Below are 55,764 nucleotides of genomic sequence, written 5' to 3' on the forward strand. Positions count from 1 at the left end.
GCAACTTTGCCGATGATCACGCGGTGATGGGCGGCCTTGCGCGGTTCGACGATCAGCCGGTCGTCGTGATCGGCCATGAAAAGGGCCACGACACCGCGTCCCGCATCGTGCACAATTTCGGCATGGCCCGCCCCGAGGGCTATCGCAAGGCGATCCGGCTGATGGACATGGCCGACCGCTTCGGCCTGCCGGTGGTGACGCTTGTCGACACGCCCGGCGCCTATCCCGGCAAGGGCGCCGAGGAACGCGGCCAGGCCGAGGCCATCGCGCGTTCGACCGAAAAATGCCTCTGCCTTGGCGTGCCGCTGATCTCGGTGATCATCGGCGAGGGCGGCTCGGGCGGGGCCGTGGCCTTTGCCACCGCCGACCGCATCGCGATGCTGGAACATTCGGTCTATTCGGTGATCTCGCCCGAGGGCTGCGCCTCGATCCTGTGGAAGGACGCCGAGAAGATGCGCGAAGCCGCCGAGGCTTTGCGGCTGACGGCGCAGGATCTGAAGAAACTGGGCGTGATCGACCGGATCATCGCCGAACCCTTGGGCGGGGCGCAGCGCGACCGCAAGAAGACGATTGCCAGTGTGGGCGCCGAGATCGGCAAGATGCTGGCCGATCTGAAGGGCAAGAAACGCGCCGAGATCCTGGCGGCGCGGCGCAAGAAATTCATCGAGATGGGCTCGAAGGGTCTGGCGGCATAAGGCGCCGACCTTGCGACAGGAAAAAGGGCGGCTCCGGCCGCCCTTTGCTTTTCTGTGGGGGCTGACCCTTCAGCCGATCTTCAGCCCGGCCTCGGCCATCAGCTTGTCGGACGCGGTCTCGATCTGCGCCTCGATCACCTTCATGTACTCGCCCATCGCCATGCCCGGCGCGATCTGCGGCAGGAATTCCACCACGGCCAGCCCGGGCTTGCGCAACACCGCATGGCGCGGCCAGAACACGCCGACATTCGTCGCCGCAGGCACGCAGGGCAGGCCAAGCTCGTTGTAAAGCGCCCCGGCGCCGATCTTGTAGGGCTTCTTCGCCCCGGCCGCGACGCGGGTGCCCTGGGCAAAGATCACCAGCTGACCGCCCGCGAAACGGGCATCCTTGGCCTGTTCCAGCATCCCCTTGATCGCCGCGCCGCGCTTGCCGCGATCAACCGGCACGCAGCCGATCATCCAGGCATACCAGCCGACGAAGGGGGTCCAGACCAGTTCCTTTTTCATGATGAACTTGCCGCGCGGGATCGCCGCATAGATCATCAGGATGTCGAAGAAGCTTTGATGCTTGGCGGCAATCAGCACGTCGCCCGTGGGGATCTCGCCGCGGTATTCGGTCTTGATGCCGACCATCCAGCCCGCGGTCCAGCACACCCATTTGCAATAGCCGCGGCAGACATGGATGGCGGCGGACCGCCCGCCGATCAGCGCATAGGGCAGCCCGACAATCGCATAGACCGCCAGCATCACATACATCTGGGCGATGAACAGAACCGAACGAATGTATTGCCAAACGATCATCAGCGAATTCCCCTGAGCATGCGCAGCGCCGCGGCGCGGGTGGCGCCAAAGGCCACTAGCGCAGCCAGCCCCGGCAATGCAAGCGGCCAAAGCCAGCCCCAGCCGGTGAAGCCAAGTCCGGTCAGGAAGCCGCCCGCCGCATCGGCCGCGGGCAGCGCCGCCACCGCCGCCATGCCCAGCGCCGTGCCCAGCGCCGCCCCGGCCAGCGCGCGTTTGGTGAAGCGGCGCACGAAGGCCCCGGCGATGAAGGCATCCTGCGCCCCCACCAGCCGCAGCGTGCGGATCACCTGACCGTTCGCCGCCAGGGCCGCCTGGGCGGCCAGCGTGATCATCCCCGCCATCGCGCCGCCGATCAGCACCAGCGACAGCCAGCCCAGCAGCCGCAACCGGCTGGCCGCGGCGATCAGCGGCTTGCGCCAGCGGGTGTGGTCATCAAGCACCGCCCCGGGCGCCTCGGCCGCCAGCCGCAGCCGCAGCCCCTCGGCGTCGATGCCCTGCCCGGTCTCGGTCAGCTCGACCAGCTTCGGCAAGGGCAGCGTATCGACCGGCAGATCCGGCCCGAACCAGGGGTCAAGCAGCTTGCGCATCTCGCCCTCGTCCATGGCGCGGTAGCTGGCCACGCCGGGCGTGGTTTCCAGCGCCTCCAGCACGGCGCGCAGCTGCGTTTCCATCTGATCGGGCGGCGCCGAAATCCGGATCGTGGCCGAGCGCGCCAGCGCCTCGGACCAGCGATCGGCCAGCCGCCCCGAGGCCAGCGACAAAGCCAGCGCAAAGACCGCCAGAAAGGCCATCGCCGCCGAGGTCAGCACGGTCAGATTGGCGGTGAAGCCGGTGGGCGGCACCACCCGGTCGGCGGTCGACAATTCAGAGCCGAAAGGATTGAACCGCATCACAGATCCGCCCCCGCCAGTTGCAGCCGCCGGTTCGCGATCCGCAGCACCCGCGCCGAGACCTGCGCCTTGGCCTGCCGGATCAGGTTCAGATCATGCGTCGCGATCAGCACGGTCTTGCCCAGCTTGTTCAGCTCCATCAGCAGCGACAACAGCCGCAGCGACATCTCCCAATCCAGGTTGCCGGTGGGCTCGTCGGCCAGAATCACCTCGGGCGAGGTGATGATCGCCCGCGCCAGCGCCGCCCTTTGCCGCTCGCCGCCCGAAAGCTGCGGCGGCAGCGCGTTCATCTGCGCCTTCAGCCCGACCCAGGCCAGAAGCTCTGCAAGTTCCATGCCATCGATCGGACGCCCCGAAACCGTCAGCGGCAGCGCGACATTTTCCGCCACCGAGAGGTGATCCAGAAACTGGCAGTCCTGATGCACGACGCCGATGCGCTGGCGCATCCGGGCGATGTCATCGCGGCCCATCGTGCGGGCGTCCTGACCGTAAAGCCCCATGAACCCCGAAGAGGGCAGAAGCTCGGCATAGCAGAGCTTCAGGAACGTCGTCTTGCCCGCGCCCGAAGGCCCGGTCAGGAAGTGAAACGACCCCGGCACCAGCTTCAGCGTCATCTCCGCCAGCAGCTCGCTTCCGCCATAGCCGACGGCAACATCCTGCAATTCGATCACTGCGCGGCCCCTCTCCTGTTGCCCCCGTTGCGGGCGGCACCTGCGACACACTCAAACTATTGGAGTTTGTTTCTTTGCTTGCTACAACAAGCTGGTAGAAAAGGCCAGAATGGCAAGCGAGGGGCGAGGCTGGGAACCGGATGCGGCTGATCTGCCCGAGATGCGGTGCGCAATACGAGGTGGATGACGTGGTCATTCCCGCCGCGGGGCGCGATGTGCAATGTTCCGGCTGCGGCCAGACCTGGTTCCAACCCAGCCGCGCGATGCTGGATGCCGCCGCCGGTGACGCCAGCCTGTCCGGGGCGCCGCAGGACCCGGATGCCGCGCCCGAGATCGCCGCAGACCAGATCACCGCCGACCAGATCGTCGCGGATCCGGAGCCCGAGGCCTGGCCCGAACCGCGCCCCGAAGACTGGCCCGAGGTCGATCCCGCGCCCGAACCGGCCGAGCCCGAGCCCGCAGGACCGGAAGACGAAGCCGAGGCCCCGGCGCTTGAAGGGTTGGACTGGGCGGTGCCGCAGGGTCCGAGCGAGCCCGAACCCGAACCGGCCGATCTCGATCCGGCCGAGGTCGAGGCCGATGTGACCCAGGCCATCGCCGAGCTGATGCGGGCCCATCCGCTGTCCCCGCCCGTCGAGCCCGAGGAGAGCCCGGTCCCGACTTTCACGCCGCCCCCCGCGGCTGCGGAGGCTGTGCCGCCCGCCGCTCCGGCCGCCCCGCCGCCCTCCGGCGATCTGGGACCGGCGCCGCGGGCCGGGGCGATTCCGCGCCGCCCGCTGGATGAAAACCTGATGGCGATCCTGCGCGAAGAGGCCGAGCGCGAAGCCGCCGCCCGCCGCGCCGAGGGCACCGGGATCGAGACGCAGGAGGAAATGAACCTTGATCGGGTGCTGGCGCCAGTCGCGCCCGTGCCACCCGCGCCCGTGCCGCCTGTCCCGCCGCCGCCCGCCGCCGTCGCTCCGGTGCAGCCGCAGCGCGTGACCCCGCCGCTGCGGGCCGAACCGCGCCGGGTGCCCGATTTCAGCGATCTGAATTCCAGCGACGCGGACGACCCTCTTGCCGATCCGGCCGAGAGCCCCGATGCCGAAACCGCGGACAGCCCCGGGCGGGCGCCGCGGCGCCAGCGTCTGCCCGACATCGACGAGATCAATTCCAGCCTGCGGGCCAGCGCCGACCGGGCGGGCGACATTGCCGCCCAGGGCCCGCTGCAGGGCCGACAGGAGTCGCGCGCGGGCTTCCGGCTCGGCTTTTCGATGGTGCTGCTGCTCGCGGCGCTGGCGGTGCTGCTTTATGCCTATGCGCCGCAGCTGGCCGGGCGGGTGCCGGCGCTGACGCCGCTTCTGGACAGCTATGTCGCCGCGGTGGATGCGGCGCGGATCTGGCTGGATGCACAGCTGCGCGCGGCGATCGCCGCGATGCAGGCGGGGGCGCCGCAGGGCTGATCCGACCGCTCAGGGCGTGGCGAAACGGTCCAGCAGACGGCGCAGATAGTCGCGTTCGGGCTCGGGGCGGCTCCGCTCGGCGGTGCGACGGCGGATTTCATCCAGCAGATCGCGGGCGCGCCGATAGATGTCGTCGCCCTTCAAAAGATCCGAGTCGGTGCCGATCCGGCTGCCCTCGCCCGTGGCGCGGCCCAGCGGATCGCGCGGCAGCTCGCGTTCGCCATGCCCGCCCGTCGCATCGCCGCGCCGCTCCATTCCCTGCGCGCCCTGCCCGGTCTGACCCTGACCGCCCTCCTCGGCCAGAGCCTCGCCCAGCTGGCGCAAGCCCTCGCGCAGGGCTTCGATCGCATCGGCCTGCCGGTCCAGCGCGCCGCCCAGATCGCCCTCTTTCAGCGCCTGTTCGGCCCCGTCCATCGCTTCCCCGGCGCCGTCCAGCGCCCGTTCGGCCTGCCGCGCCGCCTCGCCGTCGAGCCGCGGCATCAGCCCGCGCTGCCGTTCCAGCTCGCGGCGCAGCGCATGCTGACGCCCGGCCAGGCTTTCGCCCGGATCGCCCTGCGCGCCCTCTCCGGCCTGCGGCTGAGCGTCGGGCTGCATCTGCGGCCCGCCCGGCCCCGGCTGTTCCAGCCCCGGATCGATCCCCTCGGGCTGCGGGCTGCGCTGCATCTGCCGAAAGGCATCGTCGGACAATTTCTGCTGCTCGCGCAGGGTCTGGCCAAGGTCCTTCATCGCCTTGCCCCCGGGGCCGTCGCCCTCGCCGCCCTCGCCCTGGGTGACCTTCATGTTTTCCATCAGCCGCGCCAGCTGATCGAGCAGCTCCTGCGCCTCGGCCATCTTGCCTTCCTCCATCAGACGCTGGATTTCCGCCATCATCTGCTGGATCTGATCGCCGGTGATGCGCTGGCTGTCCTGCTTTTGCCCGAATTGCGGCCCCTCTTCCTGATCGGTGGCGCGTTCGGCCAGCATCTGCAGGTAACGGTCGGTGGCCTCCTTCAGCTCGGCCATCAGCTTGGCGATCTCGTCCTTGGAGGCGCCGTTGCGGATCGCCTCGCTCAGCCGTTCCTGCGCCTGCTGCATGGCGGCCAAAGCATCGGCCAGACCGCCATCCTCCAGCAGTTTCGCCAGATCCCACAACACCTTGGCCACCTCGTCCCGGGCCTCGGGGGTCAGGGATGCCCCCTCCAGACGTTCGATCTGCGCATGCAGCGCCTCGGCCATCTGCGGCGCGGGGAACAGCCCCGCGGGCCGGTTCAGGATCGCCCGCAGCAATTGCGCCGTGCGGGGGGCGTTTTCGCGCGACCACAAAAGATCGCGGCGCAGCTCGATCAAGGCCGCCGCCCGCGGGTCAAAGAACCGCCGCCCGGGCAGATCAAGCGCCTGATCGCCGCTCGTGCCGGTCTGGCCCAGCCCGTCCTCGACCGAGAGCGAGAGCTTCACCGGCAGGTTCGCCCAGGGGTGTTCGGACATGTCCTCGATCAGCGTTTCGGTGAAATCCGCGCGCGAGCCGGTGATCGGCAAGGGCAGATCAAAGGTCAGATCGGGGCGCGGCTCGGGGGCGATGGCCAGCCCGTAACGGCGGTCGACCGCGGCCAGATCGAGGCTGACCCGCGCCTGCCCCCGGACCACGCCGTAATCATCGCGCGCCTGAAAGGGCTGCGCCAGCTTGCCATCGGCGCGCCGTTCGGCCAGCCGCGGCAGGTCGACCACAGGCCCGGAATCGGACAGAAGCGTGACCCGGAAGACCCGCCCCGTCCGCCCGCCAATCTCGATCACGCCCGAGCGCCGGGCCATCAGATCCAGGCTTTGCACCTCTCCGCCCTCGGTCTTTTCGGGCGTGGCCGCGGGGCTTGAGACGGTTTCGCGGAAGGGCACAGACCCGGGCGCACCATAGAAACGGAAGGACAGCTTCGTGCCCTCGGGCAGGACCAGATCTTCGCCCTCGACGCCGTTCAGATAAAGCCCGGGCTTGCCGGTGTAGCGCGGCGGCTCGGCCCAGCCTTCCCAGGCGGGGCCCATCGCGGCCTCGGCGGCGCCGGGGGGCCGGGGATGTTCGGGCGGAGAAAAGATCGCCAGGGGCGCGCCGAAGATCAGCGCCACGGTGACGCCGGTCAGCGCGGAGATCCGCAGGCCATAGGGATCGCGCGGCGCCAGATCGGGCGCGGGCAGGGGCGCACGGGCACCTGCGGCGCGTTCGGCCATGCGGCCGCGGTGCAAGGCCCAAAGCGCGCGCGTCGCCGGATCGGTCTCGCCCAGCGTCAGACTGTCGGTCAGCGCCGCCAGCGGCCGGCCGGGCAGGGTCGCATCCAGCCGGGCAATCGCCTCGGCCCGGGTGGGGATGCGGAACCGGCGCAGCCCGAACGCGGCCAGAACCACTGCCAGAAACCCGAGCGCCCCGGCCAGAACCGGCCATTGCCCCGCGCCCAGATGATCGGGCAGCCGAAAGGCCAAAAGGGTGAAGGTCACGGCCGCCAAGCTCAGCAGTGGCCAGAAGGCGCGCAGCAGCCGTTCGGCCAGCATCGCCGCCCGCGTCAGCGCGATCGGTCGGGCCAGCGGGGCGAGCGGGTCGCCCGGAAGGGGCGGCGGCGGCGGCATCGGTCCTTTCCGGCCCCGACTACGGGATCAGAGCCATTCGGGGATGCTATCGCGGGCCAGCATTTCCTCAAAGCTCGGTCTTTGCCGGATGACGGCGAAGTGATCCCCGCTGACCAGCACCTCGGGGATCAGCGGGCGGGAATTGTATTCGGACGCCATCACCGCGCCGTAAGCCCCGGCCGAGCGGAAGGCGACCAGATCGCCCTCGGCCATCGGCGGCAGCTCGCGGCCCTTGGTGAAGGTGTCGCCCGTCTCGCAGACCGGGCCGACGACATCGAAGGGCTGCGGCGCAAGGCCCGGCGCGGGCTCGATCACCGGGACGATGTCGTGATGCGCGCCATACATCGAGGGCCGGACCAGATCGTTCATCGCCGCATCGACGATCAGGAAGTTCCGCCCCTCGCCTTCCTTCAGATAGATGACCGAGGTCACCATCAGCCCGGCATTGCCGGAAATCAGCCGCCCCGGTTCGATCTCGATCTCGCAGCCCAGATCGCCCAGAACGCGGGTGATCATCGCGCCGTAATCGGTGGGCAGGGGCGGCGCCTCGTTCGAGCGCTGGTGATAGGGGATGCCAAGGCCGCCCCCCAGATCGAGGCGGCGGATCTTGTGGCCATCCTCGCGCAGCGCCAGCGTCAGCTCGCGGACCTTGGTGAAGGCGGCTTCAAACGGCGCCAGATCGGTCAGCTGGCTGCCGATATGGACATCGACGCCGATCACCTCGATCCCGGGCAGTTTCGCGGCCTCGGCATAAACCGCGCGGGCCTTGGCAATCGGAATGCCGAACTTGTTTTCCGACTTGCCGGTGGCGATCTTTTCATGGGTCTTGGCATCGACATCGGGGTTCACCCGCAAGGCAATCGGCGCGGTGACGCCCAGCGCCGTGGCAATTTCCGATATCGCCCGCAGCTCGGGTTCGCTTTCGACGTTGAACTGCCGGATGCCCCCGGTCAGCGCCAGCCGGATTTCGTCGCGCGTCTTGCCGACGCCGGAAAAGACGATGCGGTCGCCCGGCACGCCCGCGGCTTTCGCGCGGCGGTATTCGCCGCCCGAGACCACATCCATCCCCGCGCCCAGATCGCCCAGCAGCTTCAGCACCGCCAGGTTCGAATTCGACTTGATCGCGAAACAGACCAGATGATCGGTGCCCGCCAGCGCGGCATCGAAGAGCTGGAAATGCCGGGTCAGGGTCGCGGCGGAATAGACGTAGAAGGGCGTGCCGACGGCGGCCGCAATCTCGGTCAGGGCCACGTCCTCGGCATGCAGCACGCCATTGCGGTAGAGAAAATGATCCATCGCGCCCTCCGACTGTTCGGGCGTTCTTAGCCGGTCGGGCCGGTCAAGAAAAGCGCTCTCAGAGCCCCATGCCCAGATGCAGCCAGCCCAGCCGCGTGCCAACGGTGCCGCGGCCGTTGCTGTTCACCCCAAGCCGCACCGGGCCGACGCCGGTCGACACCCCGGTCGTCACCTGCCCGGCCGGGTTGGCATGCACATTCGCCCGCGGCCCGGAACAGGCCGCAAGCAGGATCAGCAGCAGCGGCAGCGCGAGCCTCACAGCCTGCCCGCCACGCCCATCCGCGCCTCGCCGGTGATCGAGAGGCCGGGGGTCGTGGATTGCGGCGGCGTCGGCGGGCCGTCGACGCCACAGGCCGCGACGAAGGTCAGAACCGACAGGGCCAGAAGGATACGCATGAAACCTCCGATCTCAGGCCAGAAGCCCCTGCCAGCGCGCCACCTGGGCGCGGACCTGATCGGGGGCAGTGCCACCGTAGGATTGCCGCGAGGCGACCGAATTGTGAACCCCAAGCACGGAATAGACCGCCTCGGTCAGCGCCGGATGGGCGGATTTCAGCTCTTCGAGGCTCAGATCGGGCAGATCGCAGCCCTTCTTCTCCGCCAGCGCGACGAGCGAGCCGGTGACGTGATGGGCGTCGCGGAAGGGCAGACCGGCCTCGCGCACCAGCCAGTCGGCAAGGTCCGTCGCGGTGGAAAAGCCCGACGAGGCCGCGGCTTCCAGTTTCGCGGTGTTCACCGTCAGATCCGACATCATCCCGGTCATCGCCGCCAAGGCCAGCATCAGCGTGTCGGCGGCATCGAAGACCTGTTCCTTGTCTTCCTGCATGTCCTTGGAATAGGCGAGCGGCAGGCCCTTCATCACGGTGAAGAGCGCGACAGCCGCGCCCAGCACCCGGCCGATCTTCGCCCGGATCAGCTCTGCCGCATCGGGGTTGCGCTTTTGCGGCATGATCGAGGAGCCCGTCGACCATTTGTCCGACATCGCCACGAAGCGGAACTGCGCCGAGGACCAGATCACCAGTTCCTCTGCCAGACGGCTGAGGTGGACCGAGCAGATCGCCGCCGCGGACAGGAATTCGAGCGCGAAATCGCGGTCCGACACGCCATCCAGGCTGTTTGCCATCGGCCGGTCAAAGCCCAAAGCCTGCGCCGTCATGTGCCGGTCGATCGGGAAGCCCGTGCCCGCCAGCGCCGCCGAGCCGAGCGGGCATTCGTTCATCCGCTTGCGCGCGTCTTCAAAGCGGCTCCGGTCGCGGGCGAACATCTCGACATAGGCCATCATGTGATGGCCCCAGGTCACCGGCTGCGCCGTCTGCAGATGGGTGAAGCCCGGCATCACCCAATCGGCGCCCTTTTCGGCTTGCGCCACCAGCACCTTCATCAGCGCCGTCAGCGAGGTGATCGCCGCATCGGCCTGATCGCGGACCCAAAGCCGGAAATCGGTCGCCACCTGGTCGTTGCGGCTCCGCGCCGTGTGCAGCCGCCCCGCCGGTTCGCCGATCAGCGCCTTCAGCCGCGCCTCGACATTCATGTGGATGTCCTCAAGCGCGGTCGAAAACGGGAAATCGCCCGCCTCGATCTCTGACAAGACCGTGAGCAACCCTTCCCCGATCGCCTCGGCATCGCTATTCGTGAGAATACCCGTCGCGGCCAGCATCGCCGCATGGGCCCGGCTGCCGCGGATATCCTGTGCGTAAAGCCGCTTGTCGAACGAGATCGAGGCGTTGATCGCCTCCATGATCGCGTCCGGACCGGCGGCAAAGCGCCCGCCCCACATGGCGTTCGAGGAGTTCGTGTCGTCGGTCATCGTCAGGCCCTTCGTCGGAGGCATCATGCTGCGGTTGTTCGTCCTTTATACGGCCCTTGCCCTTTGCGCAAATGCCGCGCCCGCCGCCGACCTGTCGGCGCTGAAACAGGGCGAGATGAAGAAACTCGCCGTCTTCACCGAGCCGCTGGCCCTGCCCGAGATCCCCTTTGTCGATGAAACCGGGACCCGCCACCGGCTGGCCGATTACCGCGGCAAGGTGGTGCTTTTGAACCTTTGGGCGACCTGGTGTGCTCCCTGCCGCAAGGAAATGCCCGATATCGCGGCGCTTCAGGCCGAGATCGGCGGGGATGATTTCACCGTGCTGACGGTGGCCTCCAGCAATCGCGACACCCAGGCGAAGGTGGGCGCGTTCTTCGAAAAGCAGGGCATCACCCAGCTGCCGCGGATGATCGACGAAACCGAACGGCTGCCGCGGGCGCTGGGGGTTCCCGGCCTGCCCGCCTCGTTCCTGATCGACCGTCAGGGGCAGATCGTGGCGCAGCTCTTGGGCCCGGCCGATTGGTCGAGCCCGGAAGCGAAAGCCGTGATCGCCGCGCTGCGCGCCGAGTGATCAGCGCGAATCGGCGCGCATGAACTGGTTCATCGAGGACCCGATCTCCTCCGACAGGCGCATGATCGATTCGAGCCGGTTCTTGATGTCGGCGTGGAAAATGTCGAGCTGATCGATCGTCGCCGAAAGCCCGCCGCTGCTGTCGCGCATCCGCCCGCATTCGACACGGCCCAGCACCCGGATCGTGTCGAGCCCCAGCATCAGGCGGCGAATCTCGGCGCTGGCGCGGAACAGTTCCTCGGCATGGCCGACCGCGCGCATCATCGCGTCGCGCGTGTCGGCATAGGACCGGGCCTCCAGTTCGCGCAGCAGGTTGCGTTCCACGTTCCAGTCGATTCCCTCGACCGCGGCAACATCGCGGAACCCCGCGTTCATTTCCTTCAGCACCCGGTTCGAGCCGAGCAGGAACAGCGCCCGGGCGGCCTGACGGGACACGCGGTCGCACAGGTTGTCGCGACCGGCCACGAAACTGCGCAGCCGTTCGGAAATCACCAGCGACGAGGCCTTGTAATTCTCCGAGATCGCCGAGACCGGACCGCCCGAAGGTTCCAGCCGCGAGGCGACGATGCGCATGTTGTTCGGGATCGACTGCAGCGCCTCGAAGCTGCGCAGAAGCTTTGTCTGTTCCTGCGTCACCCGCTCGAGCGACTTGTTCATGTCGATCAGCCGCTGCGTGCGCGGATCGGCCGGACGGCCAAGCCGCGCATCCCGCGCCGCCAGCTCCTGCCCCAGCGCGAAAGCCATGTAGCTTGTATAGCTGGAAAATCCTTCGGCCAGGGCGAGGGCGCGCAACTCTCCGGCGCTGACCTCGGGATCAAGCCGCTCGGCGCGTTCGCGCGTGCTCAGCTTGACATAGACCTCGCGGAACCGGTCGAAAAGCTGCGTCGAGGGTTTCAGCCGCACCGACAGATAGCCGCCATCGACCGGCATCAGGACGGCGAAGACCCAGTAGATATCGCCGTTGCGGACGCGGTTCTTGACATAGGCGCCCATCGGATGGCCTGCGCCCAGCGCACTCCACAGGATGCGGAACACGCCGCGCGGCGTGTCGGGATGCCGGACGATCTTGTGCGGGGCCCCCAGAAGTTCGGACCAGTCGAATCCGGAAACGCGGTGAAACACCTCGTTGCCGGCGATGATCACCCCGCGCTTGTCGGTGCGGGAGTAAAACAGCTCGTCGAAGCCGAAGGGGGCTTCGTTCTCCTGCGATTTGGAAAGGTCGGTCGGCGCGGTCATGATTACCCTGAAGCTGGACACTGCGGCAACCATAGCGCGTCAGGGTAAGCGAAACGTATACAACCGAAGGTTTATCTGGAAAGGTTCTCATTAACCACCCGGCGCGGAAACTGTGGCGCTTTACCAGTTGTTAGCCGAAATCGCGGAATCTGGCACGGAACCTGATGGAGGGGCCGATGTCGAAAATTCCGCTGTCGCTGCGCGAGTCGCTCGATCCGGCCGAATCCAGTCCGCTGAATTTCGCCGTCGCCCAGCGCGACCGGGAAACCCTGTCGATGGTCACCCGCGCCGTGGAACGCCGCGACGTGGTGCTGGCCTTTCAACCCGTGGTGCAGACCCTGCGCCCCGACCGCCCCGCCTTCTACGAAGGGCTGATCCGGGTGCTGGACGACACCGGCCGGGTGATTCCGGCGCAGGATTTCATCGGCGCCGCCGAAACCACCGAAATCGGCCGCAAGCTGGACTGTCTGGCGCTGGAAATGGGGCTTTTGTCGCTGGCCGAGGATCGCAGCCTGCGGTTGTCGGTGAACATGTCCGCCCGCTCGATCGGCTACCCGGACTGGATGCGCATTCTCAACCGCGGCCTGGCGATGGATGACCGCATCGGCGAAAGGCTGATTCTGGAAATCACCGAATCCTCGGCGATGATGATGCCGGAACTGGTGTCGGTCTTCATGCAGGACATGCAGACGAAGGGCATCTGTTTCGCGCTGGATGATTTCGGCGCGGGCTACACCTCGTTCCGCTATCTGCGCGAATTCTACTTCGACATCCTGAAGATCGACGGCCAGTTCATCACCGGCATCGCCCGCAATCCCGACAACCAGATCCTGACCCAGGCGCTGATGTCGATTTCCCGGCATTTCGACATGTTCACCGTTGCCGAAGCGGTGGAAACGGCCGAGGATGCGGCCTGGCTGACACGTGCGGGCATCGACTGCATGCAGGGCTATTATTTCGGCGCGCCGACGATCATGCCGCCGTGGAAAGCGCCCACGACCCACAAGGCCGGGATCTGACACCCGGCCCGGCCGCCCGATTTCATCGCGCAACAAAATTGCGCGAACGGGAGATAATATTGCCAAATCTGCTTGACCTCTTGCGGCCTTTCGGCATGCTGCACAGCGGCAATGGGCGTCTTTGCGCCCGAAATCCTGTGAGGAGGGAAATTCATGACCAATGTCGTCATCGTCTCGGCGGCCCGGACCGCCGTGGGCAGCTTCAACGGCGCTTTCGCCAACACGCCCGCGCATGAGCTGGGCGCCGCGGCGATCGAGGCCGTGGTGGCGCGGGCGGGCATCGACAAGGCGGAGGTCTCGGAAACCATCCTCGGTCAGGTGCTGACCGCCGGTCAGGGCCAGAACCCGGCGCGTCAGGCGCATATCAAGGCCGGTCTGCCGATCGAATCGGCCGCCTGGGGCATCAACCAGGTTTGCGGCTCGGGCCTGCGCACGGTGGCGCTCGGCGCGCAGCACATCCAGCTTGGCGATGCGGCGATCGTCGTGGCCGGGGGCCAGGAAAGCATGTCGCTGTCCGCCCATGTCGCGCATCTGCGCGCGGGCACCAAGATGGGCGACATGAAGATGATCGATTCGATGATCAAGGACGGGCTTTGGGACGCGTTCAACGGCTATCACATGGGCCAGACCGCGGAAAACGTCGCGGCACAATGGGGCATCACCCGCGAGATGCAGGACGAATTCGCCCTTGCCAGCCAGAACAAGGCCGAAGCCGCGCAAAAGGCGGGCAAGTTCGTCGATGAAATCATCCCCTTCACGGTGAAGACCCGCAAGGGCGACATCGTCGTCGATGCCGATGAATACATCCGTCACGGCGCGACGCTCGAATCGATGCAAAAGCTGAAACCGGCCTTCACCAAGGATGGCACGGTGACCGCGGGCAACGCCTCGGGCATCAATGATGGCGCCGCGGTCGTGCTCTTGATGACCGAGGAAGAGGCGGCGAAACGCGGTCTGACGCCGCTGGCCCGGATCGCGTCCTACGCCACCGCGGGGCTTGACCCGTCGATCATGGGCTGCGGCCCGATCCCGGCCTCGCGCAAGGCGCTGGAAAAGGCGGGCTGGACCGCCGCCGATCTGGACCGGATCGAGGCGAACGAGGCTTTCGCGGCCCAGGCCTGCGCGGTGAACAAGGACATGGGCTGGGACGTGTCGAAGGTGAACGTCAACGGCGGCGCCATCGCCATCGGCCACCCGATCGGCGCCTCGGGCTGCCGGATCCTGAACACGCTTGTCTTTGAAATGAAACGTTCGGGCGCGAAAAAGGGTCTGGCGACGCTGTGCATCGGCGGCGGCATGGGCGTGGCCATGTGCCTGGAAGGGCTCTGAGCCCAGCTTTTTTCTGCAAATGCGAAAAACGGGCGCGCAACAATATTGCGCGCCCACCTAATTTTAGGTAACAGCATTTCAACAAGGATGATCTGAGGAGGAATCATGTCCAGAGTTGCACTCGTCACCGGGGGATCGCGCGGCATTGGCGCCGCGATCTCGATGGCACTGAAGGACGCCGGTTACACCGTCGCCGCGAACTATGCCGGCAATGACGAAGCCGCCGCGAAATTCACCGCCGAGACCGGGATCAAGACCTACAAATGGTCGGTCGCCGATTACGACGCCTGCGCCGCGGGCATCGCCCAGGTCGAGGCCGATCTGGGCCCGGTCGACGTGCTGGTGAACAATGCGGGCATCACCCGCGACGCGCCCTTCCACAAGATGACCCGCGACCAATGGGATCAGGTGATCGGCACCAACCTGAACGGCATCTTCAACATGACGCATCCGCTCTGGAACGGCATGCGCGACCGCAAATTCGGCCGGATCATCAACATTTCCTCGATCAACGGCCAAAAGGGCCAGTTCGCCCAGGCGAACTATTCCGCGGCCAAGGCGGGCGACATCGGCTTCACCAAGGCGCTGGCGCAGGAAGGGGCGCGGGCGGGGATCACCGTCAACGCGATCTGCCCGGGCTATATCGCCACCGAAATGGTGATGGCGGTGCCCGAAAAGGTGCGCGAGCAGATCATCGCGACGATCCCGGTCGGCCGTCTGGGCGAAACCGGCGATATCGCGCGCTGCGTGGTGTTCCTCGCCTCGGATGATGCGGGCTTCATCACCGGCGCGACGCTGACCGCGAACGGCGGCCAATACATGACCTGATTTGCCCTTGGCAAAACGGTTCGGGGCCCGCATCTTGCGGGCCTCTTGCATTTCGGGGGTCAGATGTCGCGCAACCAGGCAACCTTGATCGGCTTTTCCGCCGTGGCGCTTTGGGCGCTTCTGGCGCTGTTCACCGTGGCCTCGGCGCCGGTGCCGCCGCTGCAGCTGAATGCGCTGTGTTTTGCCATCGGCGGCAGCATCGGGCTGATCTGGGTCGCCGCGACCGAGGGCTTTACCGTGCTGCGGCAGGTGTCCTGGAAGGTCTATGCCTTCGGTACCGCGGCGCTTTTTGGCTACCACCTGATCTATTTTTCCGCCCTGCGTCTGGCCCCCCCGGCCGAGGCCAGCCTGATCGCCTATCTCTGGCCGCTGCTGATCGTGGTCTTTTCCGGCCTGCTGCCGGGCGAGCGGCTGAACCGGCTGCATGTTTTCGGGGCAGTGGTCGCCTTTGCCGGGGCGGCGCTGATCGTCGCCCGCGGTGGCATCTCGGCCAGCGCCGAATCGCTGCCCGGCTACGGGCTGGCGTTTCTCTGCGCGCTGACCTGGTCGGGCTATTCGCTGCTCTCGCGCCGGATGGGCAAGGTGCCGACCGCCGCCGTCGCGGTCTATTGCCTGGCCACGGCCGTTCTGTCGGCTATCGCGCATCTGGCGCTGGAAGAGACGCTCTGGCCCGCGGGCGCAACCGGCTGGGGGGCGGTCATCGCGCTGGGCCTTGGCCCGGTGGGGCTGGCCTTTTACACATGGGATGTGGGGGTGAAGCGGGGCGACATCCAGATGTTGGGGACGGCGTCCTATGCGGCTCCCCTTCTGTCAACGCTGGCGCTGATCGGGGCGGGGATCGCGGCAGCGTCACCCGTTCTGGTGCTGGCCGCCGCGATGATTGCTGCAGGTGCCTTTCTGGCCGCTATGGGCAGCAGGCAAGGCTAGGGATCGGCCCGCAGGCCGGTCCGGAACTCAGACCGCCACGCCTTCCAGCCGGGCGATTTCTTCCTTGAGCCGCAGTTTCTGTTTCTTCATCTCCGCGATTTGCAGGTCATCGAAGCTGGGCGTGCGCAGCGCCACTTCGACTTCCGCGGACAGAGCCTGATGTTTCTTGCGAAGTTCAGCGATATGCGAACTCACGGACATGGCAGTCTCCTCTTTCCTTGTTCGGTAGGATGATTGCAGCACGTTTTCGAACGCTTGTCACGCGCTTGTCGTATTGCCGCGCGAAATTATGAGCGCGTTTTACGAAATAATATTGCCACGGAATTAAGGCGTTAGCGGCAGGATTTCGCCGCAGCGCAGCACTGCCTGCGCAGCATGGGTGAGGTCTTCGGCATCGCCCTGATGCGCAGGCAGGGCATGCAGCACGAAGGGCGCCAGAAGCCGCAAGGGCGTCTTGCCCCCCTTGCGCGCGGCCACGATCACCCGGCCCGCCGCCCGCCCCTGCCGCGCCGCGATCGGCAGCACCGTGACCGCGCCCCCCTGCCCCGCCAGCGCCGCCAGAATGTCGCCCAGCCGGTCGGCATTCTGGATCAGCGTCAGCCAGCCGCCCGGCTGCAGCCGCCGCATCCCCGCCCGCACCCAATCGGCAAGCGGCGTCACCTCGCGCTGCGCCCGTTCGCGGCCCGCATCCGCCGCCGCCGTGCCGCCGGAAGCCGCGAAATAGGGCGGATTGGCGATCACATGATCGTAATTGCGCGCCCGCAGCGCGGCGGGCATCCGCGCCAGATCGCCCTCGAACACCTCGAGCGGAACCCCGTTCGCCGCCGCATTGCGCCGCGCCAGATCGGCGTAAGCGGGCTGCAGCTCCAGCCCCGCCTGCACCAGCCCCTTCACCCGCCAGCCCAGGCACAGGCTTGCCACACCGGCGCCACAGCCCAGTTCCAGCACCGATTGCCCCGGTTTTGCCCCGCAAGCGGCCGCCAGAAGCACCGGATCCATCGCCGCGCGATAGCCCTGGCGCGGCTGCGCCACGGTCAGACGACCGTCCAGAAACCGGTCAAAGGTGCAGTCCTCGGGCGGAAACATCACTCTTCCCACAGCCCGTTGTCGCGCAAAATCGCCTGCGCCAGAAACCAGTCCGCATCGGCCACGGCCAGTCTGCGCGGCAAAATGCCGAGGCTGCCGTCCAGAATGCTCATGTGGACGTCCCACTCAAAGGCCGTTATACCCTCGCCCTCAAGAAGGGCCATCGCCATGGCGATCCGAACCGGGTCGGTGGTGCGCAGAAGCTCTTTCATCGCTCGACTTAAGGGCAGCTCTGCCGCGGTGTCGAGACGGAAATTGGGCCGGGAAACTGGGAAGGAAGACCGATGAGCCTCGACGACAAGGCGACGAAACCGCATGACCGTCTGGCGCAGGCGCTGGCCGAGGACATGGCGGCGGTGAATGCGCTGATCCGCGAGCGGATGAGTTCGGAACATGCCCCCCGCATCCCCGAGGTCACGGCGCATCTGATCGAGGCGGGCGGCAAGCGGCTGCGGCCGATGCTGACGCTCGCTGCGGCGCGGCTGGTGGGCTATGGCGGGCCGTTCCATGTGCATCTGGCGGCGACGGTCGAATTCATCCACACCGCGACGCTGTTGCATGATGACGTGGTCGACGAAAGCCGCCAGCGCCGCGGCCGTCCGACGGCGAACCTGCTTTGGGACAACAAATCCTCGGTTCTGGTGGGGGATTATCTGTTTGCCCGCTCCTTCCAGCTGATGACCGACACCGGCAACATGCGGGTGATGGAGATCCTGGCCAACGCTTCGGCCGTGATCGCCGAGGGCGAGGTGCTGCAGCTGACGGCGGCGCAGAATCTGGCGACGACCGAGGACATCTATCTGCGGGTGATCCGCGGCAAGACGGCGGCGCTCTTTTCCGCCGCGACCGAGGTCGGCGGCATCATCGGCGGCGCCCCCGAGGATCAGGTGCAGGCGCTTTTCGATTATGGCGACGCGCTCGGCATCGCCTTCCAGATCGTCGATGACCTGCTGGATTACGGCGGCAAATCGGCCGAGATCGGCAAGAACACCGGCGACGATTTCCGCGAGCGCAAGCTGACGATGCCGGTGATCAAGGCCGTCGCGCTGGCCGATGAGGCGGAACGCGCCTTCTGGAAGCGGGTGATCGAAAAGGGCGACCAGCAGGACGGCGACCTTGAACACGCGATGGCGCTGATGACGAAGCACGGCACGCTGGAAGCGACGCGGCTGGCGGCGATCGGCTGGACCGACACCGCCCGCAAGGCGCTGGCGAAACTGCCGGATCATCCGCTGCGGCAGATGCTGGACGATCTGGCCGATTACGTCGTCGAACGGGTGCGCTGAAGGCACCCGGTCTGGCCAAGGCCATCGCCTTGGCCCTGCGCTCCATTCCCCCCATGACCCCCGAGTGCCCAAAGCACTCGGGCAGCGCCCGCCCCGCCCATGGCGGGCGCTTCTCGCCCGCCGGGACGGGCGCCGCCCTCTGTCGCGCTTGGGAAAACGGTCTTGTCGCAACCGGCTCGAAACGGGCGGGGAAAGGCAGTGCCTTTCCTGTTCCGCCCGCACCCACGATCACGGCCGTTCGGGCCGCAGCAGGATGTAGGTCGCGGTGCGGTGTTCCTCGATCAGCCGCCAGCCCGCCTCCGCAATCGCTTTCACGATCTCGTCGCGGCGCGTTTCGCCGGTGGGGCACAGCGGCACCAGCACATGATCGGCAGCCTCGATCCCCGGCGTGCCGCCGTAATACCAGGGCGCGGCGCCCCGGACCGGCTCGAACGGCCCGAAGAGCCACAGCGACGAAAACAGATCCGCCACCAGCACCCGCGACCGCGCATGGCCCGCCCGCAGCAGATCGGCGGCGACCGTTTCGAACCAGGCGTCATAGCCCTTCAGAAGCTCGCAGGCGGGCAGGGTCTCGCCGTTCAGCACCGCGGGCCGCCCCGGCGTCGCGGCGCTTTCGCCCCGCGTCGCATAGGCGGCAAAGGGCTGCCCCGGCCCATCCGCCGCCAGCCTCTGCTGCGCCCGATAGACCCGCGGCGCCAGCACCCGCAGATCGGCATCCTGCGGCCGCGCCGAAAGCAGCGGCACCATCGCCTCGGTCTCGGCAAAGGCATGGCGCAGCGGGCTGGTGACCAGATTGACCATCGGCCCGGTGGCCAGCGCCAGCGCCGCAACCCCGGTGGCCAGCAGGGCCTCGCGCAGCGGCCAGCCCAGCCCGTTGTCGACCCGGCGCTCCGGGCGCAGCGCCAGCGCGATCAGCCCCACCAGCACCAGCCATTGCGGATCGTTGCCGAAATTCTGATAGGTCACATAGGCAAAGGCGGGCACCAGCCAGAGCAGCGCCAGCCCCTCGGCGCCGCGCCCGGACTGGCGCAGAAAGATCACCGTCATCAGCGCCACCAGCGTCGCCGCCACATGTTTCGGCGCCGCCAGAACCGCGGCCAGACTGTCGCCCGGCGCCGCCCGGGTGGTCGAGCCCGCCACCGTCAGCAGATCCCGCAGATAGCCGCCCCAGAAGCCCGGCCCCAGCAGCGCCGTCACCGCGGCCAGCACCAGAAGCCCGGACAGCACCGCCACCCCCAGCGTGCGCAGATCCCGCCGCGCCAGAAGCGCCACCACCAGCGCCGGCGCAAGCGCCACGACATAGGTCACCTTGACCAGCCCCAGCCCGGCCATCAGCACCCCGATCAACGCCCCGTCCAGCCGCGGGCGGCGCGGCCCGAGCGGCTCCAGCACCGCCAGCACCACCGCCACATAGGCCATCGCCCAGGCCCAGCGGTTGTAATGCATCGAGACCGAAAACAGCGGTTGCGTCTCGCCATGGATCAGCGCCAGCACCATCCCCAGCACATAGGCACCAAAGATCCAGGCCAGCCCCCCCGGCAGCCGCGACTGCGCGGCGCGCAGGATCGGCAGGAACAGCACCGCCGCCACCGCGGCCTGCGCCGCCAGGAAGGCATGGCCCAGCCCCAGCCCCGCCTGCACGAAAGCCGCGATCGGCCACAGCCCGGCAATGCCGAGCGGCGTCATGAAATCGCGATGCGGCATCTGCCCCTTTTCGGCCATGCGCAGCACCAGATCGGCCAGATGCAGCGCGTCGCCCTCGTGCTGGGTGACGGCCAGCGCCCCCGCCAGGAACGGCGCCGCCGCCAGAAGCCCGCCCCAAAGCGCCAGCCCCACCGCCAGAGGCAGCCCCGCCGCCGCGCTTGACCTGCCCGTCATCCCGGCCTCTCCGCATCTTTTCCCATTTTTGGCCACAATAGCCCGGCAGGATGTGGCTGTTAATCCCGAAGCAAAGCCGAAGACGACGAGCCGGAGCAGGACAGATGAACATGATCGCCCCGAGCGTGATCGCTCCCACCCCGCCCCGGACACTCGCCGACACCGGCCTGAACACGGTGCTGATGCGGGACATCCTGCTCAAGACCATGTTTCGCACCAACATGGACACGGTCAGCGGCCTTTCCAGGCTGATCTGCCTGCCGATCGCGCTGACCCAGGAACTGGTGGACATGGGCCGCAGCCAGCGTCTGATCGAGGCGATGGGCACGCTGCACGCCAATTCCGGCGGCGAGATGGGCTATCAGCTGACCGACGGCGGCAAGGCCCGCGCGCTCGATGCGCTGACGCAGTCGGAATATTACGGCGCGATGCCGGTGCCGCTGGCCGATTATTCGGTGCAGATGAAGAAGCAGTCGATTCGCAACATCCAGCTGACCCGGCCGCAGCTGATGGGGGCGATGGGGCATCTGGTGCTGCCGCCGACGCTGATCGACCAGCTTGGACCGGCGGTCTCCTCGGGGCGGTCGATCCTGATGTATGGCCCGCCCGGCAACGGCAAATCCTCGATCTCGAACGGCATCCGCGATGCGATCGGCGACCGGATCTACATTCCGCGCGCGGTCGAATATGCCGGTCAGGTGATCGTCGTCTACGACCCGATCGTGCATACCGCGGCGAGCGAGGAGATCGACGACCCGACCGCGCTGCGCAAATCCGGCAGCCGCTTCGACAGCCGCTATGTCTATTGCGACCGGCCGACGGTGATCACCGGGGGGGAATTGTCGCTCGACATGCTCGACCTCACCTACAACCCGACCGCGCGCACCTATACCGCGCCCTTGCAGATGAAGGCCTCGGGCGGGGTCTTCATCGTCGACGACCTTGGCCGTCAGGCCGAGCCGCCGCAGAAACTGGTCAACCGCTGGATCGTGCCGCTGGAAGAAAGCCGCGACATCCTGGCGCTGCAATCGGGCGAAAAGTTCGAGGTGCCCTTTGACACGCTCGTCATCTTTTCGACGAACTTCCACCCGAACCAGATCTTCGACAAGGCGGCGCTGCGGCGGATCTTCTTCAAGATCAAGATCGACGGGCCGGGCCAGTCCGATTACCTGAAGATCTTCTCGCTCGTCGCGAAAAAGCGCGGCATGCCGCTGGGCGAAGCCGCGCTCGTGCATCTGCTGAAGGTGAAATATCCGACGATCAACAACGTCTATGCGAATTATCAGCCGGTCTTCCTGATCGACCAGATGATCGCGATCTGCGACTTCGAGGGCATCCCCTATCAGATGACCCCCGAGCTGATCGACCGCGCCTGGTCGAACATGTTCGTGCGCGAGGAAGAGATCCTGCACTGAGCCCGGCAGGGGGCTAACGCGCGGCAAGGGCCTGCGGCGCCTCCGGGCCGTTGTCGGCCTGCGGCGGGATCTCTTTCAGGCCAAGCGCCAGAACCGCGGGCGCATTGCCCCGCGATACCGGAACCTGCGTGCCGTCCTGCAGCGCCAGAAGGACCTTGCCCTGCCCCCGCATCACCCCGAGGATCGCCTGCCGCGCCACCCAATGCGAGCGGTGCACCTGCAGCCCCTCGACCCCTTCGGCGGCGCAGATCGCATCCGCCATCCGCAGCAGCACGGTTTCCGATCCGGCCTCGGTAAAGACCTCGACATAATGGTCGCGCATCTGCAGCCGGATCAGGGGCGCCCGCAGCCCGGGCGACAGCCGCGCCATCAGCCGCGCCGCGGCGTCACATCTGGGCGGGATCGGATCGGTCGGCGCGGGCTCTGGCGGAACGGTTCCGGCCCTGCCCTCCGCGGTCATCGGCGTCCCCGTCACCGGCATCCCTGTCACCGCCCCGCCCGTCACCGGCGTCCCGGGCCAGGTCGCCGCCACCGCATGCCGCAGCGTCGAGGTGATGATCGACATGATGAAGATGTAACTCGTCATCTCCATGATCGAGGGCACATTCTGCGCCGGTCCGGCCACGGCCCGGGCCAGCGCCAGAAACAGCGGCGTCAATCCCAGCGTGGCCAGAACGGCGATCAGCGGCGCCTCGGGCCAGAAGCTGCGCAGCCCCCAATAGTCGCGCACGATCACCCGCAACAGCCCCCCGGTCAGCACGCCCAGACCGATGGTGATCGGCCAGAAGGCCAGCAATCCGGTCAGGGGAAACTGCTCGGTGCCAAAGGGACCCGCGACGATTCCGAAGATCGAGGTGACCAGCCAGACCACCGGGATGACGGGCTGCGCCATCGCCCGACCATAGGCGCACAGAAACCTGCGCGTGCGAACAAAAGAGGGCATGGCCCCTCGCCCCATTCAAAAACACAACCATGTCAATATGCTAGCGATGCGGCTACGGCCAGGCAACCGTGATTGTTGTCACAGCTGACCGGCGCGCAGCGCATGGCATGAATTCTGTTGAAAGCCCGGCGGGCGGGCTCAGGCGGTCAGGCCCTCGGGTTCGGCCAGACCATGCGCCCGGCAGCAGGCGGTCAGCGTATTGGCCAGAAGACAGGCGATGGTCATCGGCCCGACCCCGCCCGGAACCGGGGTGATCGCGCCCGCAACCTGAACGGCGCTGTCGAAATGCACGTCGCCCACCAGCTTGCCCTTGCCGTCGCGCTCGATGCGGTTGATGCCCACGTCGATCACCGTCGCCCCCGGTTTCACCCAATCGCCCGGGATCATCTCGGGGCGCCCCACGGCGGCAACCAGAATGTCGGCGCGTCGGCACACCTCGGCCAGATCCTTGGTGCGCGAATGCGCGATGGTGACGGTGCAGCTGTCGGCCAGCAGCAGTTGCGCCATCGGCTTGCCGACGATGTTCGAACGCCCGACGACGACCGCAGTCAGCCCCGCAAGCGATCCGTGATGGTCGCGCAGCATCATCAGGCAGCCCAAGGGCGTGCAGGGCACCATCGCCTTTTGCCCGGTGCCCAGAAGCCCGACGTTCGAGATGTGGAACCCGTCCACGTCCTTGGCCGGATCGATGGCATTGATCACCAGATCGGCATCCAGATGTTTCGGCAGCGGCAGCTGCACCAGAATGCCATGCACCGCCGGATCGGCATTCAGCCGCGCGATCAGCGCCAGCAGATCGGCTTCCGAAGTGTCCGCCGACAGCTTGTGCTCATAGGAGTTCATCCCGACTTCGCGGGTCTGGATGCCCTTGTTCTTCACATAAACCTGGCTCGCCGGGTCTTCGCCCACCAGCACCACGGCCAGACCCGGGGTCAGGCCCTGCGTCTCCTGCAGCCGCGCCACATGCGTTGCGACCTCGGCCCGCACCCTGGCCGCGAACGCCTTGCCGTCGATGATCTTCGCGCTCAAATTCCGTCTCCCTTGCCCAGAACCCGCTCTTCGCGGGCGATCGACCATTCCACCATCATCCGCCACATCGCCTCGATCAGCTCGGGGTCCATCCCCCGCGCCTCGGCGGCGCTGCGCGCATTGCTCACCACTTCCTCGACCCGCGCCTTGATCCGCGCGGGCATGCCCTCGGCGGGCTTGAGTTCGGCGGCACGGTCGATGAACCGCGCCCGATCGGCCAGCAGCGCCACGAGGCGCAGATCCAGCGCGTCGATCTCGGCCCGCAGTTCGGCCATCGAGGTGATTTCGGAGGGCTCTTTCATTCGGCAAGTTCCGCTTTTATGCCCTGCTCCTATCGCACCTTGTCGCCCGCTTCTCAACCCCGCCTCAGAACAACCCCTGAATCTCGCCTGCGGCATCAAGGCGGATCGTCTCTGCCGCCGGATGCCGGGGCAGGCCCGGCATCGTCATGATCTCGCCGCAGATCGCCACTACGAAGCCCGCGCCCGCCGCCAGCCGCACCTCGCGCAGCGGGATCACATGCCCCGTGGGGGCACCGCGCAGCGCGGGATCGGCGGAAAAGGAATATTGCGTCTTCGCCATGCAGATCGGCAGCGAACCATGCCCCGCCGCCTCCCAGGCGGCGAGCTGCGCCAGCACGGCCTTGTCCGCGGTCACCGCTTCGGCATGATAGATGCGCCGCGCGATCGTCTCGATCTTGTCGAAAAGCCCGATGTCGTCGGGGTAAAGCGGTGCAAAACGGCTGTCCGTATCGCACAGCTCCACCACCTTGCGCGCCAGATCGGCAGCCCCCGGCCCGCCCTCGGACCAGTGCCGACAGGGGATCGCGGAAACGCCAAGACCCGCGGCCGCATCGACAATCGCCGCGACCTCGGCCGGGGTATCGGCGTCAAAGGCATTGATCGCCACCACCACCGGCACGCCGAAGCCGCGGGTATTGGCGATGTGACGGGCCAGGTTGGCACAGCCGCGCTGCACCGCGCCCACATCCTCGCGGCCCAGATCCTCGCGCGCGACACCGCCATGCATCTTCATCGCCCGCACCGTGGCCACGATCACCGCCGCGGCGGGCGCCAACCCGGCCTTGCGGCATTTGATGTCGAAGAACTTCTCCGCCCCCAGATCGGCGCCAAACCCCGCCTCGGTCACCACGTAATCGGCCAGCCGCAGCGCGGTCTTCGTGGCGATGACCGAATTGCAGCCATGCGCGATATTGGCAAAGGGCCCGCCATGCACGAAGGCGGGCGTGTGGGCGATCGTCTGCACGAGGTTCGGCTGCAACGCATCCTTCAGCAGCACCACCATCGCGCCATCCGCGCCAAGCTCTCGGCAGGTCACCGCGGTCTTGTCGGCCCGGTAGGCGACGACGATCCGGCCCAGACGGTCCTGCAGATCGGCCAGATCCTCGGCCAGACACAGACAGGCCATGACCTCCGACGCCACCGTGATGTCGAAGCCGGTCTGGCGCGGAACCCCGTTCGCGGCCCCGCCCAGCCCCACCACCACCTCGCGCAGGGCGCGGTCGTTCATGTCCATCACCCGCCGCCAGACGATGCGGCGCGGGTCGATCTGCAGCGCATTGCCCCAATGGAGGTGGTTGTCGATCATCGCCGCCAACAGATTGTGCGCCGCGGTGATGGCGTGGAAATCGCCGGTGAAATGCAGGTTGATGTCTTCCATCGGCAGCACCTGCGACAGCCCGCCCCCCGCCGCGCCGCCCTTCATGCCGAAATTCGGACCCAGCGAGGCCTCGCGCAGGCAGATCGCCGCCCGGTGGCCCAGATGCGCCAGCGCATCGCCAAGGCCCACCGTGGTCGTCGTCTTGCCCTCGCCCGCGGGGGTCGGGTTGACGGCCGTCACCAGAATCAGCCGCCCCATCGGCCGGTCGCGCAGCCCGGCCAGGAAATCGGCCTCGATCTTGGCCTTGTCGCGGCCATGGGGGATCAGCGCCGCCTCGGGGATGTCCAGCTTGGCGGCGATCTCGGGGATCGGCCGCTTTTCCGCCGCCCGGGCGATCTCGATATCGGTTCTGACGGCCATGCGATCCTCTCCTTTCGTGGCTTCGCACGCGGCGCCCGCCCTGCCTCGGCAAGCTAGCCGCTGCGTCCCCGGGGGCAGTCCGCATTTGCGACGCCGCAATGCCCGAATCCGCCCCGCCTGCGCAAGATGGCACCATTTCCCCGTGGCCCTGAAAGGCCGCGGAAATTAAGCTTGCCCGGCAACCGCAGATTGACAAGGTTGCGCCTCATCTTGCGACCAACAAACAGGCAGGGCCGGAATGACGGACAATATTTATTATGTCGAAGATCTTGTCAGCGGCGGGAAAACCGTCACGCTGAGCGATGACGGCACGGGGCTTGACTGGCTGATGCTGCGCAATTCCCATGATGGCGCCGCGATCAGCCTCTCGTGGTGGTCGGTGCGCGGTCTCAGCACCGAGGCCGAATCGATCTTTGTCGACAATGACATCGCCGCAGAGCTGATCGTGCTCGGGCGGATCGAGAATGCCCGCGGCGCCGGGGGCGATGACTGGATCCGCGGCAACGAACTCGGCAACCAGCTTCTCGGCGACGAGAACACCTATGGCCTGGGCGGCGCGGACACGCTGGACGGGGCCGAGGGCGACGATTCCATCTATGGCGGCAGCGGCAACGACGAGATCCTGGGCGATACCGGCAACGACCTGCTGTTCGGCAATGCGGACAATGACACGATCCTGGGCGGCAGCGGCCGGGACACGATCACCGGCGGCACCGGCGCCGATGTACTGGACGGGGGCGCGAATGCGGGCGACCTGCTCAGCTACGCGCAATCCTCCGCCGGGGTTCGGGTGGTCCTGAGCTACGGCGCCACGACACGCGGCACCGGCGGGGATGCCGAGGGCGATCGCATCACCGGCTTCTTCGACATCGTCGGCAGCGCCAATGATGACAAGCTGTTCGACTCGGTGGTCACCGATCTGGCGCAGGGGGGCAACGCCAATTTCTTTGACGGCGGGCTGGGCAACGACCTGCTGTCGATGGGCGGCGGCAACGACACCGCGCTGGGCGGACGGGGCGATGACACGCTGCAGGGCGGCAATGGCAACGACCTTCTGGATGGCGGCATCGGCCGCGATGTGATCCAGGCGGGCAACGGCAATGACACCGTGACCGGCGGTCTTGGCACCGACCGGATCAACGGCAACAGCGGCAATGACCGGATCGACGGCGGCGACGGCAACGACACGCTGGCGGGGGATGCGGGCGATGACGTGCTGATCTCGGGGCGCGGCTCCGATCTGCTGACCGGCGGCTTCGGCGCCGATCGGTTCGTCTTCGCCACCGTCTCCGACAGCGGCGCCGGGGCGGGCTTTGACAAGATCACCGATTTCAAGGGCGCCGAGGGCGACCGGATCGATCTTTCCGGCATCGACGCGAACCGCAATGCGCCGGGGGATGCCGCCTTCACCTTCCTCGGCACCAAGGCCTTCACCGGCGCAGGGGCGGAATTGCGCGTCGTCGGCGGCGCAGACGGGTGGCGGGCGCTGGCCGATCTCGACGGCGACCGGGTGGCCGATTTCGCCCTGACCCTGTCGGGCAGCGATCTGCCGATGCCCGTGGCGGACAACTTCCTGCTTTGATCGCAGAAAAAACCTGCGCCGGTTCCCCGGCGCAGGCCTGATGGTCGGATCTGTCGCGAACGCCTCAGGCGTTCGGTTCAGGCATTCGGTTCGGGCGCGATGCCGGGCTTGGCCACGGGTTTCGTGCGCGGCAACGAGGTCACCGTGGGCAGGCTGCCCGAGGGCCGGTCGTCATCGCCGCCCAGCGTCTCGCCCGCCATCACCTTGCGGATCTCGTCGCCGGTCAGGGTTTCATATTCCAGAAGACCCTGCGCCAGCCGTTCCCATTCCTCGATGTTTTCCTCAAGGATGCGCCGCGCCTCGATATAGCCGTTCTCGATCAGGATGCGGACCTCTTCCTCGATCAGCTCCTTGGTCTTGGTCGAGACCGAGAAGCCCGCGGTATTGCCCTGATAGCCCTCATGCGCTTCGGAATAGTCGATATTGCCGACCTTGTCCGACATCCCCCAGCGCATCACCATCGCCCGCGCGATCGCGCTGGCTTGCATGATGTCGCCCGCCGGACCGTTCGAGACGGCCTCTTCGCCCCATTTCAGGATCTCGGCCGCCTTGCCCGCCATGGTCATGGCGATCTTCTGCTTGGCCTCGTCCTTGTGGTAGTTCAGCCGGTCCATCTCGGGCAGGCTGACCACCATCCCCAGCGCCTGACCGCGCGGAATGATCGTCGCCTTGTAGACCGGGTCGCATTTCGGCAGCTTCATGCCGACGACGGCATGCCCGGCCTCGTGATAGGCGGTCATTTCCTTCTGCTCGGGGGTCAGCACCATCGAGCGCCGCTCGACCCCCATCATCACCTTGTCCTTGGCGTTTTCGAAATCTTCCATCGTCACGAAGCGACGCCCAACCCGCGCGGCCATCAGCGCGGCCTCGTTCACCAGGTTCGCCAGATCGGCACCCGAGAAACCGGGGGTGCCGCGGGCGATGGTGCGCAGATCGACATCCGGCCCGCGCGGGATCTTGTTCGCGTGCACCGACAGGATCTTTTCGCGGCCCTTGATATCGGGGTTCGGCACATGGATCTGCCGGTCGAAGCGGCCCGGACGCAGCAGCGCCGGATCAAGCACGTCCTTGCGGTTCGTCGCCGCGACGATGATGATCCCCTCGTTCGCCTCGAACCCGTCCATCTCGACCAGAAGCTGGTTCAGCGTCTGCTCGCGTTCGTCGTTGCCGCCGCCGATGCCGACGCCGCGGGCCCGGCCCACGGCGTCGATCTCGTCGATGAAGACGATGCAGGGCGCGTTCTTCTTCGCCTGATCGAACATGTCACGGACACGGCTGGCGCCGACACCCACGAACATCTCGACGAAATCAGAGCCCGAGATGGTGAAGAAGGGCACACCGGCTTCCCCGGCAATCGCGCGGGCCAGCAGGGTTTTCCCGGTGCCGGGCGGGCCAACGAGCAGCGCGCCTTTCGGGATCTTGCCGCCCAGACGGCTGAATTTCTGCGGGTTGCGCAGGAATTCGACGATTTCCTCAAGCTCTTCCTTGGCCTCGTCGATGCCCGCGACATCGTCAAAGGTCACCCGGCCGTGCTTTTCGGTCAAAAGCTTGGCCTTGGACTTGCCAAAGCCCATCGCGCCGCCTTTGCCGCCGCCCTGCATCCGGTTCATGAAGAAGACCCAAAGCCCGATCATGACAAGGAAGGGCAGCCAGACGCCCAGGATCGACATCAGACCCGATTGCTGCTGCTTGACCACATTGACGGTGATGCCCTTGGCCACCAGCTTGTCGGCGATGGCGTCGGTGCCTTCCTTTGTGGTCGAGTAATTGTCGCCCTTGCTGTCCTGGTAGCGCACATCCTCGCCATCCAGTTGCACCTGCTTCACGTCGCCCTTGTCCACGGCGGCGATGAAGTCGGAATAGGACACTTGCCGGGCATTGAGCGGACCCTGCCCGCTGCCGAGCAGGTTGAACAGCACCAGGATGAGCACGAACAGCAGGGCCCAGAAGGCGATGTTGCGCAGATTGCCCAAGAGAAACCTCCGAAGAATGACAGGGCACCGCATGGGGTGCGGTGCCTTTGGTGTGAAAATAGGGATTAAGTGCGCAGGTTCAACGTCTGATTAGTGCGGATGTGAAGCTTGGCCGCACCAAACGCGCCTCATAGCCGTTTTTCCAGCCCGCAACCGGCGCGGCCAGCAGCGTTTCGCCCTGCCAGACCGCGGGCGAGGCCAGCAGGCTGGCGCGCGGGCGGGCACGGCTGCAGCCCTCGCCCAGCTGGCGCAGCCCCTCGGCGCCAAGGGCCGCCAGCATCAGCCCCGGCCGGTCCGGCCCCTCGATCCGCCAGCCGTCCCAGACCTGACCGAAGGGCAGGCGCAGCGCCGCCACCGCCCGCGCCTCGCGGGTGATGCGGATCGCCTCGTCGCCAACCAGAATGCGGCAGCCATGCAGCGTGCGGTCGCGCCGGGTGCGCCAGGTCGTCAGAACATCGATCACCTGCACCGCCCGCGGCGGATAATAGCTTCCCGACACCCAGACCAGCGCCGCATTCAGCAGCCGCCGCCCGGTCTCGGGGTCGAAGGCATCGCGAAACCCCTGCGCGTCGATCACCACATCGCCGGCGTCAAAGCGCACATGCGCCGCGATCAGATGGTCAAGCGACCACAGCACCGATTGCTCGGCCATCGCCAGATGCCCCACCACCGTCGACAGCTTGCCCGCGGTGATGCCCAGCGGCGCCAGCGCCGCCAGCGCCTTGCGCGCCTTGACCCGGTCGAACCGGTCGTTCTCGTTCGAGGGATCCTCGATCCAGCCGATCCCCTGCCGCTGCAGATGGCCGCGCAATTCCGCCCGGGTCTGGCTCAGGAACGGCCGGAACCACAGCACCCCCTCGCTTTCGAAACTTTCGCGCATGCCCGAGAGCCCCTCGAGCCCGGCCTCGCGCGCAAGCCGCATCAGGAAGGTCTCGGCCTGGTCGTCGCCGGTGTGACCCAGCGCCACCGCGCCGATGCCGCGGTCCTGCGCCCAGGCCCCGATCAGCCGCAGCCGCGCCCGACGGGCCGCATCCATCAGATTGCCCCTGGCCCCGCGGCCATCCCAACGCAAGATGCTGTGGTCAATGCCGCGTTCGGCACAAAACTGCCCGACGACTTCGGCTTCGGCGGCAGCTTCGGGGCGCAGGCCGTGATCCACCGTCACCGCCGCGACCGGATGCAGCGCCGACAAGAGCACCAGCGTCGCCAGCGAATCCGATCCGCCCGAGACCGCCACCGCCAGCCGCGGCGCCGTCATCCGGGTGCGGACAGTCTCGACCGCCGCCTCTGCGGCCCACAGCAAAAGCCCGTCCTCGGGCGGGACCTCCCCGCGCAGCAAGGCCGCGCGCAGAGCGTCAGGGTCGGTCACGGGCAGCCAAGCGACGCCTGCGCCGCAGCCACCTTGCCCCGCGCTTCCGAGCCGGGAAACCGCGCCGGAACCTCGGTCAGGGTCGCGCAGGCCTCGGTCTTCCGACCCAGCGTGCCAAGCGCCTTGCCCAGTTCCAGCAGGTCATCGGCCGCCCGCTTGCCCTCGGGTTCGGCCGAGAAGCCGTCCAGCCAGGCCCGGGGTGCGCCCGGAACATCGCCCGCCTTCATCAGCGCCTCGCCGCGAAGATAGCCCGCGTCGCCGGTCAGGGGGCCGCCCGGGTAGGTTTCGGCAAAGGTCTTAAAGAGGTCCGCAGCGGCGCGAAAGTCACCTTGATCGAGCACCCCCTTGGCCCGATCGAAGTCCGCTTGTTCGTTCATCGCCATGGTGCCGCCCGTCGAGGCCGCCCCGCCCGAAGCCGCCGGAGCGGCGGCCGCCGCCGCCGGGGCCGCCCCCCCCAGCGGTTGCGCCTGCCCGACGCTGGAGGGGTCGCAGCCCTCTTCCAGTTCGCAGACGCGGAATTCCAGATCGCCCACCCGGTTGGTGCCGTCCTTGACGACCTTGTCCACCCGGTCCTTGAGCTGTTCGGTCATCGCGGTCAGGCGGGTCAGCTCCGCCTCCATCGTGTCCATGCGCTGCAGCGCCGAAGCCCCGCCCGCCGCCTGCAGGCCGCTCGCCCCCGAGGCGACCAGCTCGCTGCGCAGCTCCTGCAGCTGCGCCGACACCTGCGCGAGTTCCGCGCGGATATCGGCCAGCGTCTGTTTGTCGGCAGCAAAGGCGGGCGCGGCCAGCGCCAGCACCAGTGCCGTCCCCAGCATCACCCGCCGCATCTGCCTCAGCTCCCGGCGCCGACCGAGATCACGGTGACCGCGCGACGGTTCTGCGAGAAGCAGCTTTCCGAGGCGCAGGTGGCGATCGGGCGTTCCTTGCCATAGGACACGGTGCGCAGCCGGGTCGCGGGCACGCCCTGCGAGATCAGATATTGCTGCACCGAGCTGGCGCGACGGGCGCCAAGGGCGAGGTTGTATTCGCGCGTGCCCTGTTCGTCGGCATGGCCTTCGATGATCGCGGCATAGTTGCCGTGGCTGTTGAGCCATTGCGCCTGCCCCGAAAGCGTCGCGCGGGCCTCGTCGGTCAGGGTCGACTGGTCGACGACGAAGCGCACGGTGTCGCCCACCTTGCCCGAGAAATAGGCCGGGGAATTCGGGTCGTTGATCGAGCCCTGCGAGACGCCGCCCGCGTCGCCATAGGCGCCGCCCGGATCGACAACGCCATTCGCGCCGTTCTTCGAGGGGTTGTTGCAGGCCGCGAGCGCGATCATCGCCAGACCGAATGCCGCTTTGGTTGCAAGATGCATGTTGTACCGCCTTTTGTTGGTTATGCCCTTTGGGCACACAGTATCAGGTTTGGCTGCGCTTGGGAATCAGGGCAGAAGCGGGCCCCAGGTCGGGTCCGACGCCCCGCCCACCCCGGCAACCGCCTTCAGGTTGCGCCCGGTGATGTCGACCGTGAACATCTTCGCCCCCCCGGCCGCGCCGGGGCTTTCGCGGGTGAACATCAGCACGCGGCCGTTCGGCGCCCAGGTCGGGCCCTCGTCCAGATAAGAGGCCGTCAGGTCGCGTTCCTCCGAGCCGTCGGTGCGCATCACGCCGATGAAGAAACGCCCGCCCGATTGCTTGGTGAAGGCGATCAGATCGCCGCGCGGCGACCAGACCGGCGTGCCGTAGCGGCCGTCGCCGTTCGAGATCCGCACCGGCTCGCCGCCGCTGGCCGACATCACATAGATCTGCTGCGTCCCCGACCGGTCGCTTTCAAAGACGATCTGGCTGCCGTCCGGGCTGTAGGAGGGCGCGGTTTCGATCGCGGGGGAATTCGTCAGCCGCTCGACGCTGCCGCCCGAAACCGACATCCGGTAGAGGTCGGTGTTGCCGTTCTGCTCCAGCGAATAGACGATCGAGCCGCCATCGGGCGAGAACCGCGGCGAAAACGTCATCGTGCCCGGCACTTCGGGCAGAAGCTTGCCCGCGGCATTGCCGACCGACATCATCTTGATGCGCGGAAAGCCGGTCTCGAAGGTGGTGTAAAGGATGCGATCGCCCTGCGGCGAGAACCGGGGCGCCAGCACGATGGTCGAGCTGTCGGTCAGGTAATTCACGTTCTCGCCGTCGTAATCCATGATCGCCAGCCGCTTCTGCCGCTGGTCCTTCGGCCCGGTTTCCGAGACATAGACGACGCGGCTGTCGAAATAGCCGCTTTCGCCGGTGATGCGCGCATAGATCACGTCGGCGACCTTGTGCGCCAGCCGCCGCCAGCTTTGGGGGCTGGCCGCCAGCTGCTGGCCGTCGCCCAGCTGGGTGTTGCCGTAAACGTCATGGAGGCGGAATTTCACCACCACCTTGCCGCCCGACATGCCGACCGAGCCGTTGATCAGCGCCTGCGCGTTGATCGCCTGCCAGTCGGCATAGCTGACCGGCGTGTCGAAGCTGCCGAAGCGCTGGATATGCGCGGCCTCGGGGATTTCGCGGAACAGGCCAGTGCCCGACAGGTCGTCGGCGATCACCCGGGTGATCTGGCTGGCCAGACTGCCCGCGCCCTCGTCCACGAAAGTGGGCAAGGCATAGGGAAGGGGCTCGATCACGCCCTCGTCCAGTTCGATGCGCAGCGGGCCCTGCTGGGCCGCCGCCATTCCCGTTGTCAGCATCAGTGCCGCCGTCGCGGCCAAAATCCAACGCACCATGTTCCGTCCTCGTCCGGGCCTTGCGCCCTGTTCTATCCGTGTTTTCAGCCGCCCGTCATCACAAGCGCCTGACCGCCCCGCGGTTGCCCGCTATTTCATTCGCATCTTCGTCGGGTTGAAGACGATCTCGATCTGCTGCCACCAGCCGAATTTCTCGGCCGGAAGCGGGAAGCCATCCGAACCGCAGCGCACGATCGCCCGCCGCGCCGCTTCAAAGGCCTGCCGCGCCGCCGCATCGGACCCGCCCGTGGCCTCGATCATCTTGATCGAGCTGACCACCGGCTTGCCGTTCTCCTGCATGTCGACCCGCACCGTGACCGTGGTCCGCATCGCCTCCGACGAGAGCGCACCGACGTTCCAGCAGGCCTTCACATCGACGATCAGCGCCTCTTTCTCGCCCGCCGTCACCGGGGGGCCGTTCTTCGCGATGCCCAGCCCGCCGGTGCCGGTGTCGGCGCCGCTGTCGCTTTCCGCGCCCATCGCCTCGGCCAAGGCATCCGCCACCGCATCCGCGCCGGCAGGTTTCGACGCGGCAGGCTTGGCCGGTTTCGCGGGCTTGTCCGACTTCGGCTTCGCCGGTTTCTCGGCCGGTTTGTCCGCCGGTTTCTCGGCAGCCTTCTCGGCCGGTTTCTCGGCAGGCGTGTCTTCCGCCTCGGCGGTCTCGATCTTTTCAGGCGGCTTCACCGCGGGCTTCGCCGGTTTCTTCGGCGGCCGCGGCGAGGATTTCGGCGCCGAGGTCGTCTCTTCCTCGACCGGCTTCGCCTCCTCGGGCACGATCTCGGTCGCGGCCTCGGGCGGGGCAGCCTGTTCCTTCGGCTTTTCGGCCGGTTTCTCGGGCTCCGGCTGTTCCTCGGGCCTGGTTTCCGGCTCGGCCGTTTCCGAGACTTTCACCTCGGGCGCGGGGGCCTCGGCCGGTTTCGGCGCCACGCGCTGCGCCGGTTTCGGCTGCGGCCGCGGCGAGAAATCGGGCGCGTCGGTCTCTTGCGGTTCCTCGACCGGCGGCATCATCGAGGGCGGCACCTCGGTCACCTCGGCGGGCGGCGTCGGCGGCTCCACGTCGGAGAGATCCGGCGGCGGCTCGGGTTTGGGTTCGGGCGGCACCGGCCGGACGGGCTCGGCCTCGGGGGTCGGCGCCTCTTCGGCCGGGGGTTCCTCGGGGGCGGGCTCTGCCGCCGGTTCCTCGGGCTGCGCGGGGGCGGGCTCTGCGGCCGCTGCCCCGCCCGCCTTCGGCGCCGCCGCCTGCATCGCGGCAAATTCGGCCTCGGAGATCATCCCGGCCGGTTTGATTTCGACCGGCTCGTTCGGTTCGGGCTTGAACCATGCCGTGCCGATGATCGCCCAGAGGATCACCGCGACATGCAGTGCCGCCGAGACCCCCGTGCCGATCCGTTCCGCCCGATCCATGCGCATGGCGCGCCTCAGTTCCCTGTCTTGGCCGCCGCGCCCGGCTGTGCCGTGGCGCCGGTCAGCGTCGGCCCGCCCGGGTCGGTCACCAGGATGATGTTGGCAAAGCCCCCGGCGTTCAGCGCGCCCATGATCTCGACGACGCGGGCATAGGGAATGCCGCCATCGGCGCGCAGGAAGACCTTGTCGCTTTCCCGCTCGGCCGAAACCGCGCGCAGCCGGGTCACCAGATCCTCCTCGGGGACGGGTTCGTTCATCAGCGAGATCGTGCCGTCAATCTGCAGCGAGATCGCCAGCGGCTCTTCCTGTTCCGTCGGCACCGCCTTGGCGGCGGTCTTCGGCAGCTCGAGCGGCACCCCAACGGTCATCATCGGCGCCGCGACCATGAAGATGATCAGCAGCACCAGCATCACGTCGACCATCGGCGTGACGTTGATTTCGGCCATGACGGCATGTTTGCCCTTGCCGCCGCGGCGGCGTCGGCTGCCGCCTCCGCCCTTTTTCATCACCCCCGCGCCCATCGCTTACGCGTCCAGCTGGCGCGACGGGATGGTCGAGAATTCGTCGGCGAAGGCCTCGTAGCCCGAGGTGATCTCGTCGGCGTCGGACGAGAGCTTGTTGTAGGCGATGACCGCCGGGATCGCGGCGACAAGGCCGATCGCCGTGGCCACCAGCGCCTCGGAGATCCCCGGCGCGACGACGGCAAGCGAGGTGTTTTGCGAAATCGCGATTTCTTCGAAGGCGACCTTGATCCCCCAGACCGTGCCGAAGAGCCCGACAAAGGGCGCGGTCGAGCCGACGGTGGCAAGGAAGGACAGGCCCGAATTCAGCGCCTCGCCTTCCTTCGCGATCGCCACATCCATCGAGCGTTCGATGCGCGCCTGCGCCCCGGTGATCAGCTCGCCGTCATGGCGGTGGCTGCGCCGCCATTCCAGCATGCCCGCGGCAAAGATGCGCTGGGAGGCGCCATCCGGGGCCGGGCCGATCTGGTCGAAAAGTTCGTCAAGCGGCTCGCCCGACCAGAAGGCGCGGTCGAAGGCATCGGCCTCGGCGCGGGCGGCGCGGAACGAGATATACTTGCGGATCATGATCGACCAGGACCAGAAACTGGCCAGGGTAAGCAAGATCATCACGAGTTTCACGGTCAACGAGGCGCGCACGAAAAGCGCAAGCAAGGAGAAATCCATCTCCGGCGCCGCTGCCGCCATGGCAAGGGTTTGCTGGTCCATTGGTCACTGCTCTCATACGGGGCCTGTTTCTCGGGCCTCTTAGCAGTGATTCTACCGGATATTGAGGGGTAAAGCCATAACAACTGCGTCATTGTTGTGGCCTGATTGCTGCCTTGCAGCGAAATCAGTGCAGTTTTGGGGCGATCTTCGCCCGGATTTCGGCCGGAAGCCGCGCTGCGGCGCCGGTTTCGGTCAGACAGACCAGCGTGACCATCGCGGTAAAAAGCTTGTCATTGCCCCGCCAGACCGCCTGATCCAGCACGATCCGCGCCCCGGTTTCGGCGATCAGCTCGGTCGTGACCCGCAATTCGTCATCATATTTCGCCGGTTTCAGATAATCCGCCTCGACCCGGCGCACGGCAAAGACCAGCCCGTGAGCGCGTTTCAGCGCCAGCTGATCGACGCCCAGACTGCGCACCCATTCGCTGCGGCCGCGTTCGATGAATTTCAGATAATTGGCGTAATAGACGATGCCCGCCAGATCGGTGTCTTCGTAATAGACGCGCAGGGTGAAATCGTGGCTCATGCCGCCCCCCCAAGGCCGATCCGCGCCGCCAGCCGCAACGCATGGCTGGCATCCGTCGCGACAGCGGGCAGCACCGGATCATAGGCGGCGCGGATCACCGCCGCGATCTCCGGGCGGATCACCGCCACGCCCTTCGCCTCGGCCAGCGGCGGATGGGCGGCAAAGGCACGCTCGCCCCAGGTCAGGATCATCTGCACCGCCTGATTGAGCGCGATGGTTTCGGCCGGAACCTCATCGAGCGCGGCATCCATGCGGATGAAGGAAAAACAGGCGCGGATGGCGCCCGCCTCGTCAAAGCGGAAGGTGCGGAACTGGTTCGCCCCGGCATCATCGAGCCGCGCGACGATATCGGACAGCCCGTCGATCATCTGATCCAGGTTCGGAACTTCCAGCAATTCCTGCCAGTCGCGAAAGAAGAAGATCATCAGATTGGCGCCGATCTCGGCATCGGTCTCGGCCATCTTGGCATTGGCGAGCACCACCACCGCCTCGGTCGCGCCCTTGACGATGGCAAGCGTCGCCGCATCGACGCCAAAGACCACCGGCACGATCGGCCGCCCCCAGCGCGCAAAGCGGTAGCCCGCGGCCCCGGTGAACAGCGCCGCGATCTGCTCGGCGTCCGGCATCGTGCTTGTGTCACTCATCTCCACCCCCTGTCGCTGCGCGGCAGCGTAACCGCCGCGACGGGGCTTGCCAAGGCTCAGACCGCGAGCGTCGCCGCCACCGCGCGCTGCCAGCGGGCCAGTTTCCGTGCCCGCTCCGTCTCGGCCATCGCGGGGGTGAAGCGGCGGTCAAGCGCCCACTGCGCCGCGAACTCCGCAGGCGGCGGGCAGATCCCGGCGCCAAGCCCCGCCAGATAGGCCGCGCCGAGCGCCGTGGTTTCGGTGATGACCGGGCGATCAACCGGCGCGCCCAGAATGTCGGCCAGATATTGCATCGTCCAGTCGCTCGCCGCCATGCCGCCATCGACGCGCAGCACGTTTTGCCCCGCCGCGCCCCAATCGGCCCGCATCGCCTCGAGCAGGTCGCGCGTCTGCAGCCCGACGCTTTCAAGCGCCGCCCGGGCAAATTCGGCAGGCCCGGTGTTGCGGGTCAGCCCATAGATGGCGCCGCGACAATCGGGGGCCCAGTAAGGCGCCCCCAGCCCGGTAAAGGCGGGCACGATCACCAGATCCTGCGCCGGATCGGCGGCCTCGGCCAGATCTTGCGTCTCTGCCGCCCGCGCGATCAGGCCCAGCCCGTCGCGCAGCCATTGCACCACCGCCCCGGCAATGAAGATCGAGCCTTCCAGCGCATAGGTGGTCTCTCCGTTCAGACGATAGGCGATGGTGGTCAGAAGCCGGTTTTGCGACACGACCCGCGCAGCCCCGGTGTTCAAAAGCGCAAAACAGCCGGTGCCATAGGTCGATTTCAGCATGCCGGGGGCGAAACAGGCCTGCCCCACCGTCGCCGCCTGCTGATCGCCCGCCACCCCGGTGATCGGGATCGCGGCCCCGAACAGCGCCGGATCCGTCACCCCGAAATCATCGGCGCAATCCTTCACCTCGGGCAAAAGCGCCATGGGTACGCCCAGAAGCGCGCAGATTTCCGCGTCCCAGGCATTGCGGCCGATGTCGTAAAGCAGCGTCCGCGCGGCATTCGTCGCATCGGTCGCATGCACCCGGCCGCCGGTCAGCCGCCAGATCAGGAAACTGTCGATGGTGCCAAAGGCCAGTTCCCCGCGCTCGGCCCGTTCCCGCGCGCCGGGGATCGTGTCGAGCAGCCATTTCACCTTGGTCCCCGAGAAATACGGGTCAAGCAGCAGGCCGGTTTTCGCCGTCATCCTCGCCTCAAGGCCCGCCGCGCGCAGATCGGCGCAAATCTCGGCGGTGCGGCGGTCCTGCCAGACGATGGCATTGTGGAGCGGCACCCCCGTTGCCCGGTCCCAGATCACCGTGGTCTCGCGCTGGTTGGTCAGGCCCAGCGCCGCCACCGGACCGGCCTGCGCCAAGGCCTCGCGGATCGTGGAAAGCACGGTGGCCCAGATCGCCTCCGGGTCATGTTCGACCCAGCCGGGCGCCGGAAAGATCTGCGGAAATTCGCGGCTTGCCGTGGCCAGCGGGCGCAGGCCCGCATCAAAGACAATCGCCCGGGTCGAGGTCGTGCCCTGATCCAGCGCCAGAATCCGTGTCATCGCGCCCCCCGTTCCAGCATGAAGCGGTCAAGCACCGCAATCTGATCGGCGCTCAGCCGCAGGCCCAGTTTCGTGCGCCTCCAGACCACATCCTCGGCCCGGCGCGCCCATTCGCGGTCCATCAGCCAGATCACCTCGGCCTCGGAGAGGCCTGCGCCGAAATCGCGGCCCAGATCGGCACGGGTCTTCGCCTCGCCCAGAATGGCGAAAGCCTCGGTGCCATAAGCCCGCACCATCCGCCCCGCCCCCGCCTGCCCCAGAAAGGCATAGCGCACCCGCAACCGCTCGATCAGCGCCTTGACCCCGGTCTGAAAGAAATCCCCCCCGGGCAAGGGCACGCGGGCGGTCCAGTCCGGGCCAAGACCGGGGAAATGCGGCGCCAGCTTCGCCAGGGCCGCCTCGGCCAGACGGCGATAGGTGGTGATCTTGCCGCCAAAGACATTGAGCAGAACCGGCCCCCCGGCCTGCAGATCCAGCACATAATCGCGCGAGGCCGCGGTGGCGGAACTCGCCCCATCGTCATAAAGCGGCCGCACCCCGGCATAGGACCAGACGACATCCCGGGCGGTGACGGGCTTGGCCAGATATTGCGAGACGAAGGCCAGCAGGTAATCGCGCTCGGCCGCCGAACAGGCCGCGGCCTCGGGGGCGGCCTCATGCGCGGCCTCGGTGGTGCCGATCAGGGAAAAATCCTGCTCATAGGGAATGATGAAGATGATCCGCCCGTCCGATCCCTGCAGGAACAGCGCCCGCGGATCGTCGTGCAGCCTGCGGGTGACGATATGACTGCCGCGCACCAGCCGCACCTGCGCCGCGGGTTTCGGCCCTTCGATCAGCCCCAGAACCTGCCCGACCCAGGGCCCGGCGGCATTGACCAGACCGCGGGCCAGATGCACGGCCTTGCCCGCGGGCCCCTCGGTCTCGATGCGCCACAGATCACCCTGCCGCGCCGCCGCGGTGACACGGGTGCCCACCAGCACATTGGCCCCCCGCGCCTGCGCATCGCGGGCATTCAGCACCACAAGCCGCGCATCATCGACCCAGCAATCGGAATATTCCCAGGCCAGCCCCATCCCCGGCTTCAGCGCCCGGCCGATCTTGTCGCGCGTCAGATCCAGCTTGCGCGTGCCCGGCAGGATCTTGCGCCCGCCCATGCTGTCATAAAGAAAAAGCCCCAGCCGCAGCAGCCACGCCGGACGCCGCCCCTTCATCCACGGGAACATCAGGTTCAACAGTCGGCTTGTGGGCGTTGTCGTGTCGAACCGGATCCCCGCATGCACCGGCAGCACGAAGCGCAAGGGCCAGGAAATATGCGGCATCGCGACCAGAAGCGTCTCGCGTTCCTCCAGCGCCTCGCGCACCAGACGGAATTCGAAGAATTCGAGATAGCGCAGCCCGCCATGAAACAGCTTGGTCGAGGCCGAGGAGGTCCCCTGCGCCAGATCCCCCTGTTCGGCCAAGGTCACGGAAAGCCCCCGCCCCGCCGCGTCGCGGGCGATGCCGCAGCCGTTCACCCCCCCGCCGATGATGAAAAGATCGACGACCCCGGGTTGATCGCTCACGTCTGCCTCCTGCGCAATTGATCCGATGATGGCTTTTTCCCGCGGTTTGGCAAGCGATGACGCAGCCGTCGCGCGGCCTTCGCGCTTGCCCGCCCCCGACGCCGCGCCTATAACGCCGCCATGACCGGGCTTTGCTTCATACATCGAATTACCGGCCCGGCGCTCTGACGCGTCAGGGTTGCCGGGAGACAGTTGCAAAGCCCCGGGCACGGAGGTGCCCAGATCAGATGCGGGCGCGTTGCGCCCTTTCAGCCCGATATGGATACGAGATGAGCGCCGACACGCCCGAAACACCCGTCGATTACCGCGACACCGTCTTTCTGCCCGAAACCGACTTTCCGATGCGCGCGAACCTTCCGGGCCGCGAACCCGACTGGCTGGCCCGCTGGGCGCGGATCGGCGTCTATGACCGCCTGCGCGAAAAGACCGGCCGGGCGCCGTTTGTCCTGCATGACGGCCCGCCCTATGCGAACGGGCATCTGCACATCGGCCATGCGCTGAACAAGATCCTGAAAGACTTCATCGTGCGCAGCCAGCAGATGATGGGCCGCGACGCGCGTTATGTGCCGGGCTGGGATTGCCACGGCCTGCCGATCGAGTGGAAGATCGAGGAGCAATACCGCGCCAAGGGCCTGAACAAGGACGACGTGGACACCGTCTCCTTCCGTCAGGAATGCCGCCGCTTCGCCGAGGGCTGGATCGACATCCAGCGCGAGGAATTCAAGCGTCTGGGCGTCACCGGCAAATGGGAACGCCCCTATCTGACGATGGATTACCACGCCGAAGCCGTGATCGCCGAGGAGTTCATGAAACTCCTGATGAACGGCTCGCTTTATCAGGGCTCGAAGCCGGTGATGTGGTCGCCGGTCGAAAAGACCGCCCTCGCAGAAGCCGAGGTCGAGTATCACGACCACACCAGCCACACGATCTGGGTGCGGTTCAAGGTCACCAACCACACTGGCGCCGCCTTGGACAACTCGCCGGGCGCCGAGGCGCCCAAAGACTTGCTCGACGCAAATGCCTCGGTGGTGATCTGGACCACGACGCCCTGGACGATCCCGCAAAACCGCGCCGTCGCCTACGGTCCGGGCATTGCCTACGGACTTTACCGCATCGATGCGGCGGCCGAGAACGCCACCGCGGTCGTCGGTGAAACGCTGGTGCTGGCCGATGTGCTGGCGCAGGGCGTGATGACCTCGGCCAAGGTCGAGGGCTTCACCCGTCTGCGCGACGTGGCGACCTCGGAATTCGAGGGCGTGATCCTGCGCCACCCCTATGCGGGCATCGAAAACGGCAACGGCGAATGGGATTACTCCGTGCCGATGCTGCCGGGCGATCACGTCACCGACGATGCCGGGACCGGTTTCGTGCACACCGCGCCCAGCCACGGCGATGACGACTATCAACTGGGCCTCAAGTTCGGCCTGCCGATGACTTATAACGTCGAGCCGGACGGAACCTACCGGACCTCGCTGCCGGTCTTCGGCGGCCAGCCGATCATCCTGCCCGATGGCAAGGAAGGCCCGGCGAATGTCAGCAACATCAAGGCGCTGCATGCGCAGGGCGCGCTGCTGGCCAAGGGCAAGCTCAAGCACTCCTACCCGCATTCCTGGCGCTCGAAGGCGCCGCTGATCTTCCGCAACACGCCGCAATGGTTCGCCGCCATCGACGTGAAGCTGGAAGACGGCATGGGCACCTATGGTGACACGATCCGAGAGCGGGCGCTGACCTCGATCGACCAGCTTGTGCAATGGACCCCGCCCACCGGGCGCAACCGGCTTTACTCGATGATCGAGGCGCGGCCCGACTGGGTGCTGTCGCGGCAACGCGCCTGGGGCGTGCCGCTCACTTGCTTCACCAAAAAGGGCGCGCAACCGACCGACCCGGATTTCCTGCTGCGCAACGCCGAGGTGAACGCCCGCATCAGCGCGGCCTTCGAGGCCGAGGGCGCCGATGTCTGGTATACCGACGGTTTCAAGGAGCGGATGCTGGGCAACATCGTCAACCCCGACGATTACAACCAGGTCTTCGACGTGCTGGATGTGTGGTTCGATAGCGGCTCGACCCATGCCTTCGTGCTGCGCGACCGCGAGGACGGCACGGCGGACGGCATCGCGGACCTTTACCTCGAGGGCACCGACCAGCACCGCGGCTGGTTCCATTCCTCGATGCTGCAGGCCTGCGCCACCAAGGGCCGCGCCCCTTATCGCGGCGTGCTGACCCATGGCTTCACGCTCGACGAAAAGGGCATGAAGATGTCGAAATCGCTGGGCAACACCGTCGCGCCCGCCGATGTGATCAAGGATTACGGCGCCGACATCCTGCGGCTCTGGGTGGCGCAATCGGATTACACCGTCGATCTGCGGATCGGGAAAGAGATCCTGAAAGGCACCGCCGACAGCTACCGCCGGTTGCGCAACACATTGCGCTTCATGCTGGGCGCGCTTGCGGGCTTTGCCGAGGAAGAACGCGTCAGCCCGGCCGAGATGCCGGAGCTGGAACGGTGGGTGCTGCACCGTCTGGCCGAACTCGACACGGTGGTGCGCGAGGGCTATGCGGCTTACGACTTCCAGGGCGTATTCCAGACCCTCTTCACCTTCTGCACCGTCGATCTTTCCGCCTTCTGGTTCGACATCCGCAAGGACGCGCTTTATTGCGACGCGCCCAGCAGCCTGCGCCGCCGCGCCGCGCGCACGGTGATGGACGCGCTCTTCCAGCGGCTGACGAAATGGCTGGCGCCGATGCTGCCCTTCACCATGGAAGACGTCTGGCTGAGCCGCTTCCCGGGCGAGGCGAATTCGGTCCATCTGGAGGATTTCGACCCCACCCCCGCCGCGTGGCTGAACCCGGATCTCGCCGCGAAATGGGACGGCATCCGCCGCGCCCGGCGCGTGGTGACAGCAGCCTTGGAAGTGCAACGCACCGCCAAGGTGATCGGCGCCAGCCTTGAAGCCGCCCCGGTGGTGCATGTCGAGGACACCGCGCTGGAAGCCGCGCTGAAATCGGTCGAGTTTGCCGATATCTGCATCACCTCGGACCTGAGCCTGAGCGCCGACCCGGCCCCCGCCGAGGCGTTCCGGCTGCCCGAACTGCCCGGCATCGCCGTCGTCTTCGAAGCCGCGGAAGGCGAAAAATGCGAGCGCTGCTGGAAGATCCTGCCCGATGTGGGCAGCCACAAGCACCCCTGCACCTGCGCGCGCTGCAATTCGGTTCTGGGCTGACACGAACCGGCGCCGGGGGCTTCGCGCCCCCGGACCCCCGCGGGATATTTGAGGCAAGATGAAAGGCAGACAGGCTTTGCTTTCATCTTGCTCCAAATATCCCGGGGGGAGTCCGCTTGCGGACGGGGGGCAGCGCCCCCCTTGCCCCGCCTGCCATCCCTCGTTACCGATGTGACGATTGCATGACAGCCGGAGGCCGCGGCGATGAGCCTGTCCATTCTTCTCGCGGTTCTGGCCGCCGCCTTCCTGCATGCGCTCTGGAATGCGCTGTTGCGCTTTGGCGGATCAAAGATCCGCGCCATGGTGATGCTGAGCTACATGGAGGCCGCCGTCGGCCTTGCCATCGCGCTGTCCCGCCCCTTGCCCGAGGTCGCCGCCTGGAAATGGGTCGCCGCGGCAAGCTGCGTGCATTTCTTTTACAAGTATTTCCTCGCCCATGCCTATGAACAGGGCGACCTGAGCCGGGTTTACCCCATTGCCCGCGGCACCGCGCCGATGATGGTGGCGATCGTCTCGGCGCTTTTCGCGCTCGATACGATCGCGCCCTTGGGCTATGTCGGCATCGGCGTTCTGGGGCTGGGGATCCTCTTCATGGCGCGCGGCGTTTTCACCGATGGCGAAAGCCGCAAGCTTTTGCCCTTTGCCTTCGGTTCCGCCTGCGCCACCGCCACCTATACGCTGACCGATGGGCTGGGTGCCCGCGTCGCGGGGGATGCGGCGGGTTATGTCGGCTGGCTGATGGTGGGGGGCGGGCTGCTGTTCGGTCTGGTGATGACCTTTTCCCGGCCGAAGGGCTTCATCACCGTCGCGCCCCTGAAGGATTGGGGCATGGCCGCGGCCGGGGCGGCGGCCTCTTACGGCGCCTATGCGATCTCGATCTGGGCGATGACCCAGGCGCCGATCGCGCTGGTTGCCGCGACACGGGAAACCGCGATCCTGTTCGCCGTGCTGATCGGCTGGCTGGCCTTCGGCGAAAGGATGACCCGGTCGAAGGCCACGGCGGCCGGTCTGATCGTCGCGGGGGTGGTGCTGACCCGGCTTTAATCGGGATGACGCGAGGGCAGGATCTGCTGCGCGATCCCCGCGAACATCAGGTAAACCGAGGTCACGACAAGGCCCCAATGCGCCCAGCTGCCTTCGTCGAAATTCACCCAGGCGGCGCGGGCGGCAAAGGCCGTCCACAAAAGCGCCATCGTCAGCGACAGCGGCCGCCAGCGCCGGGTCCGGGTCGGGTGGATGAATTTCAGCGGAAAGAACATCGCCACCGCCAGCGCCAGAACAACCCCCAGCGTCACCCAGTAAGACGGCCAGATCGCGAAAAGCACCAGCACCACCATGTTCCAGCAGGCTGGAAAGCCGGAAAAGGAGCAATCCTTGGTCTTCATCCGCGTATCGGCGAAATAGATCACCGAAGCATAGGTGATCGCGATGATGGCGAGCCAGCCGGTCCAGCCCGGCAAAAGCCCCGACTTGAACAGCGCATAGGCCGGGATGAAGACATAGGTCAGGTAATCGACGATCAGATCCATCAGCACGCCGTCATGCGTCGGCCAGTTGTGCTTGGTGTCGAACCGCCGCGCCAAGGGGCCATCGACGCCGTCGACGATCAGCGCCACCACCAGCCACAGGAACATCAGCGACCATTTTTCCTCGACCGCAGCCAGCATCGCCAGCATCGAGAGCACTGCGCCGGTGGCGGTCAGCAGGTGAACGGAGAGGGCCTTGAAACGAATGTCCATGCGCCCTTCCTGCCCGAAACCGCTCAGGCGTGCAAGACGGGCCGAGGGCGTAGCCCGGCCCGTCCCGTGGTCACGATGTCGCTTACGCGACCGCCTTGAGCAGCGACAGGAACTGGTTGGCCGTGTCGCGGTCGATCGTCACCGCCTCCGAAGACCCGCTTTCCGAGGTCATCGCGGTGAAAAGCGATTCGTAAAGCGATTGCGCGGAGGTGGTGCTGCCCGAGCTGGTCGTGTCCTCCTCGCTTTCCGAGCTGCTTTCGGAACCCGGCGGCGGGCCCGAGGGCGGCGGGCCGGGGGGCGGACCCGACATGCCCTGCATGCCGCCCGCCCCGCCCGCTTTCATCGCGTCTTCTGCCGCGGTGAATTCGGCCTCGGTCAAAAGCCCGTCGCTGTCGGTGTCGATCGACCCGAACTGCGAGGACAGCAGATCGGCCACCGGGCTCGCGTCGATTTCCGCCTGCGACAGGGCGCCGTCGCCATCGGCATCGTCATTGGCCGCCAGCGCCTCGAACAGCGACTGGCTGTCGGCCCCGCCCGAGGCCGAGGCCGGCGGCGGAGGGGGCGGGGGCGGCGCACCGCCGGTGGCAAAGCTCGCCGCGCTGGACGAGGAGGTCTTGGACGAGGAACTGCCCGAGGTTTGCTGCAGCAGCGACAACGCGCTGCTGCTCGCGTATCCGGACAGCGAAGTCAGGGAAGTCACGCTCATCATACGATCCTTTCTGGATGACAACGTGCCCCGACGCTGGCCCCAGATGATGAACGAAACCTTGCTTTCGGCCTAAACCTTGGTTTGAAACCGCTTGGATTGTAGCGGGTTAGCAGGGTTTATGGCGCGATTTCGGCTCAGGCGCGCGGATGGGCCGCCTGATAGACCTGCATGAGTCGCGCCTGATCGACGGCGGTATAGACCTGCGTGGTCGCAAGGCTGGCATGGCCCAGCAATTCCTGGATCGCGCGCAGATCGCCGCCTTCGGCCAGCAGATGCGTGGCAAAACTGTGCCTGAGCGCATGCGGGGTCGCCGTCGCGGGCAGGCCAAGGCCGAGCCGCGCCCGTTCCATCGACTTCGCCACCAGCCGCGGATTGAGCGGACCGCCGCGGGCGCCGCGGAACAGCGGCTCATAGCGCGACATCGGGAAGGGGCAGAGCCGCAGGTAATCGGCCACCGCCTTGCGCGCCGCGGGCAGAACCGGCACCAGCCGCTCCTTGTCGCCCTTGCCGCGGATGCGCAGCACCTCGGGCAGGGGCGCATCCGAGCCCTTCAGCGCCAAAGCCTCGGAGACCCGCAGCCCGCAGCCATACATCAGCGTCATCACCGCCGAATCGCGCGCCGCGATCCAGGGCTCCTGCGCCTGCACCTCGACCTGTTCCAGCACCTCGGCCGCGGCCTCGACGCTGAGCGGACGGGGCAGCTTGCGCTGATATTTCGGCGCCTTGGCCGAAAGCACATGGGTGGCGTCAAAGCCTTCGCGCGCCGCCAGCCAGCGGATGAAATTCTTCACCGCCGAAAGCGCCCGCGCCAGCGAGCGGCCCGACAGGCCGCGGTTGCGTTCATGCGCCATCCAGGCCCGCATGTCGGATTGGCCCAGCCCGGCCAGCTGCGCCAGACCAAGGCTTTCGCCGCGGTGGCGGTGGAGGAAGGCCAGGAACCCGGCCACATCGGAACTATAGGCCGTCAGCGTGTGACTGGCCGCCCCGTCGATCGCCCGCAAGTGACTGATCCACAGGGCCATCGCCGTCCGTGCGGCGGGCGAGACCCCCACCGACATCAGCTCAGCCAGCGCCGCATGCCGCGCTCGAACACGCCTGCGAAGAAGGCCAGCAGGTCGGTGCCCTGCGAGGGCTTGAATTGATGCGGGTCTTCGGCGCCCATCACCAGCATGCCGGGCAGACGCCCCTCGCCCAGATCGAGACGCATCAGCGCCTCGGAGCGGATCCAGCTGGCCGCTTCGCCATAGATCGCCTCGGAATGCGGCAGGGTCTGGCGCAGCACCACCGGGCGCACCTGCCCGCCACGACCGGCGCGCATGTATTCCTGGATGAAGCCGGGCTCGGCCACGCACAGAACATCGCCCAGACGGCGCAGCGCCGGATCGCTGTCATCTTGCAGCGTTTCCAGCACCAGCTTGACGCTGTCCACCCGCAGGATCTCGGCGACTTCGGTGCCGAGGCTTTTGAGGAAGCTCTCGAAATCGACCGGATCAAGCATGCGCAGCACGGCGCGGTGGATCTGGTTCGTCCCCGAGAGATTCTCGTAGGCGGCCGCGATCACCGAACGGTGCGTGTCCTCGAGCCGGTCCAGGCGGCGTTCCAGCCGCTCCATCGCCACACCGCGCAGGTCGACGATATTGGCGCCCATGGCGCGTTCATTCGCGGTGATCAGCGCCCGCATCAGGTCGCGATCCTCAAGGATCACGTCGGGATCGGAGATGATCTTTTCGCGCAGTTCAGGTGCAAAAGCCGTGTCGGTCATGCCAGCCTCTCGTAAGCGGGTTGCACGCAAATTGACACAGATTCTGGTTAAATGCAGGTTAAATTTGTTAACAATAATAAGAGGCCCGCCGAAATCGGCGGGCCGTCGCGTCAGGAACACAGATTTCAGACGATCTTCTGGCCGGTTTTCGCCCAGTCTTTCAGGAACTGCTCCAGCCCCTTGTCGGTCAGCGGGTGGTTCGCCATCGCCTTGATCACCGAGGGCGGCGCGGTGATGACATCGGCGCCGATGCGGGCGACGTCGGTGATGTGGTTGACCGAGCGGATCGAGGCAGCAAGGATCTCGGTCTTGAAGCCGTAATTGTCATAGATGGTGCGGATGTCCTCGATCAGCTGCACACCATCGAGGTTGATGTCATCGAGACGACCGATAAAGGGGCTGATGAAGGTGGCGCCCGCCTTGGCCGCGAGGATCGCCTGCGCGGCCGAGAAGCACAGAGTGACGTTGACCATGTGGCCTTCGGATGCGAAAGCCTTGCAAGCCGTCAGGCCCGCCCAGGTCAGCGGCACCTTGATGGCGATGTTGGAGGCGATCTTGGCCAGTTTCAGCCCTTCGGCGATCATGTCGGCCGCTTCGGTCGCCACCACCTCGGCCGAGACCGGGCCCGAGACCATGTCGCAGATTTCCTTCGTCACCTCGAGGATGTCGCGGCCCGATTTCAGGATCAGCGACGGGTTGGTGGTGACACCATCGACCATGCCGAGATCGTTCAGCTCCTTGATGGCTGCCACATCGGCGGTATCGACGAAGAATTTCATGAAGGGCCTCCTGCGCTCTGTCTGGCCGCGATTTAGCGCAAACAGCCGGAAATGGCGAGAGCGGAATCGGGCGCAAGGGGGGGCTTGCCGCCCCCCTCGGCCTGACGGCCTCTCCCCCCGCGCGTATTTCGGCCAAGAAGAAACCCCGCCGTTTCTTCTTGGTGCAAATACGCCCGCCGGAGGCGTTGCCGGGCGCGGGGCCGGGCATGTCTGAGCCGGGCTTCTTTCCCGAAGGCGCCCGCGTCTCGGTCCTGACCGCCGAGCCGATCGGCAAGCCTCTGGATTACCTTGCGCCCGAGGGCGGTTGTTTTCCCGGCGCCTTCGTCGAGGTGCCTCTGGGGCCGCGCCGGGTCGTCGGCGTCATCTGGGGCGCGGGCGACGGCCGGTTCGAGGCGGGCAAGCTGCGGCCGGTTTCGCGGGTGCTGGACGTGCCGCCGATGCGGACGGAGCTGCAGGAGTTCCTGATCCGCATGGGCAGCTACACGATGACCTCCTTGCCCGCGGTGCTGCGGCTGGCCACGCGCACGCCGGGGCTCTTTGACCCACCCGGCGCGCGGCGGATCTATCGGCTGGGGGCCACCGCGCCGGGCAAGCTGACCGAGGCGCGGGAAAAGGTTCTGGCCGTGCTGCGCGATCACGGCGGCGCGGGGTTTTATCTGACGGAACTCGCGCAGCTTGCGGGCGTCACGCCGCAGGTGGTGAAGGGGCTGGTGAAGCTCGGCGCGATTGAGGAGACAGAACAGCCGCGGGATCTGCCCTTGGCCCGGCTCGATTTCACCCTGCCGGGCAAGGTTCTGTCCGAAGATCAGGCGACGGCGGCCGCCGCGCTGAAGGGCGAGGGTTTCGGGGTGACGCTTTTGAAAGGCGTGACCGGCTCGGGCAAGACGGAAGTGTATCTCGAGGCCGTGGCGGACTGTCTGCGCCGCGGGCGGCAGGCTTTGGTGCTGCTGCCGGAAATCGCCCTGACCTCGGAATTCCTGTCCCGGGTCGAGGCCCGCTTCGGCGCCCGTCCCGGCGAGTGGCATTCCGGCGTCACCCAATCCGAGCGGCGCAGGCTCTGGCGGATGGTGGCGACGGGGGGCGCACAGATGGTCGTCGGCGCGCGTTCGGCGCTGTTCCTGCCGTTTCAGGACCTTGGGCTGATCGTCGTCGACGAGGAACACGACACCTCCTACAAGCAGGAGGAAGGCGCGCTTTACAACGCCCGCGACATGGCCGTGCTGCGCGCCTCGCTTGCCGGATCGCAGGTGGTGCTGGCCTCGGCCACGCCCAGCCTTGAAAGCTGGGTCAATGCGGCTTCGGGGAAATACCGCCGCATCGATCTGGCCGCGCGCTTCGGCGCCTCGGAACTGCCCGAGATGCGCACCATCGACATGCGCGAGGAACGCATTGAATCGGTGCACTGGATCTCGCCCAGCCTCGTCGGCGCGGTGCAGGCGACACTCTCGCGCGGGGAACAGGCGATGCTGTTCCTGAACCGGCGCGGCTATGCCCCGGTCACGCTCTGCCGCGCCTGCGGGCAGCAGATCGGCTGCGATCATTGCGACGCGCGGATGGTCGAGCATCGGTTCCTCAAGCGCCTTGTCTGCCATCAATGCGGCGAGACGAAACCCATTCCCACCGCCTGCCCCGCCTGCGGCGTCGAGGGCAAGCTGGCCCCCGTCGGCCCCGGGGTCGAGCGGCTGGCCGAGGAGGTGGCGGAACGCTTTCCCACGGCGCGCGTCGCCGTGCTGTCCTCGGACCTTTTCGGCTCGGCCCGGGCGCTGAAGGAGGCGGTGGAAAACATCGCGCAAGGCGGCGCCGACATCCTCATCGGCACGCAGATCGTCGCCAAGGGGCACAATTTCCCGCTGCTGACGCTGGTCGGCGTGATCGACGCCGATCTGGGCCTGCAGGGCTCCGACCTGCGGGCGGCGGAGCGCACCTTTCAACTGATGCGGCAGGTGGCGGGCCGGGCGGGGCGGGCGGAAAAACCCGGGCTGGCGCTTTTGCAGACCTATCAGCCCGAACATCCGGTGATCCGCGCCATTCTTGGCGGTGACGAGGAGGCGTTCTGGAAGGCCGAGGCCGAGGGGCGCCGGGCGGCGAACGTGCCGCCCTTTGGCCGGATGGCGGGGATCATCCTCTCGGGTGCCGAGATCGAGCCGCTTTTCGCCTATGGCAATGCGCTGGCGCAGCATGACGGGCCCTTGCGCCGCATCGGCGCGCAGCTTTACGGCCCCGCCCCCGCCCCCATCGCCCGGATCCGCGGCCGCCACCGGGTCCGGCTTCTGATCCGCGCCGACAAGACCGCGCCGCTGCAACAGGCGATCCGGGCCTGGCTGCGCGGGGTGAAACAGCCCAATTCCGTCCGCCTGGCCATCGACATCGACCCGCAAAGCTTCCTGTAGCCTTGTTTCGATTGACCCCCCGCCCCTTTCGCGCCATTGGGGGCAAAACCAACGGAGCCCGCCCATGACCACCTTTACCGCCTTTGCCGTCCTGCCCGAGCGCGACCTTGCCGAGGATCTGGCCGAGCGGCTGGAAGATCTGGACCCCGGCCCCTATGGTGTCGGCGTCTTCGAGATCGAGGATGGCTCGGGCAATTACGAGGTCGGCGCCTATTTTCTGGACCGGCCCGATGACATCGTGCTCGATCTGCTTGCCGCGGCCTATGGGGCGACGGGCTTCGTGATTTCGGAACTGCCGGAAACCGACTGGGTGGCGCATGTGAAACGCGAACTGGCCCCGGTCGTGGCCGGGCGCTTCTTCGTGCATGGCAGCCATGATGCCGACAAGGTCCCCGAAGGGGCGATCCCGCTGGTGATCGACGCGGCCATGGCTTTCGGCACCGGCCATCACGGCACCACGCTCGGCTGTCTGACCGCGCTCGACCGGCTGGCGGCCGAGGGGGTCCACCCGCGCAACAGTGTCGACATCGGCTGCGGCACCGCCGTTCTGGCGATGGCCGCCGCGAAACTCTGGCCCGAGACGGTGCTGGCCTCGGACATCGACCCCGTCGCGGTCGAGACCGCCGCGGCGAATGTCACCGGCAATGATCTGGCGGGCCGGGTGATCTGTCTGCAGGCGGCCGGCTTCGCCCATCCCGATCTGCAGGCCGCCGCGCCCTTCGACCTGATCTTTGCCAATATCCTGAAAGGCCCGTTGATCGCGCTGGCCCCCGACATGGGGCGGTTCTGTGCCGAATCGGGCCTTGTCATCCTCTCCGGGATCCTGATCGACCAGGGCGACGAGGTGATCGCGGCCTATCAGGCGCAGGGCTTCCGTCTTGTTTCGCGCGACAATCACGGCGATTGGACGACATTGGTTCTCTCCCGGACCTGATTTCGGCAAAGCCATCTCGCCGGATCGGCGAAATTCGGGCATAGTTTTAATCAGTCGTTAGGCATGTTGCCTGCGACCGGTTTTGAGTGGAGCCCGTCATGCGTCGTTCGATCAATGCGGATTTCGAGGACCGCCTTGCGCGGATCGACCGGATTCACGCGGCTGGCGGCGCCTTCGAGGCCTCGGGGGCGCTTGGCCGCGCCTATTTCGACAGCCACCGTCCGAAAGAGCGCCGGCGCTTTCCCTGGCGGGCCGTGGCGATGCTGCTTTTGGGGATGCTGCTGTTCAAGGGCGCGATCCTGGCGCAGGTCGGGCCGGAAACCTATGCCCGCCGGGTCGAGGTCCTGCGGCAGGGCTCGGCGCTGGAACAGGCGGGGGCCTGGGTGCTGCAGGCCGATGCGCCGACGCGGTTCATCGCCAACCAGCTGCGCGCGCTGCTGTTCTGACCGCGATTTCGGCATGAAAAAGCCGCGCAGGGCGCTGCGCGGCCTTTGGTCATTCCCGCGGCTTCAGCGGCCGATGCCGTCGATATCGTAGCGCGTCAGGCCGATATCATTCAGTTCCCGGTCGCTCAGCCGCGCAAGCGCCCGCCGCGTCAGCCGGGCGTCGTTCCACAGCGTCATCGCGTCGATCAGGCGTGCAAACATCCCGGCCCGGCCGTGGCGGGCGGAAAGGGCGAGGGTGTCGAGGGCGGACATGATGCGGTTCCTTTATATTCTGCCGTTTTGTTGGGCGTCTCTTTGTTGATTGGGCAGTTAATCAAGGCAGCTTGCGAAAACAAGCGCCCCCCCGGGCAGCCCCGCCATGCAGTATTTGCATGGCTTTTCGGATGGTTAACGGCTTCGTGCGCGGCCCCGGCATTTTGCTGCCCCGTGTCGTCATTTTGCTGGCGCATTCGGCTGCGAAGCGTCGCTTTGCGTCGATTGCCGACAGTTTCGCCGCCCGCCCCCCTGTCGGCCGGACCTGCTTTGCGCTTTCCGATGTTCTGCTTTTGTGCTAGATGCGGAAAAAATGCCACAGGCAAAAGGGCAGTCACATGCGGGTGATCGGGATCGATCCGGGGTTACGCAACCTCGGCTGGGGGGTGATCGAGGTCGATGGCGCCCGTCTGCGGCACATCGCGAATGGAATCATCCATTCCGAGGGGACCGATCTGGCCAAGCGCCTTGTGGTGCTGCATGCGGGCCTGACCGCGGTGATCGCGACGCATCGCCCCGAAGCCGCGGCGGTGGAACAGACCTTCGTCAACAAGGATGCGGTGGCGACCTTGAAGCTGGGTCAGGCGCGGGGGATTGCGCTTCTGGTGCCCGCGCAGGCCGGGCTCGAGATCGGGGAATATGCGCCCAATGCGGTGAAAAAGGCGGTCGTCGGCGTCGGTCATGCCGACAAGGGACAGGTGCAGCACATGGTCCGCCACCAGCTGCCGGGCGTCGTCTTTGACGGGCCCGATGCGGCGGATGCGCTGGCGATTGCGATCTGTCACGCCCATCATCTGCAATCGGCCCGCCGCGCCTCGGCGGCGATGCTGGGCCGCGGCGCGCTTGAAATCACCGCGGGGCAGGCCCGGATCCGGAGGGCGGGGGCATGATCGGACGCATCGCCGGGGTGATCTTGCACCGCGCCATGGACCATGTGCTGATCGACGTGCGCGGGGTGGGCTACATCGTCCATGTTTCCTCCCGCACCGCCGCGAACCTGCCCCCGGTGGGCGAGGCCTGCGCGCTATATACCGAGCTTCTGGTGCGCGAGGACCTGTTGCAGCTTTTCGGCTTCCCGACGCTGATCGAAAAGGAATGGCACCGGCTGCTGACCTCGGTGCAGGGGATCGGCGCCAAGGCTTCGCTGGCGATCCTTGGCACGCTGGGCCCCGAGGGCGTCAGCCGGGCCCTGGCCTTGGGCGACTGGAACGCGATCAAGGCCGCCCCCGGCGTCGGCCCGAAACTGGCGCAGCGCGTGGTGATGGAACTCAAGGACAAGGCGCCGACGGTGATGGCGATGGGCGGCACGCTGACCGTCGACACCGCCCCCTCGGACGCGCTGATCGAGACCGCGCCGAAACCGGTCAAACGCCCCGCCCCCGCCGCCACAAGGCAGGTGAACTTCACCGCCGAGGCGCTGAGCGCCCTGACCAACCTCGGTTATTCCCCCTCGGACGCCGCCACCGCCGTCGCCCGGGCCAGCGAGAACCCCGAGGCCACCGATACCGCAAAACTGATCCGCACCGCCCTGCGCCTCCTCGCCCCAAAGGACTAGCCTTTTCATCTTGCCTTAAATATCCCGGGGTGCGGGGCAGAGCCCCGCTCCGACGCTGAAAGCCAAGCATGACCGAACCCGATCCGACCCTCCGCCCCGACCGCCTGCCCGAGGACGCCGACCGCGCCCTGCGCCCGCAGGTGCTGGAGGAGTTCATCGGTCAGGCCGAGGCCCGGGCGAACCTGCGCGTCTTCATCGAAAGCGCGAAGATGCGCGGTCAGGCGATGGATCACACGCTGTTTCACGGCCCGCCCGGTCTGGGCAAGACCACGCTGGCGCAGATCATGGCGCGGGAACTGGGGGTGAATTTCAAGATGACCTCCGGCCCGGTTCTGGCGCGGGCGGGCGATCTGGCGGCGATCCTGACCAACCTTGAAAACCGCGACGTCCTTTTCATCGACGAGATCCACCGGATGAACCCGGCGGTCGAGGAGGTGCTTTACCCCGCGATGGAGGATTTCGAGCTCGATCTGGTGATCGGTGAAGGCCCGGCCGCGCGCACCGTGCGCATCGAGCTGCAGCCCTTCACCCTGGTCGGCGCCACGACGCGGCTGGGCCTGCTCACCACGCCGCTGCGCGACCGCTTCGGCATTCCGACCCGGCTGCAATTTTACACCGAGGACGAGCTGGACCTGATCGTCAGCCGCGGCGCCCGGCTTCTGGGCATTCCCGCCGATCCGGATGGCACGCGCGAGATCGCCAAGCGCGCCCGCGGCACGCCGCGGATTGCCGGGCGGCTTTTGCGCCGCGTCGTCGATTTCGCGCTGGTCGAGGGCGACGGGCGGCTCACCCGCAAACTGGCCGACAATGCGCTGACGCGGCTGGGCGTCGATCATCTGGGGCTCGATGGCGCCGACCGGCGCTACATGATGCTGATGGCGGAACATTACGGCGGCGGGCCGGTGGGGGTGGAGACGCTGTCCGCCGCGCTGTCGGAAAGCCGCGATGCGCTGGAAGAGGTGATCGAGCCTTACCTTTTACAGCAGGGTCTCATTCAGCGCACCCCGCGCGGGCGGATGCTGGGGCATCGGGCCTGGCGGCATCTGGGGCTCGAGGCGCCGCAGACGCAAGTTCCGGTCCAGACCGACCTTTTCGACGCGGGCTGACTGGACGTGCCGCGGTGGCGGTGTATCCTTGGCCCATGTCCACGCCCCTGCCCCCCCGTTTTCCCGTCACCGAGGCCCAGATCGAGGCCGTGGTGGCCGAGTTCTATGCCCGCGTCCGCGCCCATCCCGAACTTGCGCCGATCTTTGCCGCGCATGTGACCGACTGGGCGCATCACGAGGCGAAGATCGCCCGGTTCTGGAAGGGCTCGATCCTGCACATGCAGGGCTACGAGGGCAGCCCGATGATCTCGCATCGCCGCGCGGGGGATGTCGAGGGGGCGCATTTCCCGCTGTGGCTGGCGACCTTTGATGCGGTGCTGCACGATCTGCTGGACCCGCAGGCGGCGGCGGGCTGGTCGGCCTTGGCGCATCGGATCGGCAAGGGGCTGCGAATGGGGGTCGAGGATGTGGGGCGCCCGCCCGATGCGGTGCCCAATCTGCGCTGAGGCCCCCTGCCCGGCCGGGGAAAGGGCGTATTTGGACCAAGAAAAAGCCGAAAGCTCAGTCTTCGTCTTTCGATCTGGTGAAGACGCCTTTCAGC

Annotated in this window: 55 protein-coding genes (2 of these 55 only partly in view); 19 read left to right on the forward strand and 36 right to left on the reverse strand. The window is 67.0% G+C overall.

Annotation, left to right across the window (positions count from 1 at the left end):
- A protein-coding gene (locus tag RCAP_RS15640) for an acetyl-CoA carboxylase carboxyltransferase subunit alpha (RefSeq protein ID WP_013068862.1) crosses the window boundary here: on the forward strand, nt 1-695 show its 3' portion. The gene continues 268 nt to the left of window position 1, outside the view; 695 of the gene's 963 nt are visible here — the last part of the coding sequence; its start codon lies beyond the left edge, outside the window; its stop codon occupies nt 693-695.
- A gap of 69 nt (nt 696-764) precedes the next feature.
- Here the strand turns inward: RCAP_RS15640 and RCAP_RS15645 are convergent, their stop codons facing one another.
- Genes RCAP_RS15645 through RCAP_RS15655 form a run of 3 tightly spaced genes read right to left on the reverse strand, consistent with a single transcriptional unit; the run spans nt 765 to nt 3,057 of the window.
- A complete protein-coding gene (locus RCAP_RS15645) occupies nt 765-1,496 on the reverse strand; it encodes a lysophospholipid acyltransferase family protein (protein ID WP_013068863.1) in 732 nt (243 codons plus the stop codon).
- The gene (locus tag RCAP_RS15650; RefSeq protein ID WP_013068864.1) at nt 1,496-2,386 is read right to left on the reverse strand and encodes a cell division protein FtsX; all 891 of its coding nucleotides are present in this window, start codon (nt 2,384-2,386) and stop codon (nt 1,496-1,498) included. The genes RCAP_RS15645 and RCAP_RS15650 overlap by 1 nt, the downstream gene beginning before the upstream one ends.
- Nucleotides 2,386-3,057, reverse strand: a complete 672-nt coding sequence (locus RCAP_RS15655) for a cell division ATP-binding protein FtsE (RefSeq protein ID WP_013068865.1) — start codon at nt 3,055-3,057, stop codon at nt 2,386-2,388. Before RCAP_RS15655 ends, RCAP_RS15650 begins: the two co-directional genes overlap by 1 nt.
- A 140-nt stretch (nt 3,058-3,197) precedes the next feature.
- Here RCAP_RS15655 and RCAP_RS19815 point away from each other — a divergent pair, with 140 nt between their 5' ends.
- The gene (locus RCAP_RS19815; RefSeq protein WP_013068866.1) at nt 3,198-4,499 is read left to right on the forward strand and encodes a zinc-ribbon domain-containing protein; all 1,302 of its coding nucleotides are present in this window, start codon (nt 3,198-3,200) and stop codon (nt 4,497-4,499) included.
- 9 nt (nt 4,500-4,508) lie between these two features.
- Here the strand turns inward: RCAP_RS19815 and RCAP_RS15665 are convergent, their stop codons facing one another.
- From RCAP_RS15665 to argH, 5 genes are read right to left on the reverse strand one after another with little or no spacing between them, the layout of a single operon-like run.
- Nucleotides 4,509-7,088, reverse strand: coding sequence for a DUF4175 domain-containing protein (locus RCAP_RS15665; RefSeq protein ID WP_013068867.1), 2,580 nt, complete (start codon nt 7,086-7,088; stop codon nt 4,509-4,511).
- Between the two features lie 27 nt (nt 7,089-7,115).
- Nucleotides 7,116-8,384: a diaminopimelate decarboxylase gene (gene lysA / locus RCAP_RS15670; RefSeq protein WP_013068868.1), complete on the reverse strand. Its 1,269-nt coding sequence runs from the start codon at nt 8,382-8,384 to the stop codon at nt 7,116-7,118.
- A 58-nt stretch (nt 8,385-8,442) separates the two neighbouring features.
- Nucleotides 8,443-8,643, reverse strand: a complete 201-nt coding sequence (locus RCAP_RS15675; protein WP_013068869.1) for a hypothetical protein — start codon at nt 8,641-8,643, stop codon at nt 8,443-8,445.
- The gene (locus tag RCAP_RS19710) at nt 8,640-8,780 is read right to left on the reverse strand and encodes a hypothetical protein (protein ID WP_013068870.1); all 141 of its coding nucleotides are present in this window, start codon (nt 8,778-8,780) and stop codon (nt 8,640-8,642) included. Before RCAP_RS19710 ends, RCAP_RS15675 begins: the two co-directional genes overlap by 4 nt.
- Nucleotides 8,781-8,793: 13 nt before the next feature.
- Nucleotides 8,794-10,191 (reverse strand): argininosuccinate lyase, encoded by a 1,398-nt coding sequence (gene argH, locus RCAP_RS15685; RefSeq protein ID WP_013068871.1) that lies wholly within the window; start codon nt 10,189-10,191, stop codon nt 8,794-8,796.
- A gap of 25 nt (nt 10,192-10,216) precedes the next feature.
- On the opposite strand from argH, the gene RCAP_RS15690 reads away from it, so the two are divergent.
- Nucleotides 10,217-10,762, forward strand: coding sequence for a TlpA family protein disulfide reductase (locus RCAP_RS15690; protein WP_013068872.1), 546 nt, complete (start codon nt 10,217-10,219; stop codon nt 10,760-10,762).
- On the opposite strand, the gene RCAP_RS15695 is transcribed toward RCAP_RS15690, so the two are convergent.
- Nucleotides 10,763-11,998, reverse strand: coding sequence for a PAS domain-containing protein (locus RCAP_RS15695; protein ID WP_013068873.1), 1,236 nt, complete (start codon nt 11,996-11,998; stop codon nt 10,763-10,765).
- A gap of 176 nt (nt 11,999-12,174) precedes the next feature.
- Here RCAP_RS15695 and RCAP_RS15700 point away from each other — a divergent pair, with 176 nt between their 5' ends.
- The 4 genes from RCAP_RS15700 to yddG all read left to right on the forward strand — a co-directional run bounded on the left by RCAP_RS15700 (nt 12,175) and on the right by yddG (nt 16,101).
- Entirely contained in the window at nt 12,175-13,017 is an 843-nt protein-coding gene (locus RCAP_RS15700; protein WP_013068874.1) for an EAL domain-containing protein, read from the forward strand.
- A 153-nt stretch (nt 13,018-13,170) separates the two neighbouring features.
- Nucleotides 13,171-14,346 carry an acetyl-CoA C-acetyltransferase gene (locus RCAP_RS15705; protein ID WP_013068875.1) on the forward strand — a complete coding sequence of 392 codons (1,176 nt, stop codon included), beginning with the start codon at nt 13,171-13,173 and terminating at the stop codon, nt 14,344-14,346.
- A 105-nt stretch (nt 14,347-14,451) separates the two neighbouring features.
- A complete protein-coding gene (gene phbB / locus RCAP_RS15710; RefSeq protein WP_013068876.1) occupies nt 14,452-15,174 on the forward strand; it encodes an acetoacetyl-CoA reductase in 723 nt (240 codons plus the stop codon).
- Nucleotides 15,175-15,237: 63 nt separating this feature from the next.
- Complete coding sequence (gene yddG, locus RCAP_RS15715) at nt 15,238-16,101, forward strand: aromatic amino acid exporter YddG (RefSeq protein WP_013068877.1); 864 nt, start codon at nt 15,238-15,240, stop codon at nt 16,099-16,101.
- Nucleotides 16,102-16,128: 27 nt separating this feature from the next.
- Here the strand turns inward: yddG and RCAP_RS19070 are convergent, their stop codons facing one another.
- The 3 genes from RCAP_RS19070 to RCAP_RS15725 form a co-directional block, all read right to left on the reverse strand.
- On the reverse strand, nt 16,129-16,302 hold the full coding sequence (locus RCAP_RS19070) for a YdcH family protein (RefSeq protein ID WP_013068878.1): 174 nt from the start codon (nt 16,300-16,302) through the stop codon (nt 16,129-16,131).
- A gap of 123 nt (nt 16,303-16,425) precedes the next feature.
- On the reverse strand, nt 16,426-17,187 hold the full coding sequence (locus tag RCAP_RS15720; RefSeq protein WP_013068879.1) for a tRNA1(Val) (adenine(37)-N6)-methyltransferase: 762 nt from the start codon (nt 17,185-17,187) through the stop codon (nt 16,426-16,428).
- The gene (locus RCAP_RS15725) at nt 17,187-17,399 is read right to left on the reverse strand and encodes a putative signal transducing protein (protein ID WP_013068880.1); all 213 of its coding nucleotides are present in this window, start codon (nt 17,397-17,399) and stop codon (nt 17,187-17,189) included. The genes RCAP_RS15720 and RCAP_RS15725 overlap by 1 nt, the downstream gene beginning before the upstream one ends.
- Nucleotides 17,400-17,471: 72 nt before the next feature.
- Here RCAP_RS15725 and RCAP_RS15730 point away from each other — a divergent pair, with 72 nt between their 5' ends.
- On the forward strand, nt 17,472-18,473 hold the full coding sequence (locus RCAP_RS15730) for a polyprenyl synthetase family protein (RefSeq protein WP_013068881.1): 1,002 nt from the start codon (nt 17,472-17,474) through the stop codon (nt 18,471-18,473).
- Nucleotides 18,474-18,701: 228 nt separating this feature from the next.
- On the opposite strand, the gene RCAP_RS15735 is transcribed toward RCAP_RS15730, so the two are convergent.
- Complete coding sequence (locus RCAP_RS15735) at nt 18,702-20,351, reverse strand: hypothetical protein (protein ID WP_013068882.1); 1,650 nt, start codon at nt 20,349-20,351, stop codon at nt 18,702-18,704.
- 104 nt (nt 20,352-20,455) lie between these two features.
- On the opposite strand from RCAP_RS15735, the gene RCAP_RS15740 reads away from it, so the two are divergent.
- Nucleotides 20,456-21,766: an ATPase gene (locus RCAP_RS15740; RefSeq protein WP_013068883.1), complete on the forward strand. Its 1,311-nt coding sequence runs from the start codon at nt 20,456-20,458 to the stop codon at nt 21,764-21,766.
- Between the two features lie 13 nt (nt 21,767-21,779).
- Here RCAP_RS15740 and RCAP_RS18700 read toward each other — a convergent pair whose 3' ends face one another.
- From RCAP_RS18700 to RCAP_RS15760, 4 genes are all read right to left on the reverse strand, one after another.
- Nucleotides 21,780-22,709, reverse strand: coding sequence for a LytTR family DNA-binding domain-containing protein (locus RCAP_RS18700; RefSeq protein ID WP_013068884.1), 930 nt, complete (start codon nt 22,707-22,709; stop codon nt 21,780-21,782).
- Between the two features lie 138 nt (nt 22,710-22,847).
- Entirely contained in the window at nt 22,848-23,738 is an 891-nt protein-coding gene (gene folD / locus RCAP_RS15750) for a bifunctional methylenetetrahydrofolate dehydrogenase/methenyltetrahydrofolate cyclohydrolase FolD (protein WP_013068885.1), read from the reverse strand.
- On the reverse strand, nt 23,735-24,040 hold the full coding sequence (locus tag RCAP_RS15755) for a chorismate mutase (protein ID WP_013068886.1): 306 nt from the start codon (nt 24,038-24,040) through the stop codon (nt 23,735-23,737). Before RCAP_RS15755 ends, folD begins: the two co-directional genes overlap by 4 nt.
- A 64-nt stretch (nt 24,041-24,104) precedes the next feature.
- Nucleotides 24,105-25,778, reverse strand: a complete 1,674-nt coding sequence (locus RCAP_RS15760) for a formate--tetrahydrofolate ligase (protein ID WP_013068887.1) — start codon at nt 25,776-25,778, stop codon at nt 24,105-24,107.
- Nucleotides 25,779-26,016: 238 nt separating this feature from the next.
- Between RCAP_RS15760 and RCAP_RS15765 the strand changes: the two genes are divergently transcribed.
- Nucleotides 26,017-27,360 carry a calcium-binding protein gene (locus RCAP_RS15765; protein WP_013068888.1) on the forward strand — a complete coding sequence of 448 codons (1,344 nt, stop codon included), beginning with the start codon at nt 26,017-26,019 and terminating at the stop codon, nt 27,358-27,360.
- A 77-nt stretch (nt 27,361-27,437) separates the two neighbouring features.
- Here the strand turns inward: RCAP_RS15765 and ftsH are convergent, their stop codons facing one another.
- From ftsH to glpD, 12 genes are all read right to left on the reverse strand, one after another.
- Nucleotides 27,438-29,333 (reverse strand): ATP-dependent zinc metalloprotease FtsH, encoded by a 1,896-nt coding sequence (gene ftsH, locus RCAP_RS15770; protein ID WP_013068889.1) that lies wholly within the window; start codon nt 29,331-29,333, stop codon nt 27,438-27,440.
- A 79-nt stretch (nt 29,334-29,412) separates the two neighbouring features.
- On the reverse strand, nt 29,413-30,702 hold the full coding sequence (gene tilS / locus RCAP_RS20085) for a tRNA lysidine(34) synthetase TilS (protein ID WP_013068890.1): 1,290 nt from the start codon (nt 30,700-30,702) through the stop codon (nt 29,413-29,415).
- Nucleotides 30,699-31,529: a tol-pal system protein YbgF gene (ybgF, locus tag RCAP_RS15780; protein WP_013068891.1), complete on the reverse strand. Its 831-nt coding sequence runs from the start codon at nt 31,527-31,529 to the stop codon at nt 30,699-30,701. The genes tilS and ybgF overlap by 4 nt, the downstream gene beginning before the upstream one ends.
- A gap of 5 nt (nt 31,530-31,534) precedes the next feature.
- Nucleotides 31,535-32,056 carry a peptidoglycan-associated lipoprotein Pal gene (gene pal, locus RCAP_RS15785; RefSeq protein ID WP_013068892.1) on the reverse strand — a complete coding sequence of 174 codons (522 nt, stop codon included), beginning with the start codon at nt 32,054-32,056 and terminating at the stop codon, nt 31,535-31,537.
- Between the two features lie 66 nt (nt 32,057-32,122).
- Nucleotides 32,123-33,436 (reverse strand): Tol-Pal system beta propeller repeat protein TolB, encoded by a 1,314-nt coding sequence (gene tolB, locus RCAP_RS15790; RefSeq protein WP_013068893.1) that lies wholly within the window; start codon nt 33,434-33,436, stop codon nt 32,123-32,125.
- 90 nt (nt 33,437-33,526) lie between these two features.
- Nucleotides 33,527-34,846, reverse strand: a complete 1,320-nt coding sequence (locus RCAP_RS15795) for a hypothetical protein (RefSeq protein WP_013068894.1) — start codon at nt 34,844-34,846, stop codon at nt 33,527-33,529.
- An 8-nt stretch (nt 34,847-34,854) separates the two neighbouring features.
- Nucleotides 34,855-35,361: an ExbD/TolR family protein gene (locus RCAP_RS15800; RefSeq protein WP_013068895.1), complete on the reverse strand. Its 507-nt coding sequence runs from the start codon at nt 35,359-35,361 to the stop codon at nt 34,855-34,857.
- Nucleotides 35,362-35,364: 3 nt separating this feature from the next.
- Nucleotides 35,365-36,069, reverse strand: a complete 705-nt coding sequence (tolQ, locus tag RCAP_RS15805) for a protein TolQ (protein ID WP_013068896.1) — start codon at nt 36,067-36,069, stop codon at nt 35,365-35,367.
- Nucleotides 36,070-36,193: 124 nt separating this feature from the next.
- Nucleotides 36,194-36,595, reverse strand: coding sequence for a tol-pal system-associated acyl-CoA thioesterase (ybgC, locus tag RCAP_RS15810; protein WP_013068897.1), 402 nt, complete (start codon nt 36,593-36,595; stop codon nt 36,194-36,196).
- A complete protein-coding gene (locus tag RCAP_RS15815; protein ID WP_023923654.1) occupies nt 36,592-37,239 on the reverse strand; it encodes a hypothetical protein in 648 nt (215 codons plus the stop codon). The genes ybgC and RCAP_RS15815 overlap by 4 nt, the downstream gene beginning before the upstream one ends.
- 56 nt (nt 37,240-37,295) lie before the next feature.
- A complete protein-coding gene (glpK, locus tag RCAP_RS15820) occupies nt 37,296-38,768 on the reverse strand; it encodes a glycerol kinase GlpK (protein ID WP_013068899.1) in 1,473 nt (490 codons plus the stop codon).
- On the reverse strand, nt 38,765-40,330 hold the full coding sequence (gene glpD / locus RCAP_RS15825; protein WP_013068900.1) for a glycerol-3-phosphate dehydrogenase: 1,566 nt from the start codon (nt 40,328-40,330) through the stop codon (nt 38,765-38,767). Before glpD ends, glpK begins: the two co-directional genes overlap by 4 nt.
- Nucleotides 40,331-40,599: 269 nt before the next feature.
- Between glpD and ileS the strand changes: the two genes are divergently transcribed.
- The gene (gene ileS, locus RCAP_RS15830; RefSeq protein WP_013068901.1) at nt 40,600-43,551 is read left to right on the forward strand and encodes an isoleucine--tRNA ligase; all 2,952 of its coding nucleotides are present in this window, start codon (nt 40,600-40,602) and stop codon (nt 43,549-43,551) included.
- A 204-nt stretch (nt 43,552-43,755) separates the two neighbouring features.
- The gene (locus RCAP_RS15835; protein ID WP_013068902.1) at nt 43,756-44,595 is read left to right on the forward strand and encodes a DMT family transporter; all 840 of its coding nucleotides are present in this window, start codon (nt 43,756-43,758) and stop codon (nt 44,593-44,595) included.
- On the opposite strand, the gene RCAP_RS15840 is transcribed toward RCAP_RS15835, so the two are convergent.
- From RCAP_RS15840 to fsa, 5 genes are all read right to left on the reverse strand, one after another.
- The gene (locus RCAP_RS15840; RefSeq protein ID WP_013068903.1) at nt 44,592-45,290 is read right to left on the reverse strand and encodes a CDP-alcohol phosphatidyltransferase family protein; all 699 of its coding nucleotides are present in this window, start codon (nt 45,288-45,290) and stop codon (nt 44,592-44,594) included. The two genes, RCAP_RS15835 and RCAP_RS15840, sit on opposite strands and share 4 nt — an antisense overlap.
- 82 nt (nt 45,291-45,372) lie before the next feature.
- On the reverse strand, nt 45,373-45,945 hold the full coding sequence (locus RCAP_RS15845) for an EF-hand domain-containing protein (protein WP_055725585.1): 573 nt from the start codon (nt 45,943-45,945) through the stop codon (nt 45,373-45,375).
- Nucleotides 45,946-46,133: 188 nt separating this feature from the next.
- Nucleotides 46,134-47,057: a tyrosine recombinase XerC gene (locus RCAP_RS15850; RefSeq protein WP_013068905.1), complete on the reverse strand. Its 924-nt coding sequence runs from the start codon at nt 47,055-47,057 to the stop codon at nt 46,134-46,136.
- Nucleotides 47,057-47,761, reverse strand: a complete 705-nt coding sequence (locus RCAP_RS15855) for a DUF484 family protein (protein ID WP_013068906.1) — start codon at nt 47,759-47,761, stop codon at nt 47,057-47,059. The genes RCAP_RS15850 and RCAP_RS15855 overlap by 1 nt, the downstream gene beginning before the upstream one ends.
- A gap of 125 nt (nt 47,762-47,886) precedes the next feature.
- The gene (gene fsa / locus RCAP_RS15860) at nt 47,887-48,540 is read right to left on the reverse strand and encodes a fructose-6-phosphate aldolase (RefSeq protein ID WP_013068907.1); all 654 of its coding nucleotides are present in this window, start codon (nt 48,538-48,540) and stop codon (nt 47,887-47,889) included.
- 206 nt (nt 48,541-48,746) lie between these two features.
- Here fsa and RCAP_RS15865 point away from each other — a divergent pair, with 206 nt between their 5' ends.
- The 3 genes from RCAP_RS15865 to RCAP_RS19715 all read left to right on the forward strand — a co-directional run bounded on the left by RCAP_RS15865 (nt 48,747) and on the right by RCAP_RS19715 (nt 52,310).
- Nucleotides 48,747-50,930 (forward strand): primosomal protein N', encoded by a 2,184-nt coding sequence (locus tag RCAP_RS15865; protein WP_013068908.1) that lies wholly within the window; start codon nt 48,747-48,749, stop codon nt 50,928-50,930.
- Nucleotides 50,931-50,994: 64 nt separating this feature from the next.
- A complete protein-coding gene (locus tag RCAP_RS15870; RefSeq protein ID WP_013068909.1) occupies nt 50,995-51,864 on the forward strand; it encodes a 50S ribosomal protein L11 methyltransferase in 870 nt (289 codons plus the stop codon).
- Between the two features lie 98 nt (nt 51,865-51,962).
- Nucleotides 51,963-52,310, forward strand: coding sequence for a hypothetical protein (locus RCAP_RS19715; RefSeq protein WP_013068910.1), 348 nt, complete (start codon nt 51,963-51,965; stop codon nt 52,308-52,310).
- Between the two features lie 63 nt (nt 52,311-52,373).
- Here RCAP_RS19715 and RCAP_RS15880 read toward each other — a convergent pair whose 3' ends face one another.
- Nucleotides 52,374-52,562, reverse strand: coding sequence for a DUF1127 domain-containing protein (locus RCAP_RS15880; RefSeq protein WP_013068911.1), 189 nt, complete (start codon nt 52,560-52,562; stop codon nt 52,374-52,376).
- 338 nt (nt 52,563-52,900) lie between these two features.
- Here RCAP_RS15880 and ruvC point away from each other — a divergent pair, with 338 nt between their 5' ends.
- The 4 genes from ruvC (at nt 52,901) to RCAP_RS15900 (ending at nt 55,669) form a co-directional block, all read left to right on the forward strand.
- Entirely contained in the window at nt 52,901-53,452 is a 552-nt protein-coding gene (gene ruvC, locus RCAP_RS15885; protein ID WP_013068913.1) for a crossover junction endodeoxyribonuclease RuvC, read from the forward strand.
- Nucleotides 53,449-54,117, forward strand: coding sequence for a Holliday junction branch migration protein RuvA (gene ruvA, locus RCAP_RS15890; protein ID WP_013068914.1), 669 nt, complete (start codon nt 53,449-53,451; stop codon nt 54,115-54,117). The genes ruvC and ruvA overlap by 4 nt, the downstream gene beginning before the upstream one ends.
- A 68-nt stretch (nt 54,118-54,185) precedes the next feature.
- Entirely contained in the window at nt 54,186-55,223 is a 1,038-nt protein-coding gene (gene ruvB, locus RCAP_RS15895) for a Holliday junction branch migration DNA helicase RuvB (RefSeq protein ID WP_013068915.1), read from the forward strand.
- Nucleotides 55,224-55,258: 35 nt separating this feature from the next.
- The gene (locus tag RCAP_RS15900; RefSeq protein ID WP_013068916.1) at nt 55,259-55,669 is read left to right on the forward strand and encodes a group III truncated hemoglobin; all 411 of its coding nucleotides are present in this window, start codon (nt 55,259-55,261) and stop codon (nt 55,667-55,669) included.
- Between the two features lie 55 nt (nt 55,670-55,724).
- On the opposite strand, the gene RCAP_RS15905 is transcribed toward RCAP_RS15900, so the two are convergent.
- On the reverse strand, nt 55,725-55,764 hold the end of the coding sequence (locus RCAP_RS15905; protein WP_013068917.1) for a YcjF family protein. It continues 965 nt past the right edge of the window; 40 of the gene's 1,005 nt are visible here — the last part of the coding sequence; the start codon falls outside the window, past its right edge; the stop codon is at nt 55,725-55,727.

This window comes from Rhodobacter capsulatus SB 1003, from assembly GCF_000021865.1.
GTDB classification, from domain to species: Bacteria; Pseudomonadota; Alphaproteobacteria; order Rhodobacterales; family Rhodobacteraceae; genus Rhodobacter; species Rhodobacter capsulatus_B.

Bases quoted from the DNA above. Each gene is read 5' to 3' on its own strand.
- RCAP_RS15840 (WP_013068903.1), bottom strand. From the start codon at position 45,290: ATGGACATTCGTTTCAAGGCCCTCTCCGTTCACCTGCTGACCGCCACC.
- phbB (WP_013068876.1), top strand. From the start codon at position 14,452: ATGTCCAGAGTTGCACTCGTCACCGGGGGATCGCGCGGCATTGGCGCC.
- RCAP_RS15760 (WP_013068887.1), bottom strand. From the start codon at position 25,778: ATGGCCGTCAGAACCGATATCGAGATCGCCCGGGCGGCGGAAAAGCGG.
- RCAP_RS15855 (WP_013068906.1), bottom strand. From the start codon at position 47,761: ATGACCGACACGGCTTTTGCACCTGAACTGCGCGAAAAGATCATCTCC.
- RCAP_RS15740 (WP_013068883.1), top strand. From the start codon at position 20,456: ATGAACATGATCGCCCCGAGCGTGATCGCTCCCACCCCGCCCCGGACA.
- tolQ (WP_013068896.1), bottom strand. From the start codon at position 36,069: ATGGACCAGCAAACCCTTGCCATGGCGGCAGCGGCGCCGGAGATGGAT.
- glpK (WP_013068899.1), bottom strand. From the start codon at position 38,768: ATGACACGGATTCTGGCGCTGGATCAGGGCACGACCTCGACCCGGGCG.
- fsa (WP_013068907.1), bottom strand. From the start codon at position 48,540: ATGAAATTCTTCGTCGATACCGCCGATGTGGCAGCCATCAAGGAGCTG.
- RCAP_RS15815 (WP_023923654.1), bottom strand. From the start codon at position 37,239: ATGAGTGACACAAGCACGATGCCGGACGCCGAGCAGATCGCGGCGCTG.
- RCAP_RS15695 (WP_013068873.1), bottom strand. From the start codon at position 11,998: ATGACCGCGCCGACCGACCTTTCCAAATCGCAGGAGAACGAAGCCCCC.
- ileS (WP_013068901.1), top strand. From the start codon at position 40,600: ATGAGCGCCGACACGCCCGAAACACCCGTCGATTACCGCGACACCGTC.
- RCAP_RS18700 (WP_013068884.1), bottom strand. From the start codon at position 22,709: ATGCCCTCTTTTGTTCGCACGCGCAGGTTTCTGTGCGCCTATGGTCGG.
- RCAP_RS15645 (WP_013068863.1), bottom strand. From the start codon at position 1,496: ATGATCGTTTGGCAATACATTCGTTCGGTTCTGTTCATCGCCCAGATG.
- RCAP_RS15795 (WP_013068894.1), bottom strand. From the start codon at position 34,846: ATGCGCATGGATCGGGCGGAACGGATCGGCACGGGGGTCTCGGCGGCA.
- RCAP_RS15665 (WP_013068867.1), bottom strand. From the start codon at position 7,088: ATGCCGCCGCCGCCGCCCCTTCCGGGCGACCCGCTCGCCCCGCTGGCC.
- RCAP_RS15765 (WP_013068888.1), top strand. From the start codon at position 26,017: ATGACGGACAATATTTATTATGTCGAAGATCTTGTCAGCGGCGGGAAA.
- RCAP_RS15650 (WP_013068864.1), bottom strand. From the start codon at position 2,386: ATGCGGTTCAATCCTTTCGGCTCTGAATTGTCGACCGCCGACCGGGTG.
- RCAP_RS15800 (WP_013068895.1), bottom strand. From the start codon at position 35,361: ATGGGCGCGGGGGTGATGAAAAAGGGCGGAGGCGGCAGCCGACGCCGC.
- RCAP_RS15730 (WP_013068881.1), top strand. From the start codon at position 17,472: ATGAGCCTCGACGACAAGGCGACGAAACCGCATGACCGTCTGGCGCAG.
- RCAP_RS19710 (WP_013068870.1), bottom strand. From the start codon at position 8,780: ATGCGTATCCTTCTGGCCCTGTCGGTTCTGACCTTCGTCGCGGCCTGT.
- RCAP_RS15725 (WP_013068880.1), bottom strand. From the start codon at position 17,399: ATGAAAGAGCTTCTGCGCACCACCGACCCGGTTCGGATCGCCATGGCG.
- RCAP_RS15880 (WP_013068911.1), bottom strand. From the start codon at position 52,562: ATGTCCGCCCTCGACACCCTCGCCCTTTCCGCCCGCCACGGCCGGGCC.
- ruvC (WP_013068913.1), top strand. From the start codon at position 52,901: ATGCGGGTGATCGGGATCGATCCGGGGTTACGCAACCTCGGCTGGGGG.
- RCAP_RS19070 (WP_013068878.1), bottom strand. From the start codon at position 16,302: ATGTCCGTGAGTTCGCATATCGCTGAACTTCGCAAGAAACATCAGGCT.
- RCAP_RS15850 (WP_013068905.1), bottom strand. From the start codon at position 47,057: ATGTCGGTGGGGGTCTCGCCCGCCGCACGGACGGCGATGGCCCTGTGG.
- RCAP_RS15720 (WP_013068879.1), bottom strand. From the start codon at position 17,187: ATGTTTCCGCCCGAGGACTGCACCTTTGACCGGTTTCTGGACGGTCGT.
- RCAP_RS19715 (WP_013068910.1), top strand. From the start codon at position 51,963: ATGCGTCGTTCGATCAATGCGGATTTCGAGGACCGCCTTGCGCGGATC.
- RCAP_RS15735 (WP_013068882.1), bottom strand. From the start codon at position 20,351: ATGACGGGCAGGTCAAGCGCGGCGGCGGGGCTGCCTCTGGCGGTGGGG.
- RCAP_RS15700 (WP_013068874.1), top strand. From the start codon at position 12,175: ATGTCGAAAATTCCGCTGTCGCTGCGCGAGTCGCTCGATCCGGCCGAA.
- RCAP_RS15835 (WP_013068902.1), top strand. From the start codon at position 43,756: ATGAGCCTGTCCATTCTTCTCGCGGTTCTGGCCGCCGCCTTCCTGCAT.
- RCAP_RS15865 (WP_013068908.1), top strand. From the start codon at position 48,747: ATGTCTGAGCCGGGCTTCTTTCCCGAAGGCGCCCGCGTCTCGGTCCTG.
- RCAP_RS15870 (WP_013068909.1), top strand. From the start codon at position 50,995: ATGACCACCTTTACCGCCTTTGCCGTCCTGCCCGAGCGCGACCTTGCC.
- argH (WP_013068871.1), bottom strand. From the start codon at position 10,191: ATGACCGACGACACGAACTCCTCGAACGCCATGTGGGGCGGGCGCTTT.
- ybgF (WP_013068891.1), bottom strand. From the start codon at position 31,529: ATGCGGCGGGTGATGCTGGGGACGGCACTGGTGCTGGCGCTGGCCGCG.
- lysA (WP_013068868.1), bottom strand. From the start codon at position 8,384: ATGGATCATTTTCTCTACCGCAATGGCGTGCTGCATGCCGAGGACGTG.
- tolB (WP_013068893.1), bottom strand. From the start codon at position 33,436: ATGGTGCGTTGGATTTTGGCCGCGACGGCGGCACTGATGCTGACAACG.
- RCAP_RS15690 (WP_013068872.1), top strand. From the start codon at position 10,217: ATGCTGCGGTTGTTCGTCCTTTATACGGCCCTTGCCCTTTGCGCAAAT.
- RCAP_RS15755 (WP_013068886.1), bottom strand. From the start codon at position 24,040: ATGAAAGAGCCCTCCGAAATCACCTCGATGGCCGAACTGCGGGCCGAG.
- RCAP_RS19815 (WP_013068866.1), top strand. From the start codon at position 3,198: ATGCGGCTGATCTGCCCGAGATGCGGTGCGCAATACGAGGTGGATGAC.
- ybgC (WP_013068897.1), bottom strand. From the start codon at position 36,595: ATGAGCCACGATTTCACCCTGCGCGTCTATTACGAAGACACCGATCTG.
- RCAP_RS15705 (WP_013068875.1), top strand. From the start codon at position 13,171: ATGACCAATGTCGTCATCGTCTCGGCGGCCCGGACCGCCGTGGGCAGC.
- yddG (WP_013068877.1), top strand. From the start codon at position 15,238: ATGTCGCGCAACCAGGCAACCTTGATCGGCTTTTCCGCCGTGGCGCTT.
- pal (WP_013068892.1), bottom strand. From the start codon at position 32,056: ATGCATCTTGCAACCAAAGCGGCATTCGGTCTGGCGATGATCGCGCTC.
- ruvA (WP_013068914.1), top strand. From the start codon at position 53,449: ATGATCGGACGCATCGCCGGGGTGATCTTGCACCGCGCCATGGACCAT.
- RCAP_RS15900 (WP_013068916.1), top strand. From the start codon at position 55,259: ATGTCCACGCCCCTGCCCCCCCGTTTTCCCGTCACCGAGGCCCAGATC.
- ruvB (WP_013068915.1), top strand. From the start codon at position 54,186: ATGACCGAACCCGATCCGACCCTCCGCCCCGACCGCCTGCCCGAGGAC.